This window comes from Rhodobacteraceae bacterium M382, assembly GCA_025141015.1.
Classification (GTDB): Bacteria; Pseudomonadota; Alphaproteobacteria; order Rhodobacterales; family Rhodobacteraceae; genus Aliisedimentitalea; species Aliisedimentitalea scapharcae.
In genome coordinates, this window is sequence record CP081098.1 from 3,400,287 (window position 1) to 3,457,369 (window position 57,083).

Below are 57,083 nucleotides of genomic sequence, written 5' to 3' on the forward strand. Positions count from 1 at the left end.
CCCAACGACAGCCCCACCGCGCTCAGCACATCGTTCAGATGCAGCTCGGCCGGCAAGGCATAAATCCCGCGGATCGACGGATCCCAGACACCACCGCCCATGGCATAGTTCACAAACGAAAAGATCGGGTCGATATAGATCGCAAACAGGCTCCCCAAAACCACCCCCATGCCGGTGCCAATGATGCCGGTAAAGGCACCACAGATGAAAAACACCCGCAGAACAGACCCTTCGCTCAGACCGATGGTGCGCAGGATACCGATGTCACGGCCCTTGTTCTTGACCAGCATGATCAGCCCGGACACGATGTTCATTGCAGCGATCAGAACCAGGATCGACAGGATGATGAACATCACATTGTCCTCGACTTCCAGCGCCCGCAGGAACCCGCCCGAGGCGTCGCGCCACGTCCAGATCCGACCCAGGTCTCCGGCGGCCTCGAGCAAGGGCCCTGTCAACGTTTCGACCTGTTCGGGCTGGGCTACCATGACTTCGATCTCATCCGCGACGCCTTCGCGGTTGAAATAGCTCTGCGCTTCGGCAAACGGCATGTAGACACGGGTGCGGTCGATGTCATAGCGCCCTGCGGAAAAAATATACACCACCTCATAGGCATTGACGCGCGGGCTGGTGCCAAAGGCGGTTTTAACCCCATTGGGCGAGATCAGTTTGACCCGTTCGCCCACGCTGACGCCCAGCGCCCGCGCCACGCCCGATCCCAACGCGATCCCGTCCCCGAACCGGGACAGGTCGCCATAGGACTCCGCGCTTTGGGCAATGCCCGGCAGGGTGGCGATATCCTCGGCCTTGATGCCAAAGACCTCGACCCCGGCATTGCGTTGACGCAAGGAGGCCATCACCTGCCCCTTGACCAAAGGCGCGGCCCGGATGACACCGGGCACTTGGGCCACACGGTCGGCCAGGGCGTCATAATCGTGAATGGTGCGGTCAATCCGTCCACCGTCCTGCACCACACCAACCGAATACACGGTGACATGGGCATTCGCGCCCAGGATGGTGCCGACAAATTCGGACCGAAACCCCGAGCGCACCGCCAGTGTGGCGATCAGCGCAAAGACGGCCAGCGCAATGCCGATCAGGCTGATCCAGGTCATCCCGCTGACCCCGCCCTCGGCCCGGCGCGCGCGCAGGTATCGCCAGGCGATCATCCATTCGAAACGGGAAAACGGGACGGGACTGCTGGCCATTTCGGCTCCTGCTCTGATTTTGGCGCAGAGTGGGGTGTGCGTGTCATGGGGTCAAGCCCCACCATCCCGGCCACCGCCGCCCTGCGGATCAACGCCTGTCGATTGGTGAACGGCCCAGATCAGTTGCACACGGTTTTGGCCTATCTGAGCGGGAGCACACAGCCCGAAACTGTTGAAGGACCAGAAACATTGCGCCGTTTCAGCGCAAATTGACATCAATTCGCCACAGTAATTAACCAAAGTTAACAACAATTCATGACAAATCTGACAGAGCGCAGAATGATCTGTCAGCATGAACGAACTTGGGGGGGCATCAGGAATTGAGGTGCTCTATGGACACAAAGAAAACGTCGCAACTGGGTCCCGACCCGGCGCTGATCCAACATAACCGCTATAGCCCGGCGCATTTTGACTGTGAAACCGCCGTACTGCTGCGCTCGGTCCTGCTGCCGGTGTTTGATCAGGCCAACAGCTGGTCACAGCTGATCGACACGCTCACACCCAAGGGTTATCGGCTGATGTTCCGGCAGGGACTCCTGTGCATCACCGACACACAAACAGGTGCACGGGTCTGCGGGTTGACGTTCCTCGGGTTGCAGATGCGCGACCTGGTGGCCCGCCTGGGACGTCCCTGTGTCGTGGTGCATCCCGGGTCAGGTGCAGATGGCGACCTGTTGCGCCACCCGCCTGTTCGTCAAACCCTGCACTAGGCCGTCACACACCCAGCCCTCTGGCCATTACAGCCAGGTGTGAAAGGCGTGTCCGGCCATCGGTTCGGGGTGCTGATCGCCGCCAGCACCGCCACCACGATGGGGCGCATAGATTTCCGCGACCTTCTTGACGGCCTCCTGCGGGCTCAGCTCGACGCTTTCGCCGCTGCGCCGCGAGGTCAGTTCGACCACCCCATTCTTCAATCCACGTGGACCCACGGTGATCCGCCACGGCAGACCGATCAGATCCATGGTCGCGAATTTGCCACCGGCGCGTTCCTTGCGGTCATCATACAAGGGTTCCAGCCCAACGGCGCTCAGCGCCTTGTACAGCTGGTCACAGGCGGCGTCGGCCTCTGCATCGCCCTGTTTGAGGTTGACGATCCCGCAATGGAACGGGGTGACGCCTTCGGGCCAGATGATGCCCTTGTCATCGTGGCTGGCTTCGATGATCGCACCCAGCAGGCGGCTGACGCCGATGCCGTGCGATCCCATATGCACCGGAACCGATTTGCCGTCAGGGCCCTGAACCGTGGCCCCCATGGCGTCGGAATATTTGGTGCCAAAATAAAAGATCTGTCCGACCTCGATGCCACGCGCCACACGGCGGCGCTCTTCGGGGATGGCATCGAACAACGCCGCGTCGTGGGTCTCGTCGGTGCGCGCGTATTTCGAAGTGAACTCTTCCAGGATCGAGCGACATTGATCGTGCGAGTCATAATCGATCTCGCGGTCACCAAAGGTCAGATCCGTAACAGCGCTGTCATAGAACACTTCGGATTCACCGGTGTCGGCCAACACCAGGAATTCATGGGTGTCATCGCCACCGATGGGACCAGAATCCGCCCGCATCGGGATCGCCTGCAACCCCATACGTTCATAGGTGCGCAGATAGCTGACCAGATGGCGGTTATAGGCGTGCAGCGCATCCTCTTTGGTCAGGTCAAAGTTATAGCCGTCCTTCATATAGAATTCACGGCCACGCATGACGCCAAACCGGGGACGGATCTCGTCGCGGAATTTCCACTGGATCTGATACATGGTCAGCGGCAGGTCCTTGTAGCTGCTGACATGGCTGCGGAAGATATCGGTGATCAGCTCTTCGGCGGTGGGCGTGAACAGCATGTCGCGATCATGACGGTCGGTGATGCGCAGCATCTCTTCGCCATAGGCGTCATAGCGCCCGCTTTCGCGCCACAGGTCTGCCGACTGGATCGTCGGCATCAGCATTGGAATATGACCCGCGCGGATCTGTTCCTCGTGCACGATGTTTTCGATCTTGCGCAGAACCTTGAAGCCCAGCGGCAGCCAGGAATAGATCCCGGCGGCAGATTGCTTGATCATCCCGGCGCGCAGCATCAGCCGGTGGCTGACGATCTGGGCCTCGGAGGGGTTTTCCTTGAGCACGGGCAGAAAATAACGGGACAGGCGCATCGGACGTCTCTTTGATCAACTGAGTTTAAGCCGGTCTATGCCATCCCCGCCGAACTGGCAATTGGCATTCAATTGGCATCGTCTGTTTGCGCCATTTCATGTCGGGATTTTTCTTGAATGGCAATTCAAGATTCGCAATTGTCAGACAATGCGCCGAACGGGGAGACACCATAGTGGCCACAATTCTGGAACCAGCCCGCGAAATCGAAATTATCCACCGCACCGACGTTTTGGTCGTCGGATCCGGTCCCGGGGGGCTCTCTGCCGCGCTGGCCGCCGCCCGCGCCGGGGCCGAGGTCACGTTGATGGAGCGGTTCGGCTGTTTCGGCGGCAATATCACCGCCGTCGGCGTCGAAGGCTTTGCCTGGTATCGCCACGAACAGACGGTCGAAGCAGGTGGCATCGGCTGGGAGTTCGAAGAGCGCGCCAAGGCGATGGGCGCAGCGGTGCCGGAAAGCCAATCGCTCAGCTATGAGCTGGACAGCGAAGGGTTCAAGCTGGTGGCCGACCGGCTGGTGCAAGAGGCCGGAATTCACCCGATGTTGCACCGCCAGTTTGTTGCTCCGATCATGGAGGGCGATCGGATCACCGGCATCATCTGCGAATCCAAGGCCGGGCGCGAGGCGATCCTGGCCCGTGTCGTCATCGACGCCACCGGCGACGCGGATGTGGCGCATCGTGCCGGGGCCCCGACCCATATGACCGCCCCCGAAGAGATGCAGGCGGCCAGCGTCATGTTTCACATCGCGGGCGTCGACAAGCAGAAATTCATGGACGGGGTCAAGGCCGACCCGCAAACCTATGCCAATTGGTCCACCGGCGAATGGCAAGTGGAAACCGACGGCAAAGAGGACGATATGTTTTCGCCCTTTCTGGCCAAACCGTTCGCGCAGGCAATCCGCGACGGGGTGATCCCCGCACATCTCAACACCATCGGCGGCACCTGGGGGGCCGTGCATGACAGCGGCGAGATGACTTATATGAACCTGGTGCATCTGGCCGGCATTGACGGCACCGACCCCGACAGCATGACCCACGGCGAGATCGAAGGGCGCAAACAGGCGATGCACGCGATTGACGCGCTGCGCGCTTATACTCCGGGCTGCGAGGGTGCCCGGCTGCGCAATTTTGGCATGACCGTCGGCATTCGCGACACCCGCAAGATCGACGCATGTTACAACATGACCGAAACCGACGCCCGCCATCAGGGCCGGTTCGACGATACCATCGGCATCTATCCCGAATTCATCGACGGCTATGGCATCCTGATCCTGCCGACCACCGGGCGTTACATGCATATCCCCTATCGGTCGTTGTTGCCGCGCGGGATCAAGGGGCTGCTGGTTGCGGGGCGCGCGCATGGTTCCGACAAGGTGGCCCATGCAGCCACCCGCAATATGGCCGCCTGTGCGGTCATGGGTCAGGGCGCGGGCATCGCCGCCGCGTTGTCGCTGAAAAGCAACCGCGAGCTGGACGATCTGAACATGGCGCAGATCCATCAGGAACTGGATCGTCAGGGCGTGAGGTACACATGACACAGACCATCCCCACCATCGATATCTCGCCTCTGCGTAGCCCGACTTCACCGGACCGCGCACGGGTGGTGAGCGACATCCTGACGGCCTGTACTGACATTGGGTTCCTGTCCATCACCGGCACCGGAATCGCCCCGGACACTGTGGATAAGGTTCGGGAGTGTTGTCGGACAATTTTTGCCATCGACGAAAAATCCAAATGGGATCAGGCGATTACCCGCGACAACTATCGTGGATATATCCCGATGGGTTTCTTCACCCCCAATGACGGCAGTGGCACGGCCGACAAATACGAAGGCTACAAGCTGCATTTTGAAACCGCTTCGGATGACCCGATAGTTGCCGATTGCCCGCTATATGGCCCCAACCTGTGGCCGCGTGAAGTGCCCCAGGCCCGCGACATCATTCTGGGGTATTGGCGACAGCTGGACGCTGTGGCCGGCCTGTTGATCGGCGCGCTCGAAGACGGGCTGCAGCTGCCTCCCGGCACACTGGTGGACGGGTTCACAAAACCGATGACAAACATGACGCTGCTGCATTATCCCCCGCAGGCCCCGGATGAGGCCGGGTTTGGCATCCACCCGCACAAGGACACCGACGCGCTGACGATCATTGCGCCAGACCCGGTGGGCGGGCTGGAAGTGCAGACCCGTGATGGTGGCTGGATCACACCCGATACGCCGCCCGGCGGATTTGTCGTCAATATCGGCGACATGCTGGAGCTGTGGTCCGGCGGGCGGCTGGTGTCGACCCCACACCGGGTGGTGAACAAATCCGGCAAGGAGCGCTATTCTTTCCCCTATTTCGCCGTGCCGCGCCATGATGTGGTGGTTGCCCCGCTGTGCGCCCCGCGCGACGGGTTCGAACGCCCCGCCGTGCATTGCGGCCATTGGTCGGCCGAAATCTGGCGCACCAATTGGCCCGATGAAGAGGCCAGCGCCGACACCCCCGAATTGGGAACACTGCACAGCTGATATCTCAGGTTTTGTCCTGCCCACCCCTGTGGTCCATCAATACAGCAGGGACAGGGCGCTTTGGCGTCACCTTGGGGATAACATGGGGAAAACCCCGAAAACACAGGGATAAAACCGCGGATCCGGCCCCTGCCCGGGCTGGAACGTAACGCTGCTCTTGCAACCCTGCCAGCAATCGGCAATGACAAATACAGACGAGCATTTCAGGGGCAGCCATGGCACTTCCAGTTCGCGATCAGGTGAAATATTGGGGCGCTGTCAGCGTCGCAATCGTCTTGGCATTGTGGTTCCTGGGGGATGTGCTGCTGCCGTTTGTCATCGGCAGCGCCATTGCCTATTTCGTCGACCCCATTGCCGACCGGTTGGAGCGTATGGGGCTGAGCCGCATGGCCGCAACCGGGGTGATTTCAATTTCAACCATCCTGCTGGCCGTGATCCTGACGCTGTCTGTCGTGCCGATGCTGATCACCCAGCTGATTGACCTGATCCAGTTCCTGCCACAACTGCTGCGCGATCTGCGCACGTTTATCGGGGAACACGTGCCGTCTCTGCTGGACGAAAAATCACGCATCCATATGGCGTTGTCCGCCATGGGAGAGACCCTGAAGGAGCGTGGCGTACTCTTGCTGGATACGCTGGTCGGATCGGCCATGTCGCTCCTGAACGTGGTGCTGCTGATCGTGATCGTTCCGGTGGTGTCGATTTATATGCTGCTCGATTGGGACCGGATGATCGCCCGGATTGGCGAGCTGTTGCCCCGCGACCACGCCCCGACCATCGGACGGCTGGCCACGGAGATCGACAAGACCCTGGCCGCATTTGTGCGGGGCATGGGGACCGTCTGTCTGATCCTGGGCACCTATTACGCCGTCGCACTGATGCTGGTGGGATTGAATTTCGGCCTGGCTGTCGGATTCATTGCCGGGCTGGTGACATTCATTCCCTATCTGGGCGCATTGATCGGTGGGGTGCTTGCCATCGGTCTGGCGCTGTTCCAGTTCTGGGGGGATTGGGTGTCGATTGGAATGGTGGCCGGAGTTTTTGTGATCGGTCAGGTGGCCGAGGGCAATATCCTGACCCCGAAACTGGTCGGGAGCTCGGTCGGTTTGCATCCGGTCTGGTTGCTGCTGGCGTTGTCGGTGTTTGGGTCCCTGTTCGGGTTTGTCGGTATGCTGGTCGCTGTACCGCTGGCTGCTGCGCTGGGTGTGGTGGCCCGGTTCGCGGTGGAACAATATATGACAAGCCGCCTGTATCAGGGCAAAGCCTATATCGAGCCGGAACAAGACTGAATGGCACAACAGCTCAGCTTTGATCTCCCGGCGATCCCCGCGCTGGGACGTGAGGATTTCTTTGTCGCGCCGTCCAATGCGATGGCGGTGGCGATGATCGACGCTGGCACCAATTGGCCCGGCGGAAAACTGGTTCTGACGGGTCCGGCGGGTGCGGGGAAAACCCATCTGACCCACGCCTGGTCCACCCAGACCCGAGCCAGAATCATTTCCGCCCGCGACCTGACTGACGACATGGTCCCCGATCTGGCCCGCGCGCCTGTCGCCGTCGAAGATGTGCCCGACATCGCCCAGGACCCAGCCGCACAGACAGCGCTGTTTCACCTGCACAATCTGGTGCTGGCCAATGGCCAGGCCCTGATGCTGACCGGGCGACCGGCCCCCAACCTGTGGCATCTGTCCCTGCCCGATCTGCAAAGCCGGATGCAGGCTGCGGCGCATGTCACCATCGAAGCCCCTGATGATTCCCTGTTGGCGGTTGTGTTGGCCAAATTGTTCAGCGACCGGCAGATCCTGCCGCGCCCGGATGTGATCCCGTATCTGGTGCACCATATGGATCGGTCGTTTCAGGCCGCTGTCGATATCGTGGACAAGCTGGACCGCCTGTCGCTGGCGGAATCACGCACATTGTCGCGCGCTTTGGCAATCCGGCTGCTGGCGCAGGAAAAAAGCGACGAATAGTCCTGACGCCTTGATCCACCGTTCAATTGACCCGCCGAATTGAATAAAGCATTCTGAGACCGGCATACCTGGGGATACACATGAATCTGACAACCGAACCTCCGGCTGTGGAATGGGGTCCCTTCGGACGCCCGCTGTTTGATGACCCCAGTGTGCGGGCCCTGTCCCGTGTCGGGGTGGTTGACGTTGGGTCGAACTCGGTCCGGTTGGTGGTTTTTGACGGCGCGGCGCGCTCACCTGCCTATTTCTACAACGAAAAAATCATGTGTGCCTTGGGCGCGGGCGTGTCTGAAACCGGCCTGTTGAACCCCAGCGGACGCAAACGCGCGCTGGCCGCATTGAACCGGTTCCAGCATCTGGCCCAGGGCATGGGCCTGCCACCGCTGTCAGTGGTGGCCACAGCCGCGGTACGCGACGCACAGGACGGGCCGGATTTCTGCGACGAAGTCCTGCGCGAAACCGGATTGAAAATCTGGGTGATCGACGGCGAAGAAGAGGCCCGCCTATCCGCCCAGGGGGTTCTGCTGGGCTGGCCCGGTGCCTATGGATTGGTCTGTGACATTGGTGGCTCGTCGATGGAGCTGGCCGAGATCCAGAACGGTCTGGTGGGGCGGCGGGTGACCTCGTCTCTGGGGCCACTGAAGCTGCGCGATATTCCCGGTGGGCGACGCGGGCGCAAACACCACATCAAGGAAGTGATCCGCGGTCTGGAAGAACAGATGGGATCGCAACGTGATCGCCTGTTTCTGGTCGGCGGCAGCTGGCGGGCCATTGCCCGCATCGACATGGAGCGGCGCGGCTATCCGCTCAAGGTGCTGCATGAATACCGGATGAGCACCAGTTCGGTGCGCGAAACCATCAAATACATCGAAGGGTCTGACCTGAACGAATTGCGGGCGCTGACGGGCACATCCGCCTCGCGGATGTCTCTGGTGCCCTATGCCATTGACGTCCTGTCGCGGCTGATCCGGACCTTTAAACCCAAGGACATTGCGATTTCCAGCTATGGGATCCGCGAAGGGCTGTTGTATGAACAGATGCCGCAACGGCTGCGCGACCGGGATCCGCTGATCGAGGCGTGCCGCTATGCCGAAGTCAAGGACGCCCGGATGCCGGGCTTTGGCAAGACGCTGTATGACTATGTTGCACCGCTGTTCAAATATGGCCCCGAAAGCCACAAGCGATTGGTCAAGGCTGCCAGCCTGCTGCATGATGTCAGCTGGCGCGCGCATCCCGATTACCGGGCCGAGGTCTGTTTTGACAATGCCACACGCGCCAATCTGGGTGGGCTAAAGCATTCTGAACGGGTGTTTCTGGGACTGGCGTTGCTGTACCGGTATCGCAACAAACACGAAGGCACCGCGTTTGAAAACCTGCAAGGGTTGCTGGATGAACACGGCCAGAAACAAGCCCAGATTCTGGGCAAGGCCATGCGGTTCGGCGCAATGTTGATGGTCAATGATGATGCCCCGATCGGGTCGCTACGCTGGCAGCCACGCAAACGTCATCTGACTGTCACCCTGCCCGCGGCTTCGATGCCGCTGTTTGGCGAAGTCGCCGAGGCACGCCTGCAATCGCTGGTGCAATCGCTGGACGGGAATTACGAAATCCGGACCTTGCCTGCCGCCTGACCCTGCGCGCCCCTCAGATATCGGTGCTGCCCGTCGGCGCATCGCTATCCGGGGTGTTGTCCGGCGCGTCCGTGTCTGGTTCTGTGGGCTGTTTCTTGCGGATGATGATATCACCATTGGGCAGAATTTCCGGCGGGTGATACACGGACCAGTCTTTGACGTCCTCGGCCAGCTGCGCCAATGCTGGACCCATTTCGACCATGAACCCGCGCAGGGATGGCCCGAATTGTTCTGCCATGTCGCGCAGATCATCCAGCGCCGGGGCCATTTCGTTGCGCAACCCTTCGAAAAACAGTTCAGCCCCCTGCTCCATCAGGCTGCGCTCATCCTCTTCGGCCAGAACCGGCGAAGAGACCATCAATAGGGCCGAAAACAAAAATGCGCGATATGTCATGCCCCCAACATAGGACGCGAGATCGCCCCCTGTAAGAGGCAGAATTCAGATTTCGATATCCAGCGTCACCGGGAAATGATCTGACGCCGTCAGCAACGCATCGCAGAATTCCGCATCATTCCAGCATTCGACATCATCAAACGGGTGCCAGATCCGCCAGGCCGGTCGCCGCGCCATCAGATCATCCGAGATCATCACATAATCCAGAAGCGCCTGAAAAAATCGTTTTGCCTCGGGATTGAAAAACCGCGCCGTGGTCGGCACCTCGCCTGCCCGGCGCGCAATCAGCTTGCCCGCGTGCGGGTCGGTCAGATCCTCGCCCAGCACGATTTCCACCGACGAACGGCCAAACAGATGTTCGTATTCATCCAGACCGGGGCCATCGTTCAGATCCCCCAGAACAATCACCGATTCATTCCGCACCAGATGTTCGTCCACCCTGCGTCGCAGCCAGATCGCCTGTGCCAGCTGCTTGCGCCGGTTGGCAATGGACCGGCGGATCTGGGCATCGCGCGTGCGTTCCCCGTGCGGTGCCTTGGATTTCAGATGCACCCCGATCAAACGCAACGCCGTGCCGTTTTTGGTCAACATCGCCAGTTCCAGTGGGGGTTTGGAAAACACCACCTTGTCCTGTGTTGCGTCCACGTCCAGATCAATGTGAAACACGCCGTCAAACCGTGCCGTTCCCTGGCCGGTTTCACCCACCGCCGGCCCCTGTGGGTCGTGGGCAACCTCGATCACATCCGGATCATAGAGCAACGCGATTTCCTGTTGGGTGTCATTGGCAAACCCGATCACCGACTTGCGCGTGCGCAGATCAAAGCGACCGGCAAAATGCTCAAGCGCCCGCACCGTGTTCTGTTTGCGCCCGGTATTGGGGGCCTCGATCAACATGATCGCATCGGCATTGACCCGCTGAAACACCTGCCCCAAAGCGCGACTCTGCTGACCCCGGGTCACGTCCTGACGCCCTGACCACCGGTCGTCTTCCATCAGTTGATCATTCTGGTCAAACAAGTTGGCGAACCATTCCACATTGTAGGTCGCCAGCCGCATCTCAGGCCGCCCGTGCGTTGTTGATCTCTTCCCAGGCGCGATTGATGTCGATCATCTTTTTCTCTGCCAGGCGGATCGCCTCTTCGGGCACGCCGCGTGCGATCATCGCGTCGGGGTGGGTTTCACGGACCAATTTGCGCCAGACTTTGCGGATCTCGACCATTTCCGCGTCCGGGTCCACGCCCAACACCGTATAGGGATCGGTGGGCGCATCCGGCACAAACCGCGCCCGCAGCGCCCTGAACTGGGCGTCCGTCTGGCCAAAGATCCGCGCCACATCTTCGAGAAACTGGTTCTCACCCGGATGATAGAACCCATCTGCCATGGCAATGTGAAACAGACCTTCCATCAAATCGCACAGGGTGCCGGTGTCACGCGCAAACATGATCTGGATCTTGCGGGCATACTCCTGATACCCGGCGACATCCGTGCGCGCCATATTGAACACTTTGGCCGCACCGGCTTCGTCGTTGCGGGCAATCTGAAACACCTCCCGAAAGGCGACCACCTCGTCCCGGGTCACCTGCCCATCGGCCTTGGCCATCTTTGCCCCCAGCGCAATCACCGCAATGGCAAAGGCCACGCTGCGCTCGGGCGGAGTGCGCAGGTGATCAAAGACATCCGCCAGGCTTTCCCCTTTGGTCAGAGCCGCCAATGCGTCGGATATGCGAGTCCAGATAGACATGGTACCACCTTAGCGTGTCGTTGGTGCCGTGTCAGGGGATCCCGGCCCGTGTTCGGATAGAATTTTCTGCATCAAAACCAGATCCAGCCACTGCCCCTGCTTGCATCCAACTTCTGGCAAACGTCCGACGTGGCAATATCCCATTGCCGCATGGAATGCGACCCCCGCCGCATTGGCGCTGCTGATCCCGGCGACCATCACATGTATACCGTCGCCTCGCGCGCGCGATTCCAGCGCCAACAACAATCTGCGCCCCGCGCCCTGCCCCCGTGCAGCCGGGTCCAGATACAGCGAATGTTCGACCGTTTGCACATAGCCCGGTCCAGACCGGAAACTGCCATATCCCGCAAAACCCACAACCTGATCACCTGTCTCGGCCACCAGAAACACCTGACCGCCACGGATCGCACCCGCGACCGCATCGACCTGTCGCTCGACCGTGGTAAAGGTGATCAGACTGTCGCGAATGACCTGATTGTGAATGCAACAGATGACCTGCGCGTCCGCAGGCCGGGCCGCCCTCAGGATCACCTCAGGACCCGCCGGCCATCTGCGGTGTCAAACGTGGCCTCGAACCCGGCTGGTCCGACTTCGATCACCACCCGCGGATCCCGCAACCCCAACGCAGCGTCCAGGTCTGCCGCCTGTGGATGCGCAACCACCAGATGACGCAAACGACACCCTTGCTGCGTCAACAGAGGGGCCGGATGCGGGCTGTGCCATTCGATCAGGGCGGGGAATGTGTTGTCAAACGGCAGAACGCCGGTGTCCGGCACCGCCATCTGCCAACGCAGATCGCCACGCGCCAACGACAAAGGCTGTCCCGCATCAACCGACATGCCCGCCACCACAGCTGCCAGATCCGTACACCGGCAAATCCAGTTGCACAGGCGCGGTGCCCCCTGGAACCGGTCCAGATCGAACCATCGCGGTGATCTGTGCGGCCGCGCCGTGGGATCGGCTGCAATCGCTTCCAGATACAGCCCGTCAGACACCCCCAACAGAAAATTATGCGTACCGAACATCTCGTGGCGCCCGCCCGGCTGCATGGGAACCCCCAGCGCATCCTCTACATGGGCCACTGCCGCTTCCAAACTCTCGCCCGCCACGGCCAGGTGATCGAGTTCCATGTCTCCAAGACCTCCGCGTCCCCGTTTCTGCCAGCTTACCGCGCGCCCGCGCCAGCACAATGAAAAAAGCAGACGCTCCGGTTCCCCGAAACGCCTGCTTCTTTCTGGTTCAAAATACCTCGGGGGGAACATTGCGCCAGCAATGTGGGGGGCAGCGCCCCCCGGTTCCCGGGTACGCCCTTTTACCCCCGCGCGTCGCGGATCAGCTTCAGGATATCCTGGGCCGCCTCGGGGATATTTGTGCCGGGGCCAAAGATCGCCTTGACGCCATTCTGATACAGGAAGTCATAGTCCTGCTGCGGGATCACGCCGCCGCAGATCACGATGATGTCGCCTGCATCATGGTCCTTCAGCGCCTGCACCAACTGCGGAGCCAGGGTCTTGTGTCCGGCCGCCTGGGACGAGATACCGATGACATGCACGTCATTGTCGATGGCATCCTGAGCGGCTTCATCCGGGGTCTGGAACAGCGGACCGACGTCCACATCAAACCCGATGTCGGCGAATGCCGTGGCGATCACCTTGGCCCCCCGGTCGTGGCCATCCTGCCCCATCTTGACCACCAACAGGCGCGGGCGGCGGCCTTCTTCTTCGGCAAAATCCTCGATCGACTTCTGGATCGCGGCAAAGCCTTCGTCGCCCTCATACGCGGCCCCATAGACGCCGGCCAGCGTTTTGACCTCGGCGCGGTGACGGCCGAATTCCTTTTCCATTGCCATGCTGATTTCTCCAACGGACGCCCGCATACGGGCAGCTTCGACAGCAGCTTCGAGCAGGTTGCCGCCTTCGGTCGTGCGGCGGGTCAACTCGTCCAGAGCAGCCTGACAGGCGGTCTCGTCCCGGTCCGCGCGCATCTGTTCCAGGCGGGCAATCTGTGACTCGCGCACCGCGTGGTTGTCCACATCCAGAATGTCGATCGGGTCTTCGCTTTCCTTGCGGTATTTGTTGACGCCCACAACAACTTCGTCGCCCCGGTCGACCATGGCCTGACGGCGTGCTGCGGATTCTTCGATGCGCAGCTTGGGCATACCGGATTCCACGGCCTTGGTCATACCGCCCATTTCCTCGACCTCTTCAATCAGGGCCCAGGCCTTTTCGATCAGGTCATTGGTCAGGCTTTCGACATAATACGACCCCGCCAGCGGATCGACCACATTGGTAACGCCGGTCTCTTCCTGCAGCACCAATTGCGTATTGCGGGCGATACGGGCCGAAAAATCGGTGGGCAACGCAATCGCTTCGTCCAGCGCGTTGGTGTGCAGCGACTGGGTGCCGCCCAGCACCGCCGACATCGCCTCGTATGCGGTGCGGATCACGTTGTTATAGGGATCCTGCTCCTGCAGGCTGACGCCCGAGGTCTGGCAGTGGGTGCGCAGCATCTTGGAGCGTTCGGATTTGGCCCCGAATTCGGTCATGACGCGGTGCCACAGGGTCCGCGCCGCGCGCAATTTGGCGATTTCCATGAAAAAATTCATGCCAATGGCAAAGAAGAAGGACAGACGCCCGGCGAATTTGTCGACGTCCATGCCGGCATCAATCGCGGCACGCACATATTCGCGACCATCCGCGATGGTATACGCCAGCTCCTGTACCAGGTTCGCCCCGGCCTCCTGCATGTGATAGCCCGAGATCGAGATCGAATTGAATTTCGGCATCTCGTTGGAGGTGTATTCGATGATGTCCGAAATGATCCGCATCGACGGTGCAGGGGGGTAGATATAGGTGTTGCGGACCATGAATTCCTTCAGAATGTCATTCTGAATGGTGCCTGCGAGCACCGATTTGTCATGGCCCTGCTCTTCACCCGCGACGATGAAGGACGCCAGAACCGGCACCACGGCCCCGTTCATGGTCATCGACACCGACACCTTGTCCAGCGGGATGCCGTCGAACAGGACTTTCATATCCTCGACGCTGTCGATCGCCACGCCGGCCTTGCCCACATCGCCGACCACGCGGGGGTGGTCGCTGTCGTAGCCACGGTGGGTGGCCAGGTCAAAGGCGACCGAAACACCCTGCTGACCGGCGGCCAGGTTGCGGCGATAGAATGCATTGGATTCCTCGGCCGTGGAAAACCCCGCATATTGGCGGATCGTCCAGGGGCGACCGGCATACATGGTTGCCTTGACGCCCCGGGTGAACGGACCAATACCGGGCATTGTGCCCATATGTGGCAGATCCTTGGTGTCGTCTTCGGTGTAAAGCGGCTTGACTTCAATCCCTTCCAGCGTGTCCCAGTTGAGATCGTCAACGGCCCGGCCACGCAGCTCTTTTTCAGCCAGTGCCCGCCAATCGTCTGTCTTCGTCGTCATAAGGTCTTCCTCTCGTCAAGTCTGTCCACGGCAGGTTCTGGCCCACCATTTTGTTGTCTGGATCCCGGGCCAGCCGGGCGAGACCATCCGCACCAGCGGTCAGCCACATCAGGTCATCGGCATAGGTTTCGCGCAGCGCCAATTGCTGGCCAGGCGTAAACGGTTGCCAGCGGCCGTCACCCGCAGGCAGGGCGGCCATTTGTTCGGGGGCAACCAGGCTGCGCAACTCTGGCAGTCGCGGGGTCGCATTGTGCCACAGCCGCGCATGGGTGCGCGGGGCGGGCAGATGGGTCATGGCCTGCAGCTGGGCATCTGGACGCCCCGCATAGGTCTCAAACGGCAACACCCGGATCCGGGCTTCGGGGATGGCACAGGCCACATCGGTGATCACGTCGCGCCAACTGCGCCTGCTGGCGACCAACCGTTTCAATTCGGCCGGAGTCGGCAAGCGACGCCCCCGGGTCACACTATACCCCAAGGCCGAGGCCCAGTAGTACTCCAGCGACCGGATCGACAGAACCACATCTGTCACGCGCCCGCCAAAGGCCGCACCGAACCGCGCCATGCGTTCGCCAACACCGCAATACAGGTCCCCCATGCGCAAGTTGGCCCGGACCGACCCCAGCATGTTTTCATCGCTGACAATCAACTGTTGCACGCCCAACCCGGCACAGCGGGTCAGGTTCAATTGGACCCGCCCCTGGGCCCGGCGTTGTTTGTCGCGGCCCGTATTGACGCCCGGCGCGGGGACAATCCCGTTGAACAGACCCGACCGGGTGCGGCGCGGTCCCCAAAACCCGGTGCCCTGCACCCCCAATTGGGTTGCGTTCTGACGCAGATAGTCCTGAAACGTGGTGGTGGCGCAACGGTGCGCCCCGATATGCAGAAAAACATTCATCGCCTTGCCGTTCCTTTGGCGTGGGACCGCAATGGGCGGTCGAGGTGTCTGGAATGGCACGATCATCCCGCGCAATCCCTGACAAAGCGATTAACGTTCAATTTTTCACGACCCAGCCCCAAATCAACGGTCGCATTCCCCGCAACACAGCATATATTCAAAGCGACAGGAGAGATTATGAAACTGCTTCTAGCCTTTGTTTTTACAGCTTTTCTACCGCTTACTCTTGCGGCGCAAGAAACGGTGGAAACCACGCCCCCCGCATTGACCCAACCGGTCGGCGAGAGCGATTTGACTGAATTTTTATGGAAAAATCGGGTCATTGTGGTGTTTGCCGACACCTCTGCCGACCCGCGTTTCCATGAACAGATCGACCGTCTGGCCGATGGTGTGGACATGCTGGCCGAACGGGATGTGATCGTTCTGACCGATACCGACCCTGCGGCCCGCTCTGCCGCGCGCCAGAAACTGCGTCCCCGCGGGTTTTCGCTGGTCGTCATCGACAAGGACGGCGGCGTCAAGCTGCGCAAACCTGCCCCGTGGAGCGTGCGCGAAATCACCCGGTCGATCGATAAATTCCCCTCCCGGATCCAGGAGGTGCGGGAACGTCGTGGCAGCTGAGCCATCAGATGTTCCCCCGCGCATAAAAGATCCGCTCTCCGGCCCGGTCAAGAACCGCCATCACATTGCTGGCCGGGTCAAAGATCAGCATCGCCTGATCCGAATGCAGCGCCGCCAGATAGGAGCGGGTCAGGGTGTCGTCCATGCACCCTTTGGCCGCTACCCCCGAGGATAAAACCCCCAGCCCCTTGGGCAGATCCGCCGTCATCACCGCTTCGGAGACCAATGTCGGGGTCTGCCCCGAAACATCAAATGCCACCGCGATGTCATGGCCCATCAGCAACAGCCCCTGGCGCACCGATCGTACGGTCTGAACCGGGGCCGACAGGTATTGCGATCCGGTGGCAAACACCCCGGCCGTACATTCCATCGTCGACTGAAAATAGGATGTGGCACCCAGTTCGACCCAGGTGTCCAACTGGGCGCGCACATCAGCTTCGCGATCCATGGCACAGCCCGCCAGCCCCCCAAGGGCCAGCGCCGCCAACCCCCGAAGGGCCGTCAGGCGATATGGCTGTGCCGCAAACATGAGGTTATTCGAACTCCATGATCACTTCGTCAACCGCGAGGCTGTCTCCGGCGCTGGCGTTGATCTTGGAGACCACACCTTTTTTCTCGGCGCGCAGGATGTTTTCCATCTTCATCGCTTCGATGGTGCACAGCGCCTGGCCGTCCTGTACTTCCTGACCCACCTCGACGTTGATATTCACCACCAGACCCGGCATCGGGCAGAGCAGCATTTTCGAGGTATCCGGCGGCAGTTTTTCCGGCATCAATTCGGCCAGTTCGGCCTGACGCGGGGTGCGCACGTGCACCTTCATGTCGGCACCACGGCTGCGGATACGGAACCCGCCCGGAATCTTGCCGACCTTGAGCACCAGCGGATCCCCATTCACTGACAGGGTCGCCAGCTGATCGCCCGGTGTCCAGTCGCTGGTGACGCGGATTTCGCTGCCATCGGAAAATCTGACGGTCGAGCCGTCTGGATCGGCGGCGATCACAGTGTCAAACCGCTGCCCCTGCAGGGTCACGGCCCAATCGGTGCCGACCTTGCGTTCGTGGTTGTCCATGCGGCCCGACACGCGGGTGCGGCGAATTTCGGCCACCCGGTGCATCGCGGCACAGGCCGCCGCGACATTGCGCAATGTGTCGTCCGGTAGCTCGACGCCAACAAACCCTTCGGGGTATTGTTCTTCGATAAAGGCCGTTGTCATGTCGCCCTTGATAAAGATCGGGTGGTCCATCACGGCGCTGAGGAATGGCAGGTTGTGACCGATGCCTTCGACCTCGAAGCTGTCCAGCGCAATACGCATGGCTTCGATTGCCTGATCCCGGGTCGGTGCCCAGGTGCACAGCTTGGCGATCATCGGGTCGTAATACATTGAGATCTCGCCGCCTTCATAGACGCCGGTGTCGTTGCGCACCGCAACAGCGCCAGTCGGGGCATCGCCCTGCCATTTGCCATTGATCTGCAATGGACCAGCCGAGATTTCCGCAGGCGGACGATAGCGCGACAGGCGGCCAATCGACGGCAGGAAACCACGATAGGGATCTTCGGCATAGAGACGGTTTTCGATGGCCCAGCCATTCAATTGCACATCGTCCTGGGTGATGGTCAGCTTTTCGCCATTGGCGACGCGGATCATCTGTTCCACCAGATCGACACCGGTGATCAGTTCGGTCACCGGATGTTCCACCTGCAGGCGGGTGTTCATTTCCAGGAAATAGAAATTCTTGTCGCCATCAACGATGAATTCCACGGTGCCGGCGCTGGCATAATCCACGGCGTGGGCCAGAGCGACAGCCTGTTCGCCCATCGCCTTGCGGGTGGCTTCGTCCAGGAACGGCGACGGCGCTTCTTCGACGACCTTCTGGTTGCGGCGCTGGATCGAACATTCGCGTTCGCCCAGATAGACGCCATTGCCATGGCTGTCGCACAGCACCTGAATTTCGATGTGGCGCGGTTGGGTGACGAATTTCTCGATGAAAATCCGGTCATCGCCGAACGAATTGGCGGCTTCGTTCTTGGACGACTGGAACCCTTCGCGGGCCTCTTCGTCATTCCAGGCGATCCGCATCCCCTTGCCACCACCGCCGGCCGATGCCTTGATCATGACCGGATAACCGACCTCGTTCGAGATCTTGACCGCGTCGTCTGCGTCCTCGATCAGCCCCATGTATCCGGGAACCGTCGAAACGCCCGCCTCCTGGGCGATTTTCTTGGAGGTGATCTTGTCCCCCATCTTTTCGATGGCACCAACAGGGGGGCCGACAAAGGCGACACCCGCGGCGGCCAGCGCCTCGGCAAATTTCGAATTCTCCGACAGGAAGCCATAACCGGGATGAACCGCCTGAGCGCCGGTGGCGCGGATCGCCTCCATCACATTGTCGATCACGATATAGGACTGGTTGGCGGGCGGCGGGCCGATATGTACGGCTTCATCCGCCATTTGCACATGCAACGCCTGTTTATCGGCATCCGAATAGATGGCAACGGTTTTGATGCCCATCTTGCGCGCGGTTTTGATAACCCGGCAGGCGATCTCGCCCCGGTTGGCAATCAGGATCTTGTCAAACATCAGCAGTCCTTTGGTTTGGTGTTTCGCAACGCAAAACGCCGCCCGCAGCCCGAAGGCCACGACCGGCGTTGCGCATGATGTAAAGCGACCCGCGACGGGGCCGTGTGATCAAAGCAGCGCGATCAGCACTTGCTTGGGTTTTCCGCGCAATAGATGACATTGGCAGCCGCGCCGACCGCGGCGCCCGCAACCAGGTTGCCATCCAGCAGAGCCGATCCAACGACCCCAGCCCCTGCGCCATACAGCGCCTGTTCACCCGTGGTGTCGCCACATGCGCCCAGCGCGCCGAGCAACCCAACAAGGGCGCAAATTCTAAATGTGTGCATCCTGCCCATCCTTTTGTCTTATTGACTGTCGATGGGGTGGAGAGACGGTGAATTGTCGTCGCGGTCAAGCCGTCGCACACATCTGACGATGAATGCGCAGATCCTTGCTCACCTAGCAAAACATTGAAAAAATACAAAAAAATGGGCAGGTCACAGGACGTCCTGTGCACCTGCCCATCCAGGCATAGGGTACGGAATAGATGGTCACAAAAGGTGGCCGCAGGAGTGCTGCCCCCTTTCAACGCGACGTTGCCCCAGGTTTTTGGGGGTTCCAAGCGGCGCGATACAGACACCGGGAATTGAGCCGGTTCTTGCCATTTTGCAAAACGACGAGGCGAAAAGGTGCCGACCTTTGCGCGGGTGGCAGAATCCCGCCGCCCGCGCAAAGCGCCAGAAGGGGTCGCACCTGCGCCGCACGGGATTCCCCGCGCGATCCGGTCCCCAAACGGGGCCTGATATGCGACCGACCCGTGCATCACCAACGGGTCCCTTCGAAGACGTCGGGAAAGGACGCACGGGCAATATCGACGTCGATGACCAGCAGGGCGTCATAGCTTGCAGGATCAAACGGATCCTCGGCCGCGACGACTTCGCGCCCGAACAGCCAGCTCAGCCGGCCGGCATCCAGATTGCCCCGTTCAAAGGGCTGGTCGCCAAATTGTTCCCAAAGGGCCTGCATGAATCCGGCGTCTGCACGACGATCGGCCGGGCGTCGATCAGCCCGCCGTTCCCGCCGGGTCAACGGTGTCACCCCTTTGGGGTTGGGTCTGCGAATAACGAATTGAAAGTCGGTACCGGGCAAACGGCCCGGGAATCCACGATGTTTGATCATGAGCGCGCCTCCGACCCGGCACGCTGCGCGGCAGAAGGGGCCGGCCGCAGGGCCGGGCCCCAAATGTTCTTACTTGAGTTTGCCGGTGTATGTCGGCTCGACCGAAATCGGCTCGACAATGACAAATTCTTCCTGAGGGCTGTTGTCGCACGCTGCGACGCCAGCCACCAATGCAACCATTGCAAGTAGTTTGATGCTCTTAGACATTGCTGTCTCCTGACTAATGTTTCGAAACCTGCAGGGGTTTTGCCCCCCGCTTGCCTCAACCTCGAGGTTACGGTTGCTCGTTGACAACCGGGGTCAATAATAGTCGAAAACATGTCGAATTCATATCCGCTGTGGGTCAAATCGGTGGCCATGGCGCGCGGATGTGGTGCAGAAGCCTCAACCCCCGTATGAGGTGAAGATCGAACCGCAAGATGTTGTGGCTGCATCAGAACTCCTCCCAGATACAGCCAGCCGGATCCGGCTGATAGGCTTCGAAATACTGGGTCGCGGCGGGGTTTTTGGTGCCAAAGGGGACAACCTGATCGGAAAAGGAAATGACCACACGCGCCGCGTCGATGTTGTGATGTGTCAGATACGGCAGCGCCAGCGACTCGCACAGGTGATCCATATCGGGGCCAACCTGATCACTGGCAACTGTCCCGCCATCGCGCGCGATCTGAGGCGCGACAAAACGGAACCGGACCCACAGCTCGCCGGGGGCCTTGTCCAACAGCACTTCGTTCAAGGTAACGGTCTGCCCCGAAGGCACGGCAATATCAGCCGCGGCGGCCATGCCGGCAAAAACCAGAACCGACACAGCAAAACCGCAGCCCCGACCCCACCACGAATGGCAAGCTCCTCCTGCCGGGGCTGCAGGCGCAGCGCAAGTAGCGCGCGCTGTTCTATGCCGGTCTGGGCGGATCATGGCGCGGTTTCATCCTGTGTGTCAAATGTTGCGGGCGAAATGATCTCGATCAGCTCCATATCGTCGGAATGGCGCAGCTCGCGATGTTTGATGCCAGGGGGTTGCAGCACACAGGATCCCGCGCGCAGCATCTGTTCCCCCTGCCCCTCGTATTCAAAGACCACCCAGCCTTTGGTCACATAAACCATCTGGAAATCCAGCGCGTGGGAATGCCAGGCACCGGGGCTTTCCATACCCGGAACGGCGCGGATCACATGGGCGCCGAATTTGCCCTGGGTCGCAGCGTCGATGCCCAGATCCCGATACTGGAAAAACGCCCGCAACCCATCGCCCACAAACGGAGAGTTATCCGCATGGGAGATGGTGAATGCCTGATTTTTCCAGAGGGTGGTCATCAAGAAAGGTATCCCTGTGCTCGTACGAGCCGCGATTTGGGCAAAGGCAGGGCAATCCCCCGCCTTTGCAAAGGTTGATCACAACGGAATGTTGTCGTGTTTCTTCCACGGGTTCTTCAGCGACTTGTTGCGGAGGCTGGCGAACGCGCGGGACACACGGCGGCGGGTGGATTTGGGCTGGATCACCTCGTCGATAAAGCCCTTTTCAGCAGCCACAAACGGGTTGGCGAAGCGGTCCTCGTAATCGGCTGTGTGGGCCGCGATCTTGTCCGCATCGGCCAGATCGGCACGGTGGATGATCTCGGTCGCGCCCTTGGCCCCCATCACCGCGATTTCCGCTGTAGGCCAGGCATAGTTGAAGTCGCCGCGCAGGTGTTTGGACGCCATCACGTCATAGGCCCCACCGTATGCCTTGCGGGTGATCACGGTGACTTTTGGCACGGTGGCTTCGCCATAGGCAAACAACAGCTTTGCACCATGTTTGATGACGCCGCCATATTCCTGACCGGTCCCGGGCAAAAAGCCGGGCACATCCACAAACGTCAGGATCGGGATTTCGAAACAGTCACAGAAGCGCACGAACCGCGCAGCCTTGCGCGAGCTGTCGATGTCCAGACAGCCAGCCAGCACCATCGGCTGGTTGGCCACGACGCCCACGGTCTGCCCTTCGAGCCGGATGAAGCCGGTGATGATGTTCTTGGCGAAATCTTCCTGGATCTCGTAGAAGTCACCCTCATCCGCCACTTTGGTGATGAGCTCCTTCATGTCATAGGGCGTATTCGGGTTGTCGGGGATCAACGTGTCCAGGCTGTCTTCGATCCGACCGGGTTCGTCAAAGAACGGGCGGACTGGAGGTTTTTCGCGATTGTTCAGCGGCAGGAAGTCGACCAAGCGACGCACTTCGGCCAAGGCTTCGACATCGTTTTCAAACGCGCCGTCGGCGACGCTCGATTTTTTGGTGTGGGTCGAGGCCCCGCCCAGTTCTTCGGCGGTGACGACTTCGTTGGTGACGGTTTTGACGACGTCAGGGCCGGTCACAAACATGTAAGAGGTGTCTTTGACCATAAAGATAAAGTCGGTCATCGCAGGCGAATAGACCGCGCCACCGGCGCAGGGCCCCATGATCACGCTGATCTGCGGCACTACGCCACTGGCCATGATGTTGCGCTGGAACACTTCGGCGTATCCGGCAAGCGATGCAACGCCTTCCTGGATTCGCGCACCGCCCGAGTCGTTGATGCCGATCACAGGCGCGCCATTCTGCACCGCCATATCCATGATCTTGCAGATTTTCTGGGCGTGGGTTTCCGACAACGAGCCGCCGAACACGGTAAAGTCCTGGGAAAAGACATAGACCATGCGACCATTGATCGTGCCCCAGCCAGTGACAACGCCATCACCCGCAGGCTTTTGATTTTCCATACCAAAATCGGTACAGCGGTGCGACACGAACATGTCGAACTCTTCAAAGCTGTCTTCGTCCAGCAGCAGCTCGATCCGTTCGCGGGCCGTCAGCTTGCCGCGCCCATGCTGTGCGTCGATGCGTCGTTGTCCGCCGCCCAGCCGCGCGTCGTTGCGGCGATCTTCCAGCTCGGAAAGGATGTCTTTCATGGCGTAAACCCTCTGTTGAATTTTGCCGGACCATATAGCGTCCCGAGGTTTCACCAAAGGAGATTTCGGCAAATTTGCAAAGTGATGCAAAATATTAGAATGCTAATTGTAAACTAGCTAATAAGTTGTCTTATCGCCTGGCTGGAATGGACACGCGCGATGACAAGGCATAAGTGCGACAATATGGATGCACCAGCCAACCGCTTTCTCAGCCGAAAGGGACCGCCGCATATTGCGACGCTGATCCTGTTGTCCGGGATGTCGGCGCTGGCAATGAACATCTTTCTCCCCTCTCTGCCCGGCATGGCCGCATATTTTCAGGCCGATTACCGATTGCTGCAGATGTCTGTCGCGATCTATCTGGCGATGAATGCCATCTTGCAAACCCTGATCGGTCCGGTGGCTGACATGATGGGTCGCCGGCCTGTCATTCTGGGTGGGTTGGTTCTGTTTCTGCTGGCGACACTGGGCTGCGTTCTGGCCCCGACGGCCGAAATCTTTCTGGTGTTTCGCATGGCGCAGGCCATCGTTGCAGTCGCCATGGTGCTGAGCCGCGCCGCGGTGCGTGACATGTTCCCCCCGGATCAGGCCGCCAGCATGATTGGCTATGTCACCATGGGCATGGCCGTGGTGCCTATGCTCGGGCCCGCCCTGGGCGGATTTCTGGAACAGATCTTTGGCTGGAAGGCCAACTTTTGGCTGCTGTTCGTGCTGGGCGGGATGGCGCTGGCGTTGACCTGGCTCGACTTTGGCGAAACCAAACACAAAAGCGGGCTGACATTGGTCCAGCAGTTTCGCGAATATCCCGAGCTGCTGCGCTCGCCCCGGTTCTGGGGCTATTCCATGACCGTTGGCCTGTCATCTGGTGCGTTTTTTGCCTATCTCGGCGGCGCGCCATATGTGGGCAGCGAAGTCTATGGGCTGGAGCCGGCAAAGCTGGGCGTGTTCTTTGGCGCGCCAGCTGCGGGCTATGTTCTGGGCAATTTCATCTCGGGTCGGTTTTCCGTCCGGTTCGGGATCAACCGCATGGTGCACGGCGGTTGCTGGATCAACATGCTGGGCGTCGCCGCGTCCGTGATCCTGACAGCGCTGGGGCTGAGCAGCGTCTATACCTTCTTTGGTCTGATGACGTTGGTGGGGCTGGGCAATGGCATGACCATTCCCAATGCCACCGCCGGAGCGTTGTCGGTGCGCCCGCACCTGGCAGGTACCGCGTCGGGGCTGAGCGGGTCGATCATGCTGGGTCTTGGTGCAGCATTGAGCGCGCTGGCAGGCGCGGTATTGCCGGATGGGTCCGGCCCAATGCCCCTGCTGATCGTCATGCTGGTCACCGCGGTGGCGGCGCTGTTGTCGATCCTGCTGGTCATTCGGCGCGAACGCACGCTGGGGCTGTAACCGCTGCCCTTGCTCAGAGCAGTTTGCAATTCTACAATGACCCAATCATGAATTTGCAAAGACCCCTCTGATGGCCACACAGAAACTCTATGCCGGTGCCAAGCTGCGCGAGATGCGCAACCGGTTGACCCTGACGCAAAAGGACTTTGCCGCCAAACTGGGCGTGTCCTTGCCCTATCTGAACCAGATGGAAAACAACAACCGGCCGGTGTCGACCACTGTGGTTCTGGCGCTGGCGCAGGAATTCGGGCTGGATGTGACCGAACTGTCCACAGGGGACAGTGAACGGCTGGTGTCGGACATGCGCGAAGCGCTGGCCGATCCGATTTTTGCCGAAACCATGCCGCCATTGGCGGATCTGCGGCTGACCGCCTCAAATGCCCCCGCGTTGGCGCGGGCGTTTATCGAATTGCACCGCGCCTATCGCCAGACCCACGAACGCCTGGCCTCGCTGGACGAGGCGCTGGGGCGCGAAGATGCCCGCATTCAGGCCAGCCCATGGGAGGAGGTGCGCGACTTTTTCCACTATTGCGACAACTATATCGACGCCGTGGACCACGCCGCCGAGAGCTTTGCCGCGCAGGGCGATGTTCGGCTCAGGGCGCTGGAATCGCTGCGCGCCGCCGGGATCACCGTGGAATACACCGATATGGCGCAGATGCGGATTTATGATGGTGAGACCCGGACCCTGCATCTGTCGACGCGCACGGTCCCCCAGACCCAATTGTTCCAGCTGTTGCTGCAACTGGCCCTGTTGCGCCAGGACAAGCTGTTGGAGGCGACATTGGATTTCGCCCGGTTCTATAGCGAAGAGGCCCGCGCTATCGCCAAGATTGGCCTGGCCAATTATTTCGCGGGGGCCGCAATCATGCCCTATGGAAAATTCCTGAGCGCCGCGCAGGAATGCCGCCATGACCTTGAGCTGCTCTCGACCCGCTTTGGCGCGTCGATCGAACAGATCGCGCACCGCCTGTCGACCCTGCAACGCCCCGGAGCCAAAGGGATTCCGTTCTTTTTTGTCCGCGTGGATCAGGCTGGCACCATCACCAAACGCCATTCGGCCACCCGGTTGCAATTTGCCCGTTTTGGCGGCGCCTGCCCGCTGTGGAACGTACATCAGGCCTTTGAAACGCCAGGGCGGTTCCTGCGCCAGTTGGCCGAAACACCCGACGGTGTGCGCTATATCTCGTTGGCGCGGGATGTGTCGAAAACCGGCGGTGCATATGGATCCCCGGTGCGCCGTTATGCCATCGCCCTGGGGTGCGAAGTGCGCCATGCAGATCTGCTGGTCTATGCTGACAACCTGGATGTGGGCAATGCCAACGCCTATGAGCCCATTGGGATCTCGTGCCGGATATGCGAACGCAAGACCTGCCACCAGCGGTCTGTTCCCCCGCTGGAACGCCGCCTGACGATCAACACCGACGAACGCGGTGTGCTGCCCTATCAGGTCAGTTAAGGCATTTGCAGCTTGTGTCGGGTCCCTGAACCGGTCAGACCGACCTCAAACTTAACAGTTGTTTACGGTTTCTGGCCGTGAAAGGGATATTGATGAAGTATATGGATGCCTTGATGAAGTGGTGGGCTGACCCTGAAACCATTGTTATCCCGGCTGGCCAAGACAACCGTGTCATTGATTGGCTGGACCAGCAGAATGCAGACACCTGGCATCAGGTCGTGATGTCCTGGAACTATGATCATGGGTCCAAGGTTCTGTCCTGGATGTTGCAACAGGACAGATGTGACCAAGGCACCGCCGCCCAGGTTTTTCTGGTAGAGGGGGACGGTCACTGGCTGTGGGATGCGCTGGCCGATCCCAACAAACCCCAGGATGACTCCCATGTGTGCAGCGTCATCCTGAAGAACTGGGACCGCTACAAAACCGCAGACCTGCAACCCAAACACCGCGGTATCTCGGACAGGCTGATCGCACTGGTCGAGGAAAAGGGCAATCAGGGCCGGTACGCGAATACAGCTTTGCAGGACATCATGCGGTATACCGGCAAACGCCAGGCCGCATCGAAATTCGGATCAGAGGACGGTCAAATCGTGGTTGCGCTGGAGCATTGGGCGCACGCCAAGGGGATCGAAATAACGGCATAGGCGATACGATCCGACAGGATGCCCCGGCAGTTGGTCGTGCGCATCGCGTGCAGAGCGGCAGACCGGGCATGACCCTGCGACATCCCCGCAAAAAAGGGCACCAGCGGTGCCCTTTGTCATAGCTTCCCGGATCGGGTCCGGCTCAGGACTTGGACAGAATTCCCCAGATTTCGTCCTTTAGCGCGGCCCGTTTCTTGCGCAGGCCGACCTCGGCCAGCTCTTCGATCGGCTCCACATTGGTTTCGGCCCGGTGCACGGCGCGGTTGATCTCGTGATATTCTTCCGAAAGCTTGGCGAAATGGGCATCGGATTGTTTCAGCGCGCTGATGGCGTCGACTTTATCCGGGAATTCTTCGGCCAGCTCGTGGGGGGTGTGGGACATTGCTGTTCGCTCCTTCTTTCATGTGTCGAACAAAGCTTAGGCAGCGGTGATCCCGCCCACTTTGACCCCGATCAAACCCGCATTTGAAACATTCGAATTTTCGCAGAAAAAAACCCGGCGGATTGCTCTGCCGGGTTGGTGGTTCAACGTTGCGAGGCTTGCCAATCCGGGTTGAACCACGGTTCGGCATTTGACGCGGGCAACCGGCGACCCAGAATGTGATCCGCAGCCTTTTCGCCAGTCATGATCGACGGGCCGTTCAGGTTGCCATTGGTGATGCGCGGGAAGATCGAACTGTCAGCCACCCGTAGACCGTCAACCCCGATCACCCGGCATTCGGAATCCACCACGCTCATCGGATCGTCAACGGCACCCATCTTGCAGGTGCCACAAGGGTGATAGGCGCTTTCCACATGTTCGCGCAGGAAGCCGTCGATTTCATCGTCTGTCTGCAACGCATCGCCCGGCTGGATTTCGAACTTTACATGTTCCTGCATCGCCGGTTGGGCAAAGATTTCGCGCGTCAGGCGCACGCATTTGCGGAAGTCGACCCAGTCCTGTTCGGTGGACATATAGTTGAACAGGATCTTGGGGGCGTCATTAGGGTCGGCGCTGGCCAATGTGACTTCGCCGCGTGATCCGGACCGCATCGGCCCCACATGGGCCTGGAACCCGTGCCCTTCGGCGGCCGCCTGCCCGTCATAGCGCACGGCAATGGGCAGGAAATGGTACTGGATGTCCGGGTAATCCACGCCCTTGTCTGACCGGATGAACGCGGCGCTTTCGAACTGGTTCGATGCCCCCAGACCCGTTTTGGTGAACAGCCACTGCGCCCCGATCATCGCCTTGCCGAACAGGTTCCAATATTTGAACAGGGTGATCGGTTTTTTCGAGGCAAACTGGAAATAGAATTCCAGATGGTCCTGCAGGTTCTTGCCCACGCCCGGACGGTCGGCGATCACCTCGATGCCATGTTCGGCCAGCTCTGCCGCCGGACCGACCCCCGACAACATCAACAGCTTGGGCGAATTCAGCGACGAGGCCGCCAGGATCACTTCGATCTTGGCACGGATCACCTCGATCTTGCCGCCGCGTTCCACTTCGACACCCACGGCGCGGCCGTCTTCGATCACCACTTTGCGGGCCAGCGCGCGGATCATTTCGCAATTGTCGCGCTTCAGAGCCGGGCGCAGATAGGCATTGGCCGCCGACCAGCGCCGCCCCTTGTGCACGGTCATCTCCATCGGGCCAAAGCCCTCTTGCTGTTCGCCATTGTAGTCGCTGGTGACCGGATACCCGGCTTGGCTCCCCGCATTCACGAACGCCGCATGCAGCGGGTTGTCGCGGGGGCCGCGGCTGATGTGCAACGGGCCGTCTTTACCGCGCCAATCCGGGTCGCCACCATGGCCACCATCGTGCCAGGTCTCCATGCGTTTGAAGTAGGGCAGCACATCGGCATAGGACCAACCCTGCGCGCCGCTTTCGGCCCAGTGGTTGTAATCCCCCGCATGGCCGCGCACATAGACCATGCCGTTGATCGAAGACGACCCGCCAATCACCTTGCCGCGCGGGGTGACCAATTCACGCCCGTCCAGATGCGGTTCGGGCTGGGATTTATAGCCCCAGTCATAAAGGCTCATGTTCATCGGATAGGACAAGGCGGCCGGCATCTGGATGAACGGTCCGGCATCGGTGCCGCCATGTTCGATCACCAGAACCGACTTCCCGGCCTCTGACAGGCGATAGGCCATGGCACATCCCGCCGATCCGGCCCCGACAATCACATAATCCGCGTTCATCTCGTCTCTCCATCCGGCCCCTGCCGGGCCTGTTCAGTTCCCTGCCCAACCGCGGATTGCCCCTTTGGGCAACGGGGTGGGTGGGCGGGTGTTGACCAAAGGGGCAATCAGCCGCCCCAAAGGTCCGGGTTTTTTTGATCTTCAGAACGCCGCTTCCACGTCGCCCATGCGCACATAGACCGATTTGACCTGACTAAAGTGCTTGATTGCTTCCTTGGAATTTTCGCGTCCCACACCAGATGCCTTGACCCCGCCAAACGGCGCTTCGACCGGCGCGTCGTTGTAGGAGTTGATGAAACAGCTGCCTGCCTCGAGCTTGCCGATCACGCGGTGTGCGCGGGTAAAGTCCTTGGTGAACACCCCTGCCGACAGGCCGAACTCGGTGTCATTAGCACGTGCGATCACCTCTTCTTCGGTGTCGAAATCCAGCACCGACATGACGGGGCCAAAGATCTCTTCGCGGGCAATGGTCATCTCGTCGGTGACATCGGCAAAAACGGTGGGCTCCAGGAACCAGCCCGGCATGTCGGCGCGATTGCCGCCACAGATCAGACGCGCGCCCTCATCCTTGCCCTTTTCGATATACCCCTGAACGATCTGCATCTGGTTCTCGGTCACCATCGGACCGAAATTGGTCGCCTCATCCATCGGATCGCCCAGAACCGCGCCCTGGCTCACACGTTCGGCCAGACGGGTCAGGAATTTTTCCTTGATGCCCTTTTGCACGAACACGCGGGTGCCGTTGGAACAGACCTGGCCCGAGGAATAGAAGTTGCCGTTGATCGCGCCGCCCACGGCGTTTTCAACGTCGGCGTCGTCAAAGATGATCAAAGGCGATTTGCCGCCCAGTTCCATGGTGACATGTTTCATGCCGGCGGCCGCGGCGGCATAAACCTTCTTGCCTGTTGGCACAGATCCGGTGAGCGACACCTTTTCGACGCGCGGATCGGTGACCAGCGCACCGCCCACTTCGCCCATGCCTTGAACGACGTTATAGGCGCCCGCTGGCAACCCGGCCTCGTGCAGGATCTCGGCCACTTTCAGCGCGCACAGCGGCGTGGTTTCAGACGGTTTGAACACCATCGTATTGCCACAGGCCAACGCCGGTGCGCCCTTCCAACAGGCGATCTGGGTCGGGTAGTTCCACGCCCCGATCCCGACACACAGACCCAGCGGCTCGCGCACCGTATAGACCCAATCCTGGCCCATCTGGATGTGTTCGCCCGTGAGGCTCCCGGCCAAGCCGCCAAAATATTCCAACGCATCCGCGCCGGAGGTCGCATCGGCCACCAAGGTCTCCTGCAGCGGTTTGCCAGTGTCATAGGTTTCCATCACCGACAGGTCATGATTGCGGTCGCGCAGCAGGTCCGCAGCGCGGCGCAGGACGCGCCCACGTTCGGTGCCGGTCATCGCCGCCCATTCGGCCTGTGCAGCTTTTGCCGTGGTCAGCGCCAGTTCCACGATGTCTGGCGTCGCCGCATAGACGGTCGCGATCTGTTCGCCGGTCGCGGCATAGATCACCGGGATCGGTGTGCCATTGGTGTCTTCGACATATTCACCGCCGATAAAATGGCTGGCGATGGGTTGGGCCGGATGGGTCATTTCAGATCTTTCAACTGGTTCGTGTCATTCGCCTCGGGGAAAGCGTTTGCTTTCTTCGAGGTTGTCGAGGTTCATGTGGTTGCGCATGTAGCGTTCAGAGGCTTTTTGCAGCGGCTGGTAGTCCCAGGGGTAATAGCCACCCTGACGCAGGGCTTCGTAGACCACCCAGCGCCGGGCCTGGCTGGCGCGCACATCGGCGTCATAGCTGTCCAGATCCCAGCGGGCCTCGGATTTCGCCTTGATGGTGGCCAATGTCCCGGCATGGGCCGGATCATCGGCCAGATTGGTCAGCTCGTGCGGGTCATCATCGAGATTGAACAGCTGGTCGGGGTCCAGCGCACAGCGGTTGTATTTCCACGGGCCATAGCGCAGCGACACCAGTGGCGCATAGGACGCCTCGGCCGCGTATTCCATCGCCACAGGCGCGGTGCGGTCCACCCCATTGGCCAGCGGCACCAGGTCTTCGCCATCGGTCCAGGGCGCCAGTTCGTCCATTGACACCCCCGCCAGAACGCCTAGCGTTGGGGTCACATCCAGCGTCGAGACCGGCGTTTCGATCAGACCCGCGGGCATGTTGGGCGCTGAAATCATCAGCGGCACCCGGGCGGAGCCTTCGTAGAAGTTCATTTTGAACCACAGGCCGCGTTCGCCCAGCATGTCACCGTGGTCGGACACGAACAGGATGATCGCCTCTTGCCGGGTGGTTTCCAGCACGTTCAGGATCTCGCCGATCTTGTCATCCAGATACGAGATATTGGCAAAATAGGCGCGGCGCGATTTGCGAATGTCGTCTTTAGTGATGTCAAAGGCACGCCAGTCGTTGGCATCGAAAATCCGCTGCGCGTGGGGGTCGTGATCGTCATAATCCTTGGCCGGAACTGCGGGCAACAGGTGTTCGCAATCCTCGTAGAGATCCCAATATTTGCGGCGCGCCACATAGGGGTCATGGGGATGGGTAAAGCTGACAGTGACGCACCAGGGGCGGTCGTCCAGCCCGCGCGACAGCTCGTACAGCTTGGCGGTGGCGTTATAGGCGACCTCGTCGTCATACTCCATCTGGTTCGAGGTCTCTGCGACCCCTGCCCCGGTGACGGACCCCATGTTGTGATACCACCAGTCGATGCGTTCGCCCGGCTTGCGATAATCCGGGGTCCAGCCGAAATCGGCCGGGTAGATGTCGGTGGTCAGACGGTCTTCGAACCCGTGCAGTTGGTCGGGGCCGACAAAATGCATCTTGCCCGACAGGCACGTGTAATAGCCCGCGCGGCGCAGGTGGTGGGCATAGGTCGGGATGTCGCTGCGGAATTCGGCGGCGTTGTCATAGACCCCTGTGCGTGACGGCAATTGGCCCGACATGAACGACGCCCGACCCGGCGCACACAATGGCGAGGCGGTATAGGCATTGGCGAACCGGGTTGATCGCTGCGCCAGCTTTTTCAGGTTCGGGGCGTGCAGCCAATCCGCGGGACCATCCGGGAACAGGGTTCCGTTCAGCTGGTCGACCATCAGGATCAGGATATTGGGATTGCTCATTGGCCGCTCCTCCGCAGCAGTGTCAACATGGCCAGCGCTTTGGCGGCCGCCTGGTCTGCGTTCGGGCGCTCCTCCAGCGCCGCCCGCAGATAAAGTCCGTCGATAAGGGCGGCCAATGTATCGGCCGACCCGGCAGGGTCCCGCACCTGTCCGCGCAGTGCGTGGCACAGGTTGGTGCGCAATCGCGCCTGATAAATCCGCCACAACCGCAGCGCATCCGGTTGCGACTGCACCAGCCCGTAAAAGGTCATCCAGGCACTGATGCCTTCGGCAGTGAAACAGGATGTCTTGAAACAGGCGCGCACAATGGCGTCAGCCCGCGTGTCCGGTGTGGTCAGCGCCAGTTCTTCCAGAACTTCATCGCCAAAATCGCGCATGAGCTGGCGCATGGCCGCCAAAAAGATCTGATCCTTGCCGCCAAAATAGTGATGTGCCAACGCGCTGGACATGCCTGCCCGATTGGCGATCTTCGTCACCGTAACGTCCAGTGACCGCGCCTCTCCGATCTCGGCAATCGTGGCACGCACAATCGCCTCCCTGCGGAGCGGTTCCATTCCGACCTTGGGCATCGCGGCTTCCTTCCTGTTGTCAGGAAAAAGCGTAGGAATGAGAGTTTGAACGGTCAATCAGGAATTCTCTTTGTGACTCAGGTTTCTGTATCAAGGCGTAAAAAGCCCCGGTCTCAGGGAGGAAACCGGGGCTTAGGGGCTTAGTGCACGGTTTCGATTTTCTCGAAGTCCAGACTGCGCCCTTCGGGGGAAGAGGTGATTGCCATCACTTCTTTGCGTTTGAACAGCACGATATACGCCAGGCAGGCGATGTAGATGCCGATCACCACGGTGCCGATCCACTGGATCTGTAACCACTGGCTTTGGAAGGCCAGTGTCAGGGCAAACAGCACCACGGCATTGCCCAGAACATACGGCAACGTGCCAAAGCGTTTGACGGTCAGGTTCAGGTTGTCGGTGTACAGCCGGATCAGCGAGTCAAACGAGTTGATCACAAAGATGATGCCAACGACGACCATCGAAACGTTGATCAGCAGCGTGGTTTCGATGCTGTTCAGATGGTAATAGTACAGAACCGAGAACCAGATGCCCAAGGGGATCGACGGGAACACCAACAGCGCGCCCAGCACCTGCCAGGTCCGCAACCCGCCGACAAAGCGCGAGGTGAACTGTCCGATCATGATCGACCATGCAAACCACCAGAACAGGTAGAATTCGTGGTAATCGGTCAGCGGCAGGATGAATTTGTGAATATTGGCGAAATAGCCGCCAATGTTGCCCGCGGTTGACGCGAATTCACCCATGCCCATGCCCGACCAGGCCCACATGCCAAAGATCAGCGCAAGGAACAGGATGGTTGATCCCACGGACAGAACCCGCACGTATTTGATGTCGGTCGACGAAAACGCCGCCACCAGGATCACCAGGAAGGTGATGACATAAAACGCCGGGATCACGGTTTCGCCGTCGCCCATGAAGGTCGCGTAATAGGGCAGATAGATCAGGAACAGCGCGCCGGTAAAGGCACAGGTGCCGATGATGACGATGTTGTTGATCAGCTTGACCAGCCCGATTTCGAAAAACTTCACCCGCGGTTCGATCACGCAGAAATAGAAGGTGGTCAGGAAGTAGAAGCCCCAGATCAGAAAGCCCCAGAACCCGAACTCCAGCGCCAGCGGGTTGGTAAACCCATAGGCCGGTTCAGCAGCCGTGTCCGCATACAGCGGAAAATCCCAGGCCAGCGGAAACATGATCAGCCCCACGTCCAGACCGGATGTGAACAGGATCGCGATAAAGGTGAACAGATGCACCGGGGTCGGCCCCACATTGCGCACGTTCCACCATTTGATCACGCAAAAGATCACCAGCGCGAACGCCATCAGGATCCCAGCGGAAATTACAGTCGTCATTTAGTCCCTCCCATGTCGCGCCTTAAAAGCGCCCATTTCTGACATGGAAGCGGTTGCTAACACAGTTTATGAAATACCCAAACTATTTTTTGAATGATGGATCAGGTTTTTGTTCGGAGCAACAGGTGTTGCAACCGTCACTCAACCAATTAAAGTCCCCCATATGGGCAGGAAACGTATTCGCGACATTCGCCACGAAGAATTTATCGAAGCTACAATCGTCGCCGTACACGCGCGAGGGTATGCTGTTGTTACCATGGCGGAAATCGCCAGGGAGGCCGGATCATCCGCCGCCTCGATCAACTATTACTTTGGCTCCAAGGAAGGTCTGATGGAGGCCACCATGCGCCATCTGTTGCGCCTGCTGCGCAATGCTATGGCCGCTGGCTATGCCGAAGCCAAAACGCCGCGCGATCGGCTGATGGCGGTGCTGGACGCGAATTTCTCTGATTCTCTGTTCTCGGTCGAAAAATGTTCGATTTGGATGCAGTTCTGGGCCAATGCGCCCTATTCCAGGCGCCTGTCTCGGCTGCATCGGATCAATCGGGCCCGGGTTCGCAGCCATGTGTTGTCGGAACTGCGCACTCTGGTGCCCGAAGATCAGGTGGAAACCGCCCGGCTGGCCTTGCAAAGCTACATGGACGGGGTCTGGCTCGAGGCGGCGCAATCCGCCAAACCCGTTGATCCCGCTGCCGCACGCACCGCAGCGCACAAGGTCATGGACCTGATGTTGCGGTGACCGGGAACACAGCGCCCCGCTCCGGGCACCCGCCCCTGCAAACAGTTTCAACCGGCATCGTCGTGGCCATCGTCGGGTTCTTCAGCTCGTTTCCGATCCTGTTACAAGGGGTTGCCGCGATGGGGGCGACCCCCGATCAAGCGGCCTCGGCCCTGATGACGGCGGCGGTGGCCATGGGCGTGACCGGTGCCGGTCTGAGCCTGTGGAAACGCCAGCCGATCAGCGTCGCCTGGTCCACTCCTGGATCTGCGCTCCTGGCCGTCAACGCCATGCCTCAGGGCGGCTTTGCCGAGGCCGTCGGTGCCTTTCTGGTCGCCGGGCTGCTGGTGGCAGTGGCCGGGTTCTGGCGTCCTTTGGGGCGACTGACGGCAATGATCCCCGGGCCGATTGCCCAATCCATGCTGGCCGGCGTGCTGCTGTCCCTGTGCATCAAACCGTTTCAGGCCCTCGCCATCTCGCCCGCCCACGCGTTGCCAGTGATTGCGGCCTGGTTCCTGGTCGGTCGCGTCAACCGGTTGTTCGCCGTGCCCGCCGCAGTTCTGGCGGCGACGGCCGTCACAATCTGGGCTGCCGGGTTTCAAATTCCTGCTCCCCCATCGGTCCTGACCGCCCCGGTCTGGGTGAGCCCCCAGTTCTCCATCCCGGCGACCCTGAGCATTGCGCTGCCGCTGTTCATCGTGACCATGGCCACGCAGAACATTCCCGGTATCGCAGTCATGCGCAGCTATGGCTATCAACCGGATTCAAGGCCGCTGTTCACAACCGTTGGCGCAGCCAGCATGGCGTCGGCACCCTTTGGTGCCCCCGCCACCTGTCTGGCGGCCATCACCGCCGCCATGTGCGCCAATCCCGATTGTCACCCGGATCCCAAACAGCGCTATTGGTCCGCCGTGGTCTGTGGCCTGTTTTACACATTGTTCGGCCTGTTTGCCGGTATCATCACCAGCTTTGCCGGGCTGGCCCCCAACGGATTACTGGGCACTTTGGCCGGTGTTGCCTTGCTCGGCGTCTTTGCCGGCTCTGCCCATGCCGCGCTCGAGGACCCGGAATACCGCGAAGCCGCCGCCATCACATTTGCCGTGACCGCCTCCGGCGTAACCATCCTGGGGCTCAGCGGCGCGGTCTGGGGCCTGATCGCGGGTGCCATTGTCGTGACCGCGAAACGTCGCTGACGCGCCATCCCCCTGCTTCTTTCTGGTCCAAATACCTCGGGGGAGCAGCCAACGGCTGCGGGGGCAGAGCCCCCACCACGCCTCAGTCCAACTTGCGAAAGTCCTGGAACAAGCCCCGCGGCAGATACATCAGCGTCAAATCCCAATCGCCGACGTACTCAATGCCATAACAATAGCCTTCCCCGGTCTCTTCGCCCCGGGCATACAGGTACGGCCCCGCGCCCTCAAATTCCCCACATCGTTCCTGGATCGACAGATACTCCACACCCGTGACCTGTCCGTCATAGCTGTTTTCCCGCTCGCCCCCCAGAACGGTGAATTGTTCGTTGGGGTCAGACACGGAATACCAATGCCCCTGCAAGTGATCGAGCAGCCGGTCGGCCTCGCGCCATGGGCGCGGTTCGGCCTTGGTCAGGACGACTTCGGCGGTGGTGTCAAAAATGCCGGTCAGTTCCCCTTCGACATACAGCGGTGTGCCAGGCAGTAGCGCCCTCAACAGACCAAAGACATGCGGAGGTGTGCGCGTGTCGTCATTGACAAAGAACTTGGTCCCGCCGCCGTGAAAGGTGCAATACGGATCGCCTTCGCTGAATATCGCCGGGCAGCTCTGAAAGGTCACATTGTCGGCATAAGGCTCGCCATAGCTGGTCTGCCCGCCACCGGGCTCCTGGGCCGCAAAGGCATAGCCCGACAGGAAATGCGTGTGCTGTTTGGCCGTGGTGCCGGTATCGATCTTGATGAACCGTCCGGTTTCATAGCCCCGCGCCTCACAGTTTTCGTCGCCCACGATGGTGAAGACCTCGGATTGGACACAAAACAGGATATTCTCATCGGCGAATTCCCAGCCATCACTCCGCGCCATCATATAGTAATAGCGGTTCTTCAGATCGGACTGGATCGGGCTGCGGCACTCTTGGGCCGGAATGTTCCACCATCCTTCCGACACCCATTGATCATCGGATTTGTACCCGATCGCCACCGCCTGCTGTTCGGATGTGTCATTGCATATTTCCAACCCGGCCCAGGCCGGACCGGACAGCACAAGACACGTAAAAGCTGCTGAAAACAAAGACCTCATGCCCTGCCCCTCTGTCTCTTTTGAGGTCAGCTTATCCCCCATTGTGTTGCGCTGGCAATGCTGGCTGGCCGTGTCACAGTTTGGTCGCGGCGTCCGGCGGTGTGATTGCCCGGCGTTTCAATACCGCCTCGCGCCAGGTGATAAAGGTCACGGCCCCCAGGATCAGCGTGCCCCCCGCAACCACCCAGACATCAACGGCCTCGTCAAACACCAACGCACCCAACGCCGTTGCCCAGACCAATTGCAGGAAGGTGACGGGCTGTGTCACGGCCACCGGAGCCGCCCGGAACGCCAGCGTCATGCTGTAGTGACCCGCCGTTGCAAAACAGGCGACACCAAACAGAATGCCCAGATCAGACCACGATGGTGGCACCCAGACGGCCCAGGCAAAGGGGGCCAGCCCGATGGTGACCCAGATCGACAGCATCGCCACCACAACCGGCGGGTTGGCTGCATCCACGGTGAATTTGGCAAGCAGATAGGAGCCACCAAACAGCACCGCAGTGACCAGCATGGCCAAATGCCCAGGAGAGATCTCGCGAAAGCCCGGACGCAGGATGATGATCGCACCAATCAGGGCCACGGCAATCGCCGCAATCCGCCGCGCCGCCAGGGTTTCCCCGAGGAACAGGGCCGCTCCGATCGTGACATAGACCGGCGACAGATAGTTCATGGCCGTGACTTCAGCCAACGGGATTTGGGTCATGGCAAAGAACCACAGGATCACCCCACCCGAATGAATGATACCGCGGCCAAAGAACAGCAGATGCATACGCGGGCTCAGCGCTGTATTGCGGATCGCCCCCAGCATCGGCAACAGGAACACCAGCCCCAGAAGATAGCGCAAGAACGCAGCCTGGGCTGGCGGCACATTTGTACCAAGGTATTTTACCAAGGCGGTCACGGCGACAAAGTTCAACCCTGTCACCAACATCCAGACCACCCCCATGACGGGGTTTGCATGCGTGTCGGGTTTCATGAGATCCCTTACACCGCCTTTGATCGGCAATGTCGAGAAGAGAAACAAGTTAACAACAGTGACCGTAGCAAAATGTGATGTCCGTTTGCCAGGCACCGCGCCCAGTGCCTCAGATCCAGATCAACCCCAGCGCAATGGCCCACATGGTCAGGCCGATCCCGATGTCCAGCACCTGCCAGGCCCGTGGACGTGCAAAAACCGGTGCCAGAGCCCGGGCCCCATAGCCAAGCGAAAAGAAAAACGTAAAACTGGCCAGCGCAGCACCAATGCCAAACACCAATTGGCTGGGGTATTGCGCCGAAACCGACCCCAGCAACACCACCGTATCCAGATAGACATGCGGATTCAGCCAGGTCAGCGCCAGCACCGTTGCCAAGGCTGGCCACAAGGCCGGTTCTCCGCTCGCCTGCGCCTGCGCGCTGGTCAGCGCCGCCCCCCCGGTCCAACCCGACCTGAGGTTCCGGGCACCATACACGATCAAAAACACCGCCCCTCCATACCGCATCACCTGTTCGAACCAGGGCCAGGCCATTGCCAGCGTTCCAAACCCGGTGACACCGGCCGCAATCAGCACGGCATCCGACGTGGCACAGGTCAGGCAGATCCAAAAGACATGTTGCCGCTTCAACCCCTGTCGCAAGACAAAGGCATTCTGCGCACCGATCGCCATGATCAGACTGAAACCAAGCGCAAAGCCGGCGATCAAAGATGGAGACATATGGACGGTTCCTGTGTGCGTGTTCAAAATTGACTACGGCCTCGCGTGTGCGTAATCAAATTAATTAATGTGTTCCCAGATTAGAGTTTCTTATGCAGTTTGACCCCCATCAGCTCGCCGCCCTGTCCGAAGTCCTGCGTCTTGGGTCGTTCGAGGCGGCCGCCGGTCAGCTGTCGGTAACCCCTTCGGCGGTTTCCCAACGGATCAAGGCATTGGAAGACCGAACAGGGGCCGCGTTGATCCGACGGGGAACCCCGTGTATCGGCACGCCGCTGGGGATCAGATTGGCCAAACACGCCGAAGACATCGGCCTTCTGGAAGCACAATTGAGCCGGGAACTGTCCCTGGATGGCGGACCCGCGCCAGCCCGGCTGCGTGTGGCGGTGAATGCGGACAGCCTGGCCACCTGGTTTGTCGCGGCCATGGAGCAGGTGCCCGATCTGCTGTTCGATCTGGTGCTGGACGATCAGGATCACAGCGCCGACTGGCTGCGACGCGGCGCGGTCAGCGCCACGGTCTGTGCCCGTGACAAACCGGTTGCCGGATGCGACATGCACGATCTGGGAGTGCTGCGCTATGTGGCAGTCGCCAGCCCCGCATTTCACGAACGCTGGTTTGCACAGGGTGTCACGCGCGAAACGCTGGCTCAGGCACCGATGCTGACCTTCAATGCCAAAGACGCCCTGCAGCAAATCTGGCTCGACACCTACATAGGCACGAAACTGTCCCCACCCAGCCATTTTCTACCGTCTTCACATGCCTTTGTGGATGCCGCCCGGGCAAACATCGGTTGGGGCATGATGCCGTTCGCGCAGATACGTGGACATCTGAAACATGCCCGGCTGATCCCATTACTGCCCAAAGCAGACATTGGCGTGGCCCTGAGCTGGCAGGTAAACAGAATTATGGCTCCGGCGCTGAAACCCGTAACACGCGCCGTAATCGACGCGGCAACAAAAGTGCTGCACAAGGCCTGAGCGCAGCGCTCACCACCGAGCCAAGACTTTTCCAGAAAAGTCTTGGCAAAATTTTTCCTAAAAATTTTGCCGCGAGACATACAAAAGCCGCCCTGTCTGGGGCGGCTTTTGTTGACAGATGTCACGCGATCAAAGCTGTTCCATAACCTCGTCGGAGGCTTCGAAATTGGTTGTGACGCGTTGTACGTCGTCGTCGTCTTCCAGCGCATCGACCAGCTTCATGAGCTTTTGCATGCCTTCCAGGTCCAATTCGGTTGTGGTGGTGGGCTTCCAAACCAATTTGGTCGACTCGGATTCACCCAGCGCACTTTCCAATGCATTGGAAACATCGTTCAAATCGGTGTCCGCGCAATAGATGATGTGCCCGTCATCCGAGCTTTCCACATCTTCGGCTCCCGCTTCGATCGCAGCCTCGAACACCGCATCCGCATCACCGGCCTCAGCGCCATAGACCACTTCGCCCTTGCGATCAAACATGAAGCCAACGGATCCGGTTTCGCCCAGATTGCCGCCATTCTTGGAGAAGGTAGAGCGTACGACCGACGCCGTGCGATTGCGGTTGTCGGTCATTGCCTCGACGATCACGGCCACACCGCTGGGGCCGTAACCCTCATAGCGGATTTCTTCGTAATCATCCCCATCACCTGCGGTCGATTTCTTGATCGCGCGGTCAATCACGTCCTTGGGGACCGATTGGGACTTGGCTTCTTTTACAGCCAGGCGCAAACGCGGGTTCTTTTCCGGATCAGGATCGCCCATTTTAGCGGCGACGGTGATTTCCTTGGACAGTTTCGAAAACAGTTTCGAGCGCGCCGCGTCCTGGCGCCCTTTGCGGTGTTGAATATTTGCCCATTTGGAATGGCCGGCCATGGTGCGTTCCCATATTTAATTCATCTGACTGGCGCCCATATAGCCCCGAGCGCCCCCTAGGTTCAAGGCTCGCCACGATTGCAATGGTTGCCCATGCGCGCCCGCACGCTAAAGTGGCCGGATGACACAAGATCAAATCATTCTTTTCTGCCTTTTTGGTGCCGTTTTCATTCTGCTGCTCTGGGGCAAGTATCGCTATGATCTGGTGGCGTTTTCAGCGTTGATGGCGGGCGTCGTTCTGGGCGTTGTACCGACCAAGGAAGCGTTTTCAGGCTTTGGCCATCCCGCGACACTGGTTGTGGCGCTGGTGCTGATCGTTTCCGCAGGGCTGGTGCGCTCCGGCGCGGTGTTTCTGATCACCCGGACATTGGTTGATGCCTCTCGTGGGCTGGGCGCGCATATCGCGCTGATGGGCGGGATTGGCGCGGTGTTATCGGCGTTCATGAACAATGTCGCCGCCTTGGCGCTGTTGATGCCTGTGGACATGCAGACCGCACGCAAGGCCGGTCGGGCACCGGGGCTCAGCCTGATGCCGCTGTCGTTTGCCACCATTCTGGGCGGCATGGCCACGCTGATCGGCACGCCCCCCAACATCATCATCGCCGCCATCCGGGGCGAAGCGACCGGCACGCCCTTTGCCATGTTCGACTTTGCACCCGTGGGCGGCATTGCCGCGCTGGCTGGATTGGCCTTTGTGGCGCTGATTGGCTGGCGTTTCATTCCGGCGCGGGATGATTCCGGCGATAGCTCCAGCGCATTGGCCCAGTATATTGCAGAGCTGACCATTCCCGCAGACTCCCCGCTGATCGGCAAACGGCTGGCCGAACTGGACAGCGATGCGGAACAGGCCGATGTTGCCCTGCTGGGGTTGATCCGGGATGGTAAACGCCGCTATGGGCGCGCCGCCAACGCGGTTCTGCGCGCCGAAGACACGCTGGTGATCGAGGCAGTCCCCGAAGCGCTGGACGAATTTCGCGCCGCATTGTCGCTGGGATTTTCCGATGCGCAGCGGCAGGAAAAGGTGACGGCCGCAGGCGAAGGTCTCGACGTGATCGAGGTGGTGGTCCCGGAAACCGCCCGGATTGCCGGGCGCACGGCCCAAGGTCTGGGGCTGGCCTGGCGCCAAAGCACTGTGTTGATGGGAATTTCACGCCAGGGGCGGCGCATCACCAAACAAATGCGCAAGACAGAAGTGATGCCCGGCGACATTCTGTTGCTGTTGTGCCCGCGCGACAGGGGTCCGGATGTAACCGAATGGCTGGGCTGTCTGCCCCTGGCCGAACGGGGACTGGCGGTGACCGCCAATGAAAAGGTCTGGCTGGCGATCGGACTGTTTGCGGCGGCCGTTGCGGCGGCCAGCTTTGGGTTGCTGTATCTGCCGGTGGCGCTGGGGTTGGTGGTGGTGGCCTATGTGTTGACCAAGATCCTGCCGATTGCGGGATTGTATGACCATGTGGAATGGCCGGTTGTGGTGTTGTTGGGCTCGATGATCCCGCTGGGGGCGGCGCTGGACAGCTCGGGCGGGACGCAGTTGATTGCCAATGCGTTGATCGGACTGACCCAGGGGTTGCCGGCCTGGGCAGTTCTGACCGTGCTGATGGTGGTGACCATGACCCTGTCGGATGTCTTGAACAACACCGCGACCACCATTGTCGCGGCCCCTGTCGGTATTCAGATGGCAACAACCCTGGGCGTGTCCCCCGATCCGTTTCTGATGGCGGTGGCGGTGGCGGCTTCGGCGGCGTTTCTGACCCCGATCGGGCACAAGAACAACACCCTGATCCTGGGCCCCGGAGGGTATCAGTTTGGCGATTACTGGCGTATTGGCCTGCCGCTGGAGGTGCTGATCGTCGCCGTTTCGATCCCGGCCATTCTGGTCTTTTGGCCGATGTAGCACACCGCCTTAATTCAGAATTCGCCGCTTGCGGGTTTCGCTGGGGCTTTCGCCGAACCGCGCGGTGTATTGCGCCGAGAACCGGCTGAGATGTGAAAACCCGGCCGCACCGGCGATGCGGGCGATGGTGTCATGCGGGGGGCTTTCCTGTAACAGGAACCGCGCCAGATTCAGCCGCAACAACCGCAGGTATTCCAACGGCGTCATGCCCAGGCATTGCTTGAACGCCAGTTGCAGGTTGCGCGGCGAGGTCCCCACCGCGCTGGCCACGTCGGTCACGCTGAGCGGATCAGCCAGATGCGCACGCATATGGTCCTGCGCCCGTTTCACATAGGGCGACGGTGATTTCAGCACCGGATGGTCCAGCAGCGGGGCAATATTGCTGGGCTGGGAGTAGATCAGCCCAGCGATCAGTTCATCCTCGACCACGGCCTGGGTCAATTGGTGATCAAGGCCCAGCAATTGACCACGATCCACCGCCGCCACAGCAGATTGGAACAACGTCAACCAGCGGCGCATTTCGTCCCGGCGGCCGTCAATCTGGGGCAGGAACCGCACAGGGGCCGTCAACGCAGTGCCAGAAATCCGTTCGGCCACCCGTGTCAGCTGGTCCCGGTCGATCTGTAACAACAACTGTTCACAGCCCGCATGCCAGCGCATGGCCGTGTGGCGATCCGGGTTCAGGATTGACGCCACACCCGCGCCGGTCTCGACTTCGTCCAGCCCGTTGCGCACCAGCGCATGGCCGGTCAGCGGCACCTGGATCAAATAAAAAGACCCCAGCTCGCCGGGTTCGATTTCCACATCGGCACCATAGCGGATGTAGTTATAGGACAACGCCTGCCCCTGGGCCCGGTTCTGGCAGGCGTCGAATTGATCCCGCGCCGATTGGCGTTCCAGCCGGTGACCGCAGAAATTGCGCGCCACCAGATCGCGCGCCTGATCCAGATCACCGGTCTGGAATTGGCAATACGCGTTCAAGGGGGCGCTCAATGGGGCTGTCGTCATCTCTGTTCGCATGGTTCGCAGAATGGCCTCCAAACCCCGAATTCACAAAGCGTTTCGTCTTCTTTACCATAAAACATGTGCAGAAAATTTCGCTTTTCGGATATTCGGGGGCCAAATCCCTGCCTAGCCTGATTGAAAAACCAATCCATAAAGGAGAACAGGGAAATGCAAATGGACGCGGGAATCACCGCCACGGACGCCGGAGTAGACGGCAAATCCTGGAATGTGGTCGGTCACATCTACACCCCGAAACTGCACAGCGACAACGCCATGCTGTGGCATGCGGTCATTCCGGCCGACACCTTTGTGCCGCCGCATGTGCACCCAACGCAGGACGAATGGATCTATATGCTGGAGGGCAACATGGAGGTCGACTTCGGCTATGAGAGCGGCAATGTAGTCGCCCACAAGGCCGGACCGGGCGACATGATCCAGATGCCGCGCGGCGTGGCGCATGGGGTGTTCAACCGATCAGGTGCCGAGGCGAAATGCCTGTTCGGCGTGGCCCCGTCGCGCAAGCTGTTTGATCTGTTCATTGCGCTCGATGGTGTGACCGACCCGGCCGAGCTGGTCCGCCTGTCGGCCCTGCACGAGGTCGATTTTCTGCCCCCTCCGGCAGACGCATAAGCCGGGAGAACAACGAAATGGTAAAACGCAAGAACGTCGCCATCATTGGCGGCGGGGTCTCCGGCTTGGCTGCGGCCAAGGCATTTGATGAACGCGGACACCGGGTGTTCGGGTTTGAACGCACCCATGATTTTGGCGGTGTGTGGGAGCTGTCGCGCTCCTACCCCGATGTGCAAACCCAAAGCCCCAAGGATCTGTATTGTTACACCGATCATCCGATGCCGGACGATTATCCCGAATGGCCCAAGGGGCCACAGGTGCATGCCTATCTGCATTCCTATGCGGCCAAACATGATCTGACCCGGCTGTTCCAGCTGAACACCAACATTCTGTCGATGGACCGTCGTGCCGATGGCCAACCGGGCTGGACCCTGACCATCGACCGGGCGGGCAGTGTCAGCAGCGAAGATTTCGACTTTGTCGCGATCTGTACAGGCCAGTTTTCCGACAAGAACATCATCTCCCACCCCGGTCAGGACGCGTTCATCGCGAACGGCGGTCAGGTGATGCATTCGTCGGAGTACGTCGACAGCGCCATCGCCAAGGGCAAGAATGTGCTGGTGCTGGGTGGGTCGAAATCGGCCACCGATCTGGTGGTGAACGCGGCCAAGAACGGCGCCAAATCCGCCACGATGGTCTATCGCGAAAACGTCTGGCGGGTGCCGTATTTTGTCGGCGGCATCAACTTTAAACGGCTGCTGTACATGCGGGCGCAAGAACAGCAGTTCAATCAATGGGGCAAATCCCCGTTCCAGCGGGTGATTGCGGCGGTGTTCAAACCGCTGGTCTGGGCCAACTTTCGTGGGCTCGAAACCCTGCTCAAGGCGCAATTGGGTCTGAAAAAATGGAACATGGTGCCCGACAGCCCGATTGAAAAAGAAGCCTGTTGTTCGCTGCCGATTGTGACACCGGGGCTGTTCGAAGGGTTCCGGGACGGGTCAATCAAACCCATTCAGGGCACGATTGATCACTATGAACCGGGCCACGCCGTGCTGACCACCGGCGACAGGATCCCCTGTGATCTGTCGGTTCTGGCCGTGGGCTGGAAGCTGGGGATTCCCTATCTGGCGCAGGAATACCGCGACAAGTTGATCGAGAGCGACGGCCAATATCGTGTCTACCGCCTGTCGGTGAACCCGGATCTGCCGGACATGGGCTTTGTCGGGTTCAATTCGTCCTTTTGCACCATCCTGTCGGCGGAGATGATCGCCAATTGGCTGGTCCGCTATGCCGATGGACAGTTGGCGCACCAGCCCAGCGCCCAGGCGATGAACGAAAACATGGAGATGATGCTGAATTGGCGGCGCAAGGAACGCCCCTCGGCCCAGGTCTACGGCGGGCTGTGTTCGGCACCGTTCCATTTCAAACATTTCGACGAATTGCTGGCCGACATCGGCGCGACCAAACGCAAGCGGGACAATCCGCTGGCGGAACAATTCTCCTTTCCGGATGCCAAATCCTATGGGGAATTCCTGGCCTCGGCCCCGCAATACAGCGCGGCCTGATCGCTTTCCCCCCGCCCAATCCGGTCGGGGGGAAATATACGCCGCCCCGCGCGCAGGCCAGAGCACAAACCTGAGCACAAAGCCAGACCGCATATACCGGCGTTGAGAAGCCAAGACTTGGGATCTGATCTGGAAGAATGGGCCGCGAACTCCACACCTCTTGATCCAAGCAGTATCTCGTGCAACCCCGACGCAAATGCGCAGGAACAGTCGCTGTGAGCTATGGTTCACAGGATCAGCAAGGGAGAGCCATCAGGTTGGACCCGAAAGGTCGGCGTACTGTGGCCCGCGGGTGCCAACAGGACGCGTTGGACGACCCCCTTGCACGGGGGCGGCAGGTCGGCGGAACAGGGGGTGCCTTTCCCGCCGAGATGGGCGACATGACAGCGGTGGAGCATCTGACCACCATTGCGCTGTCTGACACAACCTGCGTGACCGAAGTGACCCTCGGACCGCACTGCTCACCCTGTTATTAAGAACCTTTAGCCCTTTAGCCGACCAACTCTTCCAACACCCGGTCCATCATCGCATCACAGGCCGCCAGCTGGGTTTGCTCCAGATATTCGTCGGGCTTGTGTCCCTGCCCTTCCATCGATCCGGGGCCACAGACCACGGTGGGAATGCCCAGCCCGTCGAAATAGCCAGCCTCGGTGCCATAAGGGACTTTGGTCACATCATTGCTTTGGGCCAGACGCTGGGCCAGCGAAACAACAGGCGCGTCGCCCGCGACCGACAGACCGGGATAGGCGTTGTATTGGTCCACCTCGATCCGGGCATCCGGAAATTGGCTGCGGTGAGCGGTCGCCACCTGTTCCGCCGCCGCTTGGATGCGGGCCAGAATATCGGCTGCCTTGTCAGCGGCCAGATGGCGATATTCGAAATCCACAACCGCCTTGTCCGGCACGATATTCAACGCCATGCCCCCGGACAGCTTGCCCACATGCACAGTTGAATAAGGAATATCATAAGCGGCATCGCGCGCGCCGTTGATCATGAAATCCTGCTGCAACGCGCGCAGTTCAGCCACGAAATCCGTGGCCAGATGCAGCGCGTTCACAAACTGTGGGGCCAGCGCAGAATGGCCGTTCTGCCCAAAACAGGTTGCGCGCAGAGCAGCTTTGCCTTTGTGGCCCACGGCGACCTGCATGTCGGTTGGCTCACCGACAAAACAGGCGCGCGGCAGGCCAATCGTGCCGTCGAGCGCGCCGATCATATGTTTGATCCCGACCACGCCAATTTCCTCGTCATAGGAAAAGGCGATTTTCAGCGGCTCTTTCAGATCCCGTCCCGCTGCCCGATCGGCCAGCGCCATGACAGAGGCGACATAGCCCTTCATATCGGTTGTGCCACGCCCATAGAGACGCCCGTTGTCGCGGGTCAGGCGGAACGGATCACGGGTCCAGTCCTGTCCTTCGACCGGCACAACATCCGTGTGCGCCGACAACAGAATTCCGCCCGGACCAGACGGTCCCAGCGCGGCAAAAATCCCGGCCTTTTCGCCGGTGCCATCCGGGACCCGGTGTACGGCAAAGCCGCGCGCGGTCAGAAAATCCTGAATATAGTCGATGATCGCAAGATTGCTGTTGGCACTGACCGTGTTGAAACCGATCAGACGGTCCAAAATTTCAATCGTGTCTGTCATCTTGTCCAAAGCCCACTCAGATTGCCGCTGTTTCCCACTCAATACGAACATTGCGCCCCGGACAAAAGACAGGCCTGCCCAAGCAGTGGTTAGAGGCAGGCTAAGATCTCTGTCAGACGTCGCGACGGCTGCCTTCGGGGCCCATGCGGATGCCCGGCACGCTGTCGCGGGTGATCCGGGACCGACAATGTTCGATGAACGCCTTGACCGTGCTGGTGCCATCGGCTCCGCGTGCCATGATCAGCCCCATGCACATCGGGCGCACATCGCCGGTCAACGGAATGAACTGCAAGGTGCCCCCATCGGGGGATTGATTGGTCAGGGGCCGCACATTGGCGATGGAATAGCCGTATCCATTGGCGACCAGGCTGCGCATCACCGCCATATCACGGGTACGTTCCGCGATTTTGGGTTTGACCCCGGCCTTGGAAAAAAACGACAGGAAGTATTCGCCGCTCATCGGCAAATCCAGCAGCACCATGGGGTGATCGCGCAGTTCTTCGACTGAAACGGCCGGAAGATGCGCGATGGGATGGGTTTCAGCGGCCAGAACATAGGGCGGCAGTTCCACCAGCCGCACAAAATCCAGGTCCGCGGGAATATCCAGATCATAGGTCAGAGCGATGTCCAGCTCGGCCCGGCGGATCTGAGAGAAGATCTCGGTCTGGTTCAATTCGACCTGGTTGATGCGGACATCGGGGTATTGCGCTTCGAATTCACGGCGTACCTTGGGCAGGACAAATTGGGCAAATGTCAGCAGACACCCGATGGACAGCGGCCCCTGCACGTTCCCGGAAATATCCCCGGCAATCGAGTTGAGCATATCCGCCTCGCGCAGGATCTTTTGCGACTGTCCCAACAGGCGGATCCCGGCCTTGGTCAGCGACAGACCCTGGGCGTGTTTGCGTACAAACAGCGACAGACCGAATTCCTCTTCGAGCTGAGACACGGCAGCAGAGATCGACGGCGACGACACATTCACCTTTTCGCTGGCCGCCGCGATAGAACCGCATTCGCCCACAGCAACGAAATATTCCAATTGTCTTAGGGTATAGCGCAGCGTCATGGCAAAACTATCCTCTGCGCCTGACCAGTTTTCAAGCCTGATAGCGGCTTTGATCAGATTTGGGAATGCCCCCAATGCGGCTGCATCCCGTTCACACAGGCCCGTCAGACCCGCGCCATCGCCCGTCCTGACAACCACAGCGAGGCCAACCCCGAACAGGTGATCACACCCAGCCCAATCAGCCCCAAGGCGTCCGGCAGGTCCGAGAACACAATCCATCCCACCACTGTCGCGGCCAGCAGCTGGCTGTAAACCAACGGGGCCACAACGCTGGCCGGGGTTGTCTTGTTGGCCACCACCAACAGATAGTTTCCAGCGGCTGACCCCAGCGCGCTGACCAGGATCAACCCCGCATCCCCCCAACCGATCCCTGCGGGCCATCCCGTCAGGGCCAGCGGCAGCAGTACGATTGCGCCAACAAACAACTGCGAGAACATCAAAAAACCGGAACGATATTGCCCAGCCAACCACCGCGTTGCCACCAGAAACGAGCCGTGGAAACACCCGGCTGCCACCGCAAAACCCAGCCCCACGGTCATGCCGAACCCCGGCTTGACCACCAACAGAACACCCGCAAATCCGATCAGCAACAGAACCGCCCGGGCCGGTGTCACCCGTTCCCCCAACAGCACTGCCGACAGCACAAAGGCAAGGATTGGTCCGACAAAGAACCCGCCGAACACATTGGCAATCGGTTCGGTTCGCAACGCGGTCAGGATCAGGCTGATCCCCCCCACGATCAGACAGGCCCGCAGGATGATGCGCCAATCCAACAGCTGTGACAGCTCGGCCCGGTGCACCCGAAACGTCGGCAACAACACCACCAGCCCCACGGTAAACCGCGACCAGGCCACAAAAAACGGGCTAAAGCCATTGGCCGTCAACAGCTTTCCAGCTGCATCACCAATGACAATCAGGCTCATCGCGCTCACAACAAGGCCAAGCGCAGGGAGGAGACGGCTGTGCATGTTCTCAATCCTTTTCGGACGTCAGCCCAGCCAATCCTTGCGGGTCACAGCGTCGTTCAATGCCAACAGGTCCTCGCGCAGCTGATCCCGTGACACCGGACCACCCAGACAGACCCGCATTGATTCGGGTGGGGTGGGTCCAACTGAAAACGCATCACTGGGCATGATGCCGATCTGGCGATTGCCCATCCGCCCCATGACTTCGGCGCGGCTGGTGCCCTGCGGCAGGTTCAGCCACAGGTTGAAGGCCTCGGGCGCAGCGTGCAGGTCACATTGTTTCAGGACCGTGGCGGCGATCTCCTGTCGGGCGGCGGCCTCGGACCGGACAAAGGTCTGGATGTGCCCGGCAGTGCCGTCTTCGATCCAGCGGCTGAGCAGCGCCAGGTTCAGTGGCGAAGCCATGACGTTCATGGACCTCAGCGCCTGGGAAAACTGCCCCATCACCCCTGCAACGGGTACGCTGGTATAGGCCAATCGCAGGCCAGCACCAAAACATTTGGACACACCCGCGATATGCCATCCCAGTTCCGGCACGAGCTGTGAAATCGGCTGCGGTGCCTCTGCGGCGACAAACCGATAGGCGTCATCTTCGATCAGCGGCAGATCATGGGCGCGCAGCACCGCCGCAATCTGTTCGCGCCGCTTTTGCGGGATGGTGGCGGTCGTGGGGTTCTGCAAGATCGGATTCAGATAGAGCGCCACGGGGCGATCCTGACGAATGGCCTGATCCAGCGCATCGGGCAGAATGCCATCCGCATCGCCGGGCAACCCGATCAGCCGCAGCCCCAGCCGCGCCGCGATCGAACGGATCCCGGGATAGGTGAGTTCCTCGCACAGGAGGGTCAGCCCCGGTTCGGCCAGCACCGTCAAAATCGCATAGAGGCTGGCATGGGTGCCCGCCGTGACGGCCAGCCGGTCAACATCACAGGTCATACCCTGTTCCTGCATCCAATGCGCTGCAATTTCGCGGTCCTGGACGCTACCGATCACCGATTGATAACGCAGCAAGGCCACCAGATTGGCCGACACATGTGACATCCCCTGCGCCATGCGCGTCAACAGCGCCGGATCATCCGGTTCCGGCGGCATGTTCATCATGGGGTCTTCTTCCTGGGCCCGGCGCGGGTCCGGGGCTTCTGGCGCCTCTGGCGGTTCTGCTGCGGCCCGAACAAAGGTGCCCCGTCCGACAAAGCTCTCGATATAACCGCGCCGCACCGCTTCGGCATAGCCCCGCGAGACGGTCGACAAATCAATCCCCAGCCCCTGCGCCACTGCGCGTTGCGGCGGCAACCGATCTCCGGCGGCCAGAACCATTTTGTCGATATCGGATTTGATCGCCTCGGCGATTTCCACATAACGCGGGTGACCGGTCGGAACGAGCGTTGGGATCCACTGTTTCATGTCAGCCTCTTGCCTTGTGGGGTGCCGGACCGGGCCCGACAAAATGGATCATTACGGGGGATTGCGTCACATTGCAATCACTTTGCATTCAATTTGATTGCAATCAATTCTGAAACACTCTAATCGACTGGCAATCCACGGAGACACGCGCCATGACCGATTCCCTTGCCCAGACCACCGAAGAAGACCGCCCCATGAAACCCGCCATCCTGAACGGGTTGCGCCTGAAGTGTCCCAATTGCGGCCAGGGCAAGCTGCTGCACAGCTATCTCAAGGTGAATGACACATGCAGCCACTGCGCCCAGCCGCTGCACCACCAGCGGGCCGATGATGGCCCCGCCTATCTGACCATCCTGCTGGTGGGTCATATCCTGGGGTTTGCGCTGCATTTCGTTTACACCACCTGGCGCCCCGAGCCTTTGACGCTGGCGCTGATCATGACCGCGGTCACCGTCACCGGGGCGCTGGCCCTGCTGCCTCGGATGAAGGGGCTGGTGGTCGCCTATCAATGGGCCAAACGGCTGCACGGCTTCTAACGCTTCTTCAACACAACGCCTCCAGACACGCCCGCCATTAGGTGGGCGTTTTTTCTTGCGCCAGTGCGAAATCGCCTCTAGCTATACATCTGTATAATTAGATTCCCACTTCAGGACCGCGCGCGTGACCTCTGCCCCTCGCAAATTCAACCGCATCACGCCCGATCAGCGCAAACTGGCCCTGATCGAGGCCACATTGGCGTTGGTCGGTGAAAAGGGCGTGCAGGGTGCAACTGTGCGGGCCATTGCCGACCGGGCAGACGTCACCCAAGGTTTGATCCGGCATCACTTCTCCTCCAAGGAAGAGCTGATTTCTGCCGCTTATGATCACCACATGACGACGTTGACCACGCTGGCGCAGGCCACGGTCGATCCGACAGCAGACACCGCCCGGAGCAGGTTGGCGGGGTTCGTGCGGGCCACGCTGACCCCACCGGTGGTTGACCAGAGATCGCTGGCGCTGTGGGCTGCATTTCTGAACCGTGTGCAACAGGACGCGGCCATGCGGGCCATACACCAACGCACGTATATGGTGTTTCGCGACCATCTCGAGGGGCTGATCCACGCCGCCCTGACCGAATCCAACCACCCTGCCCCCCAGGATCGGACCCGACGTCTGGCCATCGCTTGCAACGCGGTGCTGGATGGGCTGTGGCTCGAAGGGGGGGCGTTGCCCAACCTGTTTGCACCTGATGAACTGTCCGAAATCGGCCTGGCTTCGGTCGGAGCATTGATCAACATTGACCTGAAACAAAAGGCTGAATGAACATGAAAACAGCTGCGATTACAGACCGGTTGGCCGGGCTGGGTGGAGCCAAGTGGGACCTGTACCAAAAGGCACGCGATATGGTGGCCAAAGGGGCTGACATCGTCGAAATGACCATTGGCGAGCCGGATGTCCCCACCCCCGCATCACTGAGCGGTGCGGCGATCACGGCGCTGCAGGCCGGGCGCACCACCTATTCGACAGGCCGGGGGGAAATGGGGCTGCGTCAGGCATTGGCTGACAGCTATTCCTGCAGCCGCGGGCGGGCTTTTGGCCCCGAAAACATCCTGTGCTTCCCCGGCACCCAGACCGCGCTGTATGCGGTGATGATGGGCGTCGCGGACCATGGAGACCAGGTTCTGGTGGGTGATCCGATGTATGCCACCTATGAAGGCGTAATCCGCGCAACGGGGGCCGACATGGTGCCGGTCCCACTGCGCCCCGAGGCCGGTTTCCGGATGCAAGCCGCAGACATTGCCGCCCGTATCACGCCGCGCAGCCGGGCGATCTTTCTCAATACGCCGCATAACCCCACCGGCGCGATCCTGAGCGCGCAGGACATTGCCGACATCGGTGCGCTGGCTTTGGAACATGATCTCTGGATCATCTCGGACGAGGTCTATGAACATCTGGTGTTTGACGGGGCCGGTTTTGCCTCGCCCCTGTCCAATCCGCACCTGGCCGACCGGGTGATTGCGGTGTCGTCGATTTCGAAATCTCACGCCGCGCCAGGGTTTCGCAGCGGCTGGTGTGTGGGACCTGCATCCTTTTGTGATGCGCTGTTGCCAGTGTCGGAAACCATGCTGTTCGGCAACCAGCCGTTCATCGCCGACATGACCGAACAGGCGGTGCGCGCGGGATCCGAGGTCGCCCCGGGCATGTGCGCGCGCTATGCCGCCCGCGCTGCTGCGCTGGCCGACCGGCTGGCGCGCGACACCTGTCTGACCGTGCACCGCCCGGACGCGGGCATGTTTGCGTTGGTCAATGTGGCCGCCACGGGGCTGGATGGCACAGCCTATGGGGCCGATCTGCTCGAGACCGGTGGCGTGGCGGTCATGCCGGGGGTGTCCTTTGGCGCGGGGCTGACCGATTGGGTCCGCGTGGCGCTGACCGTTGATGATGCAAGGTTTGCCACCGCGCTGGACCGCATCGTCGCCCATGCACAGACGCTTCGGACACGCGCGGCGCAGTGAGACGGAGCTGGCCGCGCCACCTGGCATCGGCGCTGCCCCACGCCTGAGGCGGCCACAGGTCCCGTCAGCCGGGTTGACACCCTGGCATGACGGGTCCGCCCCCAAGTCGACCGGGGTGACACCTGTGAAACCTGACGGTTCACTCTGCCACAGCGCAGGCCCCCTGTGGCCGCGCGCCCTCGCTGTAAATCGCCAAACCCAATGCGACCGTCGCCAACCCGGCTGCGACCACCAGAGACGTCGAAAACGCATGTGACACATCTGGGACAGCAGCCAGGGAAACATCTCCGGTTCCCAGGACAGTGACAAAAACAGTGGGCATGGCGGATGCCCCTGTCATCAGACCCAGGTTGCGCGACAGGCCAAGCAGACCGGAAAGGCGGCCACGCTGATCTGTGTCAGCGTCAACCAGAACGATCGTGTTGTTGGCAGCAAGAAAAAGCTGAAAGGCCGGTGTCAGCATGACAAGCGCCAAGATGTAGCCCCCTGCTCCGAACATCCGAGGCAGAAACGCCAGGCACAGCAATCCCAACACCGTCTGCACCAGCCCGATCAGCAGCGCCCGATTTGCACCAATGCGGTCCGTCAATCGTCCCGCCGGAACACCAAAAAGCGCTGCGACAGCAGGGCCAGTTGCCAGCACAAAACCGATGAGCGCCTCGTTCAACCCCAATGAAAACGCCAGAAAGAACGGCCCAACCACAAGCGTCGACATCATGACGGTACCAATCAGCATATTCGTGGCAAAGCCGACGCTGGTTTTTCGATCAGCAAGCAGCTGCATGGATACCAATGGCGCAGACGTTCGCATTTCGACAATCACGAACAGGATAAACCCTGCGACGGAAGCCGCACACAACACAATCGGGTGCAGCGGGATACCAGAGACACCGCCGCTCGTCGCCAGCGCAAAGGCGGCAAGCGCAAACACAAGCACAAATGTTCCCGGCACATCCAGGTCCTTGAGCGCAGGCGCACTCCGTTTTGAGTTCCGAGGAATTGCCGTGGCACACAGAACAAGCGCAAGGGCCCCAAACCCTGCAAGCGCCCAAAAGCTCATCCGCCAATCGCCCCAGGCCAGCAACACCCCCCCAAGTGATGGGCCAAGGGCCGTGCCCAGGGCAGAGGTCGTGCCGAGAAGCCCCATCGCCGTGCCCAGCCGGTCTGTCGAGACGTGATCGCGGGCCATCGACATCGGCAACGCAATCAGAACGCCGCCCCCCGCCCCCTGCAGCGCCCGCCCGGCGATCAACACGTTCAAATTCGGCGCAGCCGCACACAGAATTGACGCGCCGACAAAACCAACAAGGCCAGCTGTCAGAACGCGCCGATGACCATAAAGATCGCCCAACCGCCCGGCCGGGACCACGGCAATGGTAGCGAACATGAGATAGATCAAAACCACCCATTTGACGTCTGACACCGTGGCCGAGAAGACCAGAGTCAGTTTGGGAAGCAGGACAGACGCAATACTCACCCCCAGAGAGGCGGCCATTGCCGCTGCGGCAAGCGCAACCAGAATGGAGGTGGATGTCGGGGTCGGCTGGGTTTTGATCATGGTGGTGTCTCTTGTCATAGCTACAGTTGACGACTACCCTGCCACTTCAAGCCAACTTGAGGTCAACCATGGAAGTTCTAGATATTGGTGTTTTGTCGGAACAAAGCGGCGTCCCCCCCTCCACGCTGCGGTATTACGAGGAAATCGGCCTGATTCAATCCGTGGGACGGCGGGGGCTGCGTCGGCAGTTCGAAAGATTGACGGTCACGCAACTCGCCCTGATTTCATTGGGGAAAATGGCCGGATTTTCGCTCGAAGACATCAAGGGCATGTTCGCCAAGGACGGCACCCCGCAATTGCCGCGTGCCGAACTGCACCTTCGCGCAGATATGCTGGATGTGCAGATTCGCGGACTGTCCAGACTGCGCGACGCGATGCGACACGTCGCGGATTGTCCGGCAGAAACTCATCTGGACTGCCCAAAATTCCAACACCTCATGAAATTTGCGGCGCGCTCTGCCAATACACAAAAGCGATGATATTTGCGGTCGCCGACACGGTATCGCAAGGGGCGGGATGATGCATGCATCACCCCAGTCCCCGCCGCCCAGCACCCTGTCCCCGGTGCCCCGGTTTCCCCGGCTTGGCCACGCCTGCCGGGGTTCCGCGCTGACCCAGGCCCCATGAGCCGCGGATCATGCCCCCAACCTAGGCTTTGGGTTCTTTTGCGATCACTGTCGTTACAGTCCGCGTCGTCCGGCTTCGGGTGATTGCTATCGCGCCCAACACCAAAACACAGGCGACAATCTGGGGCGTCGTGATCGCTTCGCCAAATGCAAAAAAACCAACCGCAAACATGGTCGGGAGCTCAATGCTCCCGATGACCGCAGTCTGCGACGCACCAATCAATGGCGAACAGATTGTGTAGATGAGCTGTGGAACAAGCGCCGTGACCAGACCAATTCCGGCGATCAAAATCCAGTCGGCCTGTCCGCTCGGGAGCAGCACAGACGCATCGGCAGTTGCCATCAGCGGCAAGAGCCCAATAACCGACCCCAGAGAAACCGACGCAATGCGTGCCAGCGGCGCGATACGGGACAGCCTGTAGACCAGAACACATATGCCAAAGCCAAAGCCCAAAGGGGCCGCCAGTGACATCAAAAGCGTGGGGATTTGCTGTATCGGAACCGATGCCGGCGACCCAGCTATGAGTGCCGCGACCACAATAAGACCCGAAGCCAGCAGAGCGCGCCGCGTCGGGGCATCGCTGAACAAGACCCAGGCAATGATCAATGTGAAAACCGGATAGGTCATATACAGCACGCCCACTGTCGATGCCGGCAATGTCTTTATCGCCGTAACATATCCGATCCATCCCAGACCCATTACCGCCCCGGCCGAAAGCCCCCAAAACACCTCGCGCCACGCCCTGCGGTGCACAATCAGAACAGGAAAGAGCAGAACCGCCGCAACAATATAGCGATAGAATGCGACGGCATAGGGTGCGACCCCCTGTTCGGTCAGCCCCCGGCTGAAATAGGGAACCAGTCCGAAACAGATTGACGCGACAAGCACACCGCCCCCCGCAAGAGCATAGGAAACAGAGGGGCGTGTCTGTGTCGAACGTGTCGTCATGTCCCAGCCCTAACACGGGTCCGCACATACCAAAGCAGAAAACATGACCGGCGGGGTTCGTCCCGCAAAATGAATCTTTCGAACCGTTGCCACCTGGCGGGTCTCTGGCCGCATTGCATTGATGTATCGACCAATCAGAGGACGGGCGCTTTCGCTGATTGGTCACTTGGTCATTTCTGTTGGGCGTCGCGCACCAGCGCGGCCAGGCGATAAAAGCCGTGCACCATCTTGGAAAATGGCATCAGCAGAAAGAACGCCAAAACCGTGCCCAGATGCAGGGCCAACAACAGCGGTACGGCAGCGGTGCCAGTGGCTGCGTACAGCACCAAACCCGTCACCGCGACGACGAACAATAGCAGGATAAACGCCATTTCACCACCCCAGACCCGCGTATCCCCCAGCGACCTGTCGCCCTTGGGTTTCAACCAGGCGAGTTTGGCCGTGCCCAGTGTCAGCAAGACACCGCCTGTGATCCCCAGCAGCTTGGGCAGGGAGAGCAGATCATAGGGCGCAGGCAGGTCAAAAACATAATGCATCACTGTCGCCGTTGATGTCGCCGCAAAGCACAACAAAAACCCCCACATGGTCAGCTGGTGCCCGATCCGGCGCAGGTGAGTGAACCGGTCCTCGTCTTCGAAATTGCAGCCCTCGCCATGTCCGCCAGAGAGGTTCTTCAACCGCGCAGCATCCCCAAAGGCCTGTGTCAGCGCGCCCAGCGTTACTTTTTGTCCGCCGATATGCGCCCAATAGCGGCGCAGGCTGATCCCGATCGACAGGACCGGAAACAGGAAGGCGGGGACAAAAATCGCCACCATCGCATTGTGGCTGAGGGTGGCATAAAACCCGTCTCCCCCCGCCGATCCGA

56 protein-coding genes and 1 pseudogene (2 of these 57 cut by a window edge) are annotated in these 57,083 nt (G+C 60.3%); 22 read left to right on the plus strand and 35 right to left on the minus strand.

Annotated elements, in window-relative coordinates:
• A protein-coding gene (locus K3727_15825) for a lipoprotein-releasing ABC transporter permease subunit (GenBank protein ID UWQ90248.1) crosses the window boundary here: on the minus strand, positions 1-1,208 show its 5' portion. Its footprint begins 79 nt before the window's first position; only the first 1,208 of its 1,287 coding nucleotides appear in the window; the start codon lies at positions 1,206-1,208; its stop codon lies off the left edge, out of view.
• Between the two features lie 45 nt (positions 1,209-1,253).
• Between K3727_15825 and K3727_15830 the strand changes: the two genes are divergently transcribed.
• Together K3727_15830 and K3727_15835 are read left to right on the plus strand one after the other, a co-directional pair.
• Positions 1,254-1,421, plus strand: coding sequence for a hypothetical protein (locus K3727_15830; protein UWQ90249.1), 168 nt, complete (start codon positions 1,254-1,256; stop codon positions 1,419-1,421).
• Positions 1,422-1,564: 143 nt separating this feature from the next.
• A complete protein-coding gene (locus K3727_15835) occupies positions 1,565-1,918 on the plus strand; it encodes a hypothetical protein (protein ID UWQ93408.1) in 354 nt (117 codons plus the stop codon).
• 99 nt (positions 1,919-2,017) lie between these two features.
• Here K3727_15835 and K3727_15840 read toward each other — a convergent pair.
• Positions 2,018-3,352 (minus strand): annotated as a pseudogene (locus K3727_15840) (proline--tRNA ligase).
• A gap of 170 nt (positions 3,353-3,522) precedes the next feature.
• Between K3727_15840 and K3727_15845 the strand changes: the two are divergent.
• The 5 genes from K3727_15845 (at position 3,523) to K3727_15865 (ending at position 9,462) form a co-directional block, all read left to right on the plus strand.
• Entirely contained in the window at positions 3,523-4,887 is a 1,365-nt protein-coding gene (locus K3727_15845) for an FAD-dependent oxidoreductase (GenBank protein UWQ93409.1), read from the plus strand.
• The gene (locus K3727_15850) at positions 4,884-5,861 is read left to right on the plus strand and encodes an isopenicillin N synthase family oxygenase (protein ID UWQ90250.1); all 978 of its coding nucleotides are present in this window, start codon (positions 4,884-4,886) and stop codon (positions 5,859-5,861) included. Before K3727_15845 ends, K3727_15850 begins: the two co-directional genes overlap by 4 nt.
• Before the next feature lie 215 nt (positions 5,862-6,076).
• Entirely contained in the window at positions 6,077-7,150 is a 1,074-nt protein-coding gene (locus K3727_15855; protein UWQ90251.1) for an AI-2E family transporter, read from the plus strand.
• Entirely contained in the window at positions 7,151-7,831 is a 681-nt protein-coding gene (locus K3727_15860; protein UWQ90252.1) for a chromosomal replication initiator DnaA, read from the plus strand.
• Between the two features lie 80 nt (positions 7,832-7,911).
• A complete protein-coding gene (locus tag K3727_15865; GenBank protein UWQ90253.1) occupies positions 7,912-9,462 on the plus strand; it encodes a Ppx/GppA family phosphatase in 1,551 nt (516 codons plus the stop codon).
• A gap of 13 nt (positions 9,463-9,475) precedes the next feature.
• On the opposite strand, the gene K3727_15870 is transcribed toward K3727_15865, so the two are convergent.
• The 7 genes from K3727_15870 to K3727_15900 all read right to left on the minus strand — a co-directional run bounded on the left by K3727_15870 (position 9,476) and on the right by K3727_15900 (position 15,937).
• Positions 9,476-9,856 carry a hypothetical protein gene (locus tag K3727_15870; GenBank protein UWQ90254.1) on the minus strand — a complete coding sequence of 127 codons (381 nt, stop codon included), beginning with the start codon at positions 9,854-9,856 and terminating at the stop codon, positions 9,476-9,478.
• 45 nt (positions 9,857-9,901) lie between these two features.
• Positions 9,902-10,912 (minus strand): endonuclease/exonuclease/phosphatase family protein, encoded by a 1,011-nt coding sequence (locus K3727_15875; protein ID UWQ90255.1) that lies wholly within the window; start codon positions 10,910-10,912, stop codon positions 9,902-9,904.
• A gap of 1 nt (position 10,913) precedes the next feature.
• Positions 10,914-11,597 carry a DnaJ family molecular chaperone gene (locus tag K3727_15880; GenBank protein ID UWQ90256.1) on the minus strand — a complete coding sequence of 228 codons (684 nt, stop codon included), beginning with the start codon at positions 11,595-11,597 and terminating at the stop codon, positions 10,914-10,916.
• A 9-nt stretch (positions 11,598-11,606) separates the two neighbouring features.
• The gene (locus K3727_15885; protein UWQ90257.1) at positions 11,607-12,128 is read right to left on the minus strand and encodes a GNAT family N-acetyltransferase; all 522 of its coding nucleotides are present in this window, start codon (positions 12,126-12,128) and stop codon (positions 11,607-11,609) included.
• Positions 12,125-12,727 (minus strand): VOC family protein, encoded by a 603-nt coding sequence (locus K3727_15890; GenBank protein UWQ90258.1) that lies wholly within the window; start codon positions 12,725-12,727, stop codon positions 12,125-12,127. Before K3727_15890 ends, K3727_15885 begins: the two co-directional genes overlap by 4 nt.
• A gap of 182 nt (positions 12,728-12,909) precedes the next feature.
• The gene (gene scpA / locus K3727_15895; GenBank protein ID UWQ90259.1) at positions 12,910-15,039 is read right to left on the minus strand and encodes a methylmalonyl-CoA mutase; all 2,130 of its coding nucleotides are present in this window, start codon (positions 15,037-15,039) and stop codon (positions 12,910-12,912) included.
• Positions 15,002-15,937, minus strand: coding sequence for a hypothetical protein (locus K3727_15900; protein UWQ90260.1), 936 nt, complete (start codon positions 15,935-15,937; stop codon positions 15,002-15,004). The genes scpA and K3727_15900 overlap by 38 nt, the downstream gene beginning before the upstream one ends.
• Positions 15,938-16,114: 177 nt before the next feature.
• Between K3727_15900 and K3727_15905 the strand changes: the two genes are divergently transcribed.
• Entirely contained in the window at positions 16,115-16,558 is a 444-nt protein-coding gene (locus tag K3727_15905; protein UWQ90261.1) for a DUF4174 domain-containing protein, read from the plus strand.
• A gap of 4 nt (positions 16,559-16,562) precedes the next feature.
• Here the strand turns inward: K3727_15905 and K3727_15910 are convergent, their stop codons facing one another.
• The 8 genes from K3727_15910 to K3727_15945 all read right to left on the minus strand — a co-directional run bounded on the left by K3727_15910 (position 16,563) and on the right by K3727_15945 (position 23,214).
• Positions 16,563-17,087 (minus strand): hypothetical protein, encoded by a 525-nt coding sequence (locus K3727_15910; protein ID UWQ90262.1) that lies wholly within the window; start codon positions 17,085-17,087, stop codon positions 16,563-16,565.
• Between the two features lie 4 nt (positions 17,088-17,091).
• Complete coding sequence (locus K3727_15915) at positions 17,092-19,137, minus strand: acetyl/propionyl/methylcrotonyl-CoA carboxylase subunit alpha (GenBank protein ID UWQ90263.1); 2,046 nt, start codon at positions 19,135-19,137, stop codon at positions 17,092-17,094.
• A 122-nt stretch (positions 19,138-19,259) separates the two neighbouring features.
• On the minus strand, positions 19,260-19,463 hold the full coding sequence (locus tag K3727_15920; GenBank protein UWQ90264.1) for a hypothetical protein: 204 nt from the start codon (positions 19,461-19,463) through the stop codon (positions 19,260-19,262).
• A gap of 475 nt (positions 19,464-19,938) precedes the next feature.
• Positions 19,939-20,295 (minus strand): hypothetical protein, encoded by a 357-nt coding sequence (locus tag K3727_15925; GenBank protein ID UWQ90265.1) that lies wholly within the window; start codon positions 20,293-20,295, stop codon positions 19,939-19,941.
• Positions 20,296-20,364: 69 nt separating this feature from the next.
• Positions 20,365-20,502: a hypothetical protein gene (locus K3727_15930; GenBank protein ID UWQ90266.1), complete on the minus strand. Its 138-nt coding sequence runs from the start codon at positions 20,500-20,502 to the stop codon at positions 20,365-20,367.
• Positions 20,503-20,728: 226 nt separating this feature from the next.
• Positions 20,729-21,208 carry a hypothetical protein gene (locus K3727_15935; GenBank protein ID UWQ90267.1) on the minus strand — a complete coding sequence of 160 codons (480 nt, stop codon included), beginning with the start codon at positions 21,206-21,208 and terminating at the stop codon, positions 20,729-20,731.
• Complete coding sequence (locus K3727_15940) at positions 21,205-21,603, minus strand: cupin domain-containing protein (protein UWQ93410.1); 399 nt, start codon at positions 21,601-21,603, stop codon at positions 21,205-21,207. Before K3727_15940 ends, K3727_15935 begins: the two co-directional genes overlap by 4 nt.
• A 78-nt stretch (positions 21,604-21,681) precedes the next feature.
• Positions 21,682-23,214 (minus strand): acyl-CoA carboxylase subunit beta, encoded by a 1,533-nt coding sequence (locus K3727_15945; protein ID UWQ90268.1) that lies wholly within the window; start codon positions 23,212-23,214, stop codon positions 21,682-21,684.
• Between the two features lie 183 nt (positions 23,215-23,397).
• Between K3727_15945 and K3727_15950 the strand changes: the two genes are divergently transcribed.
• The 3 genes from K3727_15950 (at position 23,398) to K3727_15960 (ending at position 26,712) form a co-directional block, all read left to right on the plus strand.
• Entirely contained in the window at positions 23,398-24,609 is a 1,212-nt protein-coding gene (locus K3727_15950; GenBank protein ID UWQ93411.1) for a multidrug effflux MFS transporter, read from the plus strand.
• A 70-nt stretch (positions 24,610-24,679) separates the two neighbouring features.
• Positions 24,680-26,068, plus strand: a complete 1,389-nt coding sequence (locus K3727_15955) for a short-chain fatty acyl-CoA regulator family protein (protein ID UWQ90269.1) — start codon at positions 24,680-24,682, stop codon at positions 26,066-26,068.
• A gap of 92 nt (positions 26,069-26,160) precedes the next feature.
• The gene (locus K3727_15960; protein UWQ90270.1) at positions 26,161-26,712 is read left to right on the plus strand and encodes a DUF4274 domain-containing protein; all 552 of its coding nucleotides are present in this window, start codon (positions 26,161-26,163) and stop codon (positions 26,710-26,712) included.
• 142 nt (positions 26,713-26,854) lie between these two features.
• Here the strand turns inward: K3727_15960 and K3727_15965 are convergent, their stop codons facing one another.
• From K3727_15965 to K3727_15990, 6 genes are all read right to left on the minus strand, one after another.
• Entirely contained in the window at positions 26,855-27,094 is a 240-nt protein-coding gene (locus tag K3727_15965; GenBank protein ID UWQ90271.1) for a DUF465 domain-containing protein, read from the minus strand.
• Between the two features lie 143 nt (positions 27,095-27,237).
• Positions 27,238-28,893: a choline dehydrogenase gene (gene betA, locus K3727_15970; GenBank protein UWQ90272.1), complete on the minus strand. Its 1,656-nt coding sequence runs from the start codon at positions 28,891-28,893 to the stop codon at positions 27,238-27,240.
• Between the two features lie 141 nt (positions 28,894-29,034).
• Entirely contained in the window at positions 29,035-30,495 is a 1,461-nt protein-coding gene (gene betB / locus K3727_15975) for a betaine-aldehyde dehydrogenase (GenBank protein UWQ90273.1), read from the minus strand.
• Positions 30,496-30,519: 24 nt separating this feature from the next.
• On the minus strand, positions 30,520-32,028 hold the full coding sequence (gene betC / locus K3727_15980; protein UWQ90274.1) for a choline-sulfatase: 1,509 nt from the start codon (positions 32,026-32,028) through the stop codon (positions 30,520-30,522).
• The gene (gene betI / locus K3727_15985) at positions 32,025-32,597 is read right to left on the minus strand and encodes a transcriptional regulator BetI (GenBank protein ID UWQ90275.1); all 573 of its coding nucleotides are present in this window, start codon (positions 32,595-32,597) and stop codon (positions 32,025-32,027) included. Before betI (K3727_15985) ends, betC begins: the two co-directional genes overlap by 4 nt.
• A 140-nt stretch (positions 32,598-32,737) precedes the next feature.
• Entirely contained in the window at positions 32,738-33,946 is a 1,209-nt protein-coding gene (locus K3727_15990; GenBank protein UWQ90276.1) for a BCCT family transporter, read from the minus strand.
• 163 nt (positions 33,947-34,109) lie between these two features.
• Here K3727_15990 and betI (K3727_15995) point away from each other — a divergent pair, with 163 nt between their 5' ends.
• On the plus strand, positions 34,110-34,685 hold the full coding sequence (gene betI, locus K3727_15995) for a transcriptional regulator BetI (protein ID UWQ90277.1): 576 nt from the start codon (positions 34,110-34,112) through the stop codon (positions 34,683-34,685).
• Between the two features lie 35 nt (positions 34,686-34,720).
• Entirely contained in the window at positions 34,721-35,857 is a 1,137-nt protein-coding gene (locus tag K3727_16000) for a benzoate/H(+) symporter BenE family transporter (protein ID UWQ93412.1), read from the plus strand.
• A gap of 82 nt (positions 35,858-35,939) precedes the next feature.
• Here K3727_16000 and K3727_16005 read toward each other — a convergent pair whose 3' ends face one another.
• The 3 genes from K3727_16005 to K3727_16015 form a co-directional block, all read right to left on the minus strand.
• A complete protein-coding gene (locus K3727_16005) occupies positions 35,940-36,935 on the minus strand; it encodes a DUF1036 domain-containing protein (protein ID UWQ90278.1) in 996 nt (331 codons plus the stop codon).
• Positions 36,936-37,008: 73 nt separating this feature from the next.
• Positions 37,009-37,869, minus strand: a complete 861-nt coding sequence (locus K3727_16010; GenBank protein ID UWQ93413.1) for a DMT family transporter — start codon at positions 37,867-37,869, stop codon at positions 37,009-37,011.
• Positions 37,870-38,023: 154 nt separating this feature from the next.
• Positions 38,024-38,632, minus strand: a complete 609-nt coding sequence (locus tag K3727_16015) for a LysE/ArgO family amino acid transporter (protein ID UWQ90279.1) — start codon at positions 38,630-38,632, stop codon at positions 38,024-38,026.
• 92 nt (positions 38,633-38,724) lie between these two features.
• On the opposite strand from K3727_16015, the gene K3727_16020 reads away from it, so the two are divergent.
• Positions 38,725-39,609, plus strand: coding sequence for a LysR family transcriptional regulator ArgP (locus K3727_16020; GenBank protein ID UWQ90280.1), 885 nt, complete (start codon positions 38,725-38,727; stop codon positions 39,607-39,609).
• Between the two features lie 129 nt (positions 39,610-39,738).
• On the opposite strand, the gene K3727_16025 is transcribed toward K3727_16020, so the two are convergent.
• Positions 39,739-40,479 carry a YebC/PmpR family DNA-binding transcriptional regulator gene (locus K3727_16025; protein ID UWQ90281.1) on the minus strand — a complete coding sequence of 247 codons (741 nt, stop codon included), beginning with the start codon at positions 40,477-40,479 and terminating at the stop codon, positions 39,739-39,741.
• A gap of 121 nt (positions 40,480-40,600) precedes the next feature.
• Between K3727_16025 and K3727_16030 the strand changes: the two genes are divergently transcribed.
• Entirely contained in the window at positions 40,601-42,373 is a 1,773-nt protein-coding gene (locus tag K3727_16030; protein ID UWQ90282.1) for an SLC13 family permease, read from the plus strand.
• 9 nt (positions 42,374-42,382) lie between these two features.
• On the opposite strand, the gene K3727_16035 is transcribed toward K3727_16030, so the two are convergent.
• A complete protein-coding gene (locus K3727_16035; GenBank protein ID UWQ90283.1) occupies positions 42,383-43,381 on the minus strand; it encodes a helix-turn-helix domain-containing protein in 999 nt (332 codons plus the stop codon).
• Positions 43,382-43,546: 165 nt separating this feature from the next.
• Here K3727_16035 and K3727_16040 point away from each other — a divergent pair, with 165 nt between their 5' ends.
• The 3 genes from K3727_16040 to K3727_16050 all read left to right on the plus strand — a co-directional run bounded on the left by K3727_16040 (position 43,547) and on the right by K3727_16050 (position 45,989).
• On the plus strand, positions 43,547-44,008 hold the full coding sequence (locus tag K3727_16040; GenBank protein UWQ90284.1) for a cupin domain-containing protein: 462 nt from the start codon (positions 43,547-43,549) through the stop codon (positions 44,006-44,008).
• A gap of 17 nt (positions 44,009-44,025) precedes the next feature.
• A complete protein-coding gene (locus K3727_16045) occupies positions 44,026-45,513 on the plus strand; it encodes an NAD(P)/FAD-dependent oxidoreductase (protein ID UWQ90285.1) in 1,488 nt (495 codons plus the stop codon).
• Between the two features lie 215 nt (positions 45,514-45,728).
• Positions 45,729-45,989, plus strand: a complete 261-nt coding sequence (locus tag K3727_16050; GenBank protein UWQ90286.1) for a hypothetical protein — start codon at positions 45,729-45,731, stop codon at positions 45,987-45,989.
• Positions 45,990-46,003: 14 nt separating this feature from the next.
• Here the strand turns inward: K3727_16050 and argE are convergent, their stop codons facing one another.
• The 4 genes from argE to K3727_16070 all read right to left on the minus strand — a co-directional run bounded on the left by argE (position 46,004) and on the right by K3727_16070 (position 50,590).
• Positions 46,004-47,155 carry an acetylornithine deacetylase gene (gene argE, locus K3727_16055; GenBank protein UWQ90287.1) on the minus strand — a complete coding sequence of 384 codons (1,152 nt, stop codon included), beginning with the start codon at positions 47,153-47,155 and terminating at the stop codon, positions 46,004-46,006.
• Positions 47,156-47,267: 112 nt separating this feature from the next.
• Positions 47,268-48,221, minus strand: coding sequence for a LysR family transcriptional regulator (locus tag K3727_16060; GenBank protein UWQ90288.1), 954 nt, complete (start codon positions 48,219-48,221; stop codon positions 47,268-47,270).
• 104 nt (positions 48,222-48,325) lie between these two features.
• A complete protein-coding gene (locus K3727_16065; protein ID UWQ90289.1) occupies positions 48,326-49,189 on the minus strand; it encodes a DMT family transporter in 864 nt (287 codons plus the stop codon).
• A gap of 21 nt (positions 49,190-49,210) precedes the next feature.
• A complete protein-coding gene (locus K3727_16070; GenBank protein UWQ90290.1) occupies positions 49,211-50,590 on the minus strand; it encodes a PLP-dependent aminotransferase family protein in 1,380 nt (459 codons plus the stop codon).
• A gap of 152 nt (positions 50,591-50,742) precedes the next feature.
• On the opposite strand from K3727_16070, the gene K3727_16075 reads away from it, so the two are divergent.
• From K3727_16075 to K3727_16085, 3 genes are all read left to right on the plus strand, one after another.
• Positions 50,743-51,126, plus strand: coding sequence for a DUF983 domain-containing protein (locus tag K3727_16075; protein UWQ90291.1), 384 nt, complete (start codon positions 50,743-50,745; stop codon positions 51,124-51,126).
• Between the two features lie 124 nt (positions 51,127-51,250).
• Positions 51,251-51,892 carry a TetR family transcriptional regulator C-terminal domain-containing protein gene (locus tag K3727_16080; GenBank protein UWQ90292.1) on the plus strand — a complete coding sequence of 214 codons (642 nt, stop codon included), beginning with the start codon at positions 51,251-51,253 and terminating at the stop codon, positions 51,890-51,892.
• Positions 51,893-51,894: 2 nt separating this feature from the next.
• A complete protein-coding gene (locus tag K3727_16085) occupies positions 51,895-53,085 on the plus strand; it encodes a pyridoxal phosphate-dependent aminotransferase (GenBank protein UWQ93414.1) in 1,191 nt (396 codons plus the stop codon).
• Between the two features lie 139 nt (positions 53,086-53,224).
• Here the strand turns inward: K3727_16085 and K3727_16090 are convergent, their stop codons facing one another.
• Complete coding sequence (locus K3727_16090; GenBank protein UWQ90293.1) at positions 53,225-54,643, minus strand: MFS transporter; 1,419 nt, start codon at positions 54,641-54,643, stop codon at positions 53,225-53,227.
• A gap of 68 nt (positions 54,644-54,711) precedes the next feature.
• Here K3727_16090 and K3727_16095 point away from each other — a divergent pair, with 68 nt between their 5' ends.
• Positions 54,712-55,122 (plus strand): helix-turn-helix domain-containing protein, encoded by a 411-nt coding sequence (locus tag K3727_16095; protein ID UWQ90294.1) that lies wholly within the window; start codon positions 54,712-54,714, stop codon positions 55,120-55,122.
• A 169-nt stretch (positions 55,123-55,291) separates the two neighbouring features.
• On the opposite strand, the gene K3727_16100 is transcribed toward K3727_16095, so the two are convergent.
• Positions 55,292-56,218: a DMT family transporter gene (locus K3727_16100; GenBank protein UWQ90295.1), complete on the minus strand. Its 927-nt coding sequence runs from the start codon at positions 56,216-56,218 to the stop codon at positions 55,292-55,294.
• A gap of 170 nt (positions 56,219-56,388) precedes the next feature.
• Positions 56,389-57,083 carry the 3' portion of a tricarballylate utilization 4Fe-4S protein TcuB gene (gene tcuB / locus K3727_16105; GenBank protein UWQ90296.1) on the minus strand. It continues 394 nt past the right edge of the window, so the window shows 695 of its 1,089 coding nt (coding positions 395-1,089); its start codon lies beyond the right edge, outside the window; its stop codon occupies positions 56,389-56,391.

Coding starts and splice junctions, on each gene's coding strand:
- K3727_15830 (UWQ90249.1), top strand. CDS start 1,254: ATGGGGTCAAGCCCCACCATCCCGGCCACCGCCGCCCTGCGGATCAAC.
- K3727_15850 (UWQ90250.1), top strand. CDS start 4,884: ATGACACAGACCATCCCCACCATCGATATCTCGCCTCTGCGTAGCCCG.
- K3727_15855 (UWQ90251.1), top strand. CDS start 6,077: ATGGCACTTCCAGTTCGCGATCAGGTGAAATATTGGGGCGCTGTCAGC.
- K3727_15860 (UWQ90252.1), top strand. CDS start 7,151: ATGGCACAACAGCTCAGCTTTGATCTCCCGGCGATCCCCGCGCTGGGA.
- K3727_15865 (UWQ90253.1), top strand. CDS start 7,912: ATGAATCTGACAACCGAACCTCCGGCTGTGGAATGGGGTCCCTTCGGA.
- K3727_15870 (UWQ90254.1), bottom strand. CDS start 9,856: ATGACATATCGCGCATTTTTGTTTTCGGCCCTATTGATGGTCTCTTCG.
- K3727_15875 (UWQ90255.1), bottom strand. CDS start 10,912: ATGCGGCTGGCGACCTACAATGTGGAATGGTTCGCCAACTTGTTTGAC.
- K3727_15880 (UWQ90256.1), bottom strand. CDS start 11,597: ATGTCTATCTGGACTCGCATATCCGACGCATTGGCGGCTCTGACCAAA.
- K3727_15890 (UWQ90258.1), bottom strand. CDS start 12,727: ATGGAACTCGATCACCTGGCCGTGGCGGGCGAGAGTTTGGAAGCGGCA.
- scpA (UWQ90259.1), bottom strand. CDS start 15,039: ATGACGACGAAGACAGACGATTGGCGGGCACTGGCTGAAAAAGAGCTG.
- K3727_15900 (UWQ90260.1), bottom strand. CDS start 15,937: ATGAATGTTTTTCTGCATATCGGGGCGCACCGTTGCGCCACCACCACG.
- K3727_15905 (UWQ90261.1), top strand. CDS start 16,115: ATGAAACTGCTTCTAGCCTTTGTTTTTACAGCTTTTCTACCGCTTACT.
- K3727_15910 (UWQ90262.1), bottom strand. CDS start 17,087: ATGTTTGCGGCACAGCCATATCGCCTGACGGCCCTTCGGGGGTTGGCG.
- K3727_15915 (UWQ90263.1), bottom strand. CDS start 19,137: ATGTTTGACAAGATCCTGATTGCCAACCGGGGCGAGATCGCCTGCCGG.
- K3727_15920 (UWQ90264.1), bottom strand. CDS start 19,463: ATGCACACATTTAGAATTTGCGCCCTTGTTGGGTTGCTCGGCGCGCTG.
- K3727_15925 (UWQ90265.1), bottom strand. CDS start 20,295: ATGATCAAACATCGTGGATTCCCGGGCCGTTTGCCCGGTACCGACTTT.
- K3727_15930 (UWQ90266.1), bottom strand. CDS start 20,502: ATGTCTAAGAGCATCAAACTACTTGCAATGGTTGCATTGGTGGCTGGC.
- K3727_15935 (UWQ90267.1), bottom strand. CDS start 21,208: ATGATCCGCCCAGACCGGCATAGAACAGCGCGCGCTACTTGCGCTGCG.
- K3727_15940 (UWQ93410.1), bottom strand. CDS start 21,603: ATGACCACCCTCTGGAAAAATCAGGCATTCACCATCTCCCATGCGGAT.
- K3727_15945 (UWQ90268.1), bottom strand. CDS start 23,214: ATGAAAGACATCCTTTCCGAGCTGGAAGATCGCCGCAACGACGCGCGG.
- K3727_15950 (UWQ93411.1), top strand. CDS start 23,398: ATGGATGCACCAGCCAACCGCTTTCTCAGCCGAAAGGGACCGCCGCAT.
- K3727_15955 (UWQ90269.1), top strand. CDS start 24,680: ATGGCCACACAGAAACTCTATGCCGGTGCCAAGCTGCGCGAGATGCGC.
- K3727_15960 (UWQ90270.1), top strand. CDS start 26,161: ATGAAGTATATGGATGCCTTGATGAAGTGGTGGGCTGACCCTGAAACC.
- K3727_15965 (UWQ90271.1), bottom strand. CDS start 27,094: ATGTCCCACACCCCCCACGAGCTGGCCGAAGAATTCCCGGATAAAGTC.
- betA (UWQ90272.1), bottom strand. CDS start 28,893: ATGAACGCGGATTATGTGATTGTCGGGGCCGGATCGGCGGGATGTGCC.
- betB (UWQ90273.1), bottom strand. CDS start 30,495: ATGACCCATCCGGCCCAACCCATCGCCAGCCATTTTATCGGCGGTGAA.
- betC (UWQ90274.1), bottom strand. CDS start 32,028: ATGAGCAATCCCAATATCCTGATCCTGATGGTCGACCAGCTGAACGGA.
- betI (UWQ90275.1), bottom strand. CDS start 32,597: ATGCCCAAGGTCGGAATGGAACCGCTCCGCAGGGAGGCGATTGTGCGT.
- K3727_15990 (UWQ90276.1), bottom strand. CDS start 33,946: ATGACGACTGTAATTTCCGCTGGGATCCTGATGGCGTTCGCGCTGGTG.
- betI (UWQ90277.1), top strand. CDS start 34,110: ATGGGCAGGAAACGTATTCGCGACATTCGCCACGAAGAATTTATCGAA.
- K3727_16005 (UWQ90278.1), bottom strand. CDS start 36,935: ATGAGGTCTTTGTTTTCAGCAGCTTTTACGTGTCTTGTGCTGTCCGGT.
- K3727_16010 (UWQ93413.1), bottom strand. CDS start 37,869: ATGTTGGTGACAGGGTTGAACTTTGTCGCCGTGACCGCCTTGGTAAAA.
- K3727_16015 (UWQ90279.1), bottom strand. CDS start 38,632: ATGTCTCCATCTTTGATCGCCGGCTTTGCGCTTGGTTTCAGTCTGATC.
- K3727_16020 (UWQ90280.1), top strand. CDS start 38,725: ATGCAGTTTGACCCCCATCAGCTCGCCGCCCTGTCCGAAGTCCTGCGT.
- K3727_16025 (UWQ90281.1), bottom strand. CDS start 40,479: ATGGCCGGCCATTCCAAATGGGCAAATATTCAACACCGCAAAGGGCGC.
- K3727_16030 (UWQ90282.1), top strand. CDS start 40,601: ATGACACAAGATCAAATCATTCTTTTCTGCCTTTTTGGTGCCGTTTTC.
- K3727_16035 (UWQ90283.1), bottom strand. CDS start 43,381: ATGACGACAGCCCCATTGAGCGCCCCCTTGAACGCGTATTGCCAATTC.
- K3727_16040 (UWQ90284.1), top strand. CDS start 43,547: ATGCAAATGGACGCGGGAATCACCGCCACGGACGCCGGAGTAGACGGC.
- K3727_16045 (UWQ90285.1), top strand. CDS start 44,026: ATGGTAAAACGCAAGAACGTCGCCATCATTGGCGGCGGGGTCTCCGGC.
- argE (UWQ90287.1), bottom strand. CDS start 47,155: ATGACAGACACGATTGAAATTTTGGACCGTCTGATCGGTTTCAACACG.
- K3727_16060 (UWQ90288.1), bottom strand. CDS start 48,221: ATGACGCTGCGCTATACCCTAAGACAATTGGAATATTTCGTTGCTGTG.
- K3727_16065 (UWQ90289.1), bottom strand. CDS start 49,189: ATGCACAGCCGTCTCCTCCCTGCGCTTGGCCTTGTTGTGAGCGCGATG.
- K3727_16070 (UWQ90290.1), bottom strand. CDS start 50,590: ATGAAACAGTGGATCCCAACGCTCGTTCCGACCGGTCACCCGCGTTAT.
- K3727_16075 (UWQ90291.1), top strand. CDS start 50,743: ATGACCGATTCCCTTGCCCAGACCACCGAAGAAGACCGCCCCATGAAA.
- K3727_16085 (UWQ93414.1), top strand. CDS start 51,895: ATGAAAACAGCTGCGATTACAGACCGGTTGGCCGGGCTGGGTGGAGCC.
- K3727_16090 (UWQ90293.1), bottom strand. CDS start 54,643: ATGATCAAAACCCAGCCGACCCCGACATCCACCTCCATTCTGGTTGCG.
- K3727_16095 (UWQ90294.1), top strand. CDS start 54,712: ATGGAAGTTCTAGATATTGGTGTTTTGTCGGAACAAAGCGGCGTCCCC.
- K3727_16100 (UWQ90295.1), bottom strand. CDS start 56,218: ATGACGACACGTTCGACACAGACACGCCCCTCTGTTTCCTATGCTCTT.